The organism is Pelagibius litoralis, assembly GCF_011683915.1.
GTDB classification, from domain to species: Bacteria; Pseudomonadota; Alphaproteobacteria; order Kiloniellales; family Kiloniellaceae; genus Pelagibius; species Pelagibius litoralis.
The window spans coordinates 1-57,264 of the sequence record NZ_JAAQPH010000017.1; the positions used below are offsets into that span (position 1 = coordinate 1).

Genomic DNA, 57,264 nt, shown 5'->3' on the forward strand with positions numbered 1-57,264 from the left:
ACATACGAAAATAGTGCTCCGCTCTCCCGATCCTCGCCCCGCATCGCGCCCTCCATGATCGCAAACCAAACGCCATAGAGAATCACGACCAAAAGACTTCGGCGAGCCCTTTTTCAGCAGCCTGCTAGGTCGGCTTTCCCGCTTCCATAAAATTTCAGGCATATTTGTCCTAATTTTTCCGAGATGTTCTCATTTTGGTCCTTTTTCTGTTTGGCGAATGAGAACAAAAATGGTACATAGTGCCGCGTTGCAGTCGCTCGAACCCTATGAGATAAGGAAGCAAGTTCATGGCTCAGAACGCTTTGCGGTTGGTGGAGAAAGAATCAGTGGATAAGAAAAAAGCCTTGGATTCCGCGCTTAGCCAGATTGAGCGGGCCTTCGGCAAGGGTTCGATCATGCGGTTGGGCGAGAACGACGTTGTGGAAACCGAGGTGGTTTCGACCGGGTCGCTCGGCCTTGATATCGGTTTGGGCATCGGCGGCCTTCCGCGCGGCCGGGTTGTTGAGATCTATGGGCCGGAAAGTTCCGGTAAAACCACGCTGGCGCTGCATGTGATCGCCGAGGCCCAGAAGACCGGGGGCACCTGCGCTTTCATCGACGCAGAACATGCGATGGACCCGGCATATGCCGGAAAGCTCGGCGTGAATGTCGAGGAGTTGCTGGTCTCCCAGCCCGATGCCGGTGAGCAGGCGCTGGAGATTGCCGACACACTGGTGCGCTCCGGGGCGGTTGACGTTCTGGTCGTCGATTCCGTTGCGGCCTTGGTGCCGCGGGCGGAACTGGAGGGCGACATGGGCGATTCGCTGCCGGGCCTGCAGGCGCGCCTGATGAGCCAGGCGCTGCGCAAGCTGACCAGTTCGATCTCCAAGTCGCATACATTGGTGATCTTCATCAATCAGATCCGCATGAAAATCGGCGTGATGTTCGGAAACCCGGAGACCACGACCGGCGGCCATGCGTTGAAATTCTATGCCTCCGTCCGCCTCGACATCCGCCGTATCGGTGCCATCAAGGACAAGGACGTGGTGGTCGGGAACCAGACCCGGGTGAAGGTGGTGAAGAATAAGATGGCGCCGCCCTTCCGGGTGGTGGAGTTCGATATTACCTACGGCGAAGGCATCTCCAAAACCGGCGAGCTTCTGGACCTCGGTGTCCAGGCCGGCATTGTCGACAAGGCCGGGGCCTGGTTTTCCTGTCAGGGACAGCGGATTGGCCAGGGCCGTGAGAACGCCAAGACCTTCCTGAAAGAGAATCCCGCTGTGGCTGCCGAGATCGAGCGCAAGGTGAGGGAAAATGCCGGTCTTGTCTCTGCGGCGATGCTGGAGGGCGTGCCCGAGACGGAAGACGATGGCGGCGCCCGGACCGAAGAGGAAGCAGCCTCTTCCTGACGGTTGATGGTTTCCGGCTGTCGGGGCCGGGTAGGGCTCACCGTCCCTGGACGGCTGTTTCACGATAGACAAAAAAAGCGGGCCCTGGGGGCCCGCTTTTCGTTTCGGCGGAGGTTCGGTTTTCGGCCGATGCCCGCCTGAATGCGCTATTTGATCTTGGCGTAGCCCGCCGTAAATCCCTTCAGCGAGAAGGGCATATTGATCGCCTCGTTTTCCCCGGAACGCACTGTCGCTATGGCCTGACTTCCCGCCTGGAACGAACTTACAACGGCCTCGTCCATCTGGACGAAGGCCTGGCAACCGTCGCGGCGGCAAAATTGGAAGGGAACAGTCGACACCGGCCGGCCGTCGACGCTGATCTGCACGCCGCGGGAGAGGGGAATGCCAAGAGGCATGGCAACGACCGCCCCTTTTCTCTGCTGGGCGCCGAAGTTGCCGATGGTGATCTTCAGGATCGGCCGTTGCGAATTGGGCTCGAGAAACTGCTGGGTAATGAAGCAGGCTTCGGGCTGCGCGGCGCCGGTGGTGGCGCCTGCCACCGTGCAGATCAGTTGCCAGTCCCCGAAGCTTTCACCGGTCGGCTCAAGCCTGGGCTGTGCCTGACCGCTGCCCGGAGGCTGGTTCGGGGCTTGGTTCTGGGCCAGGGCATCGGGCATCAGCGCAACAAGACCAAGGGCGCCGAGAAGACCGGCAGTGGCCCAGTGGAAAAGGTTGGTCGATGCCGCAGGCTGACGACGGGCGCCGGCCTGGGCTGTGGGGCCGGACCGAGGACCGGAAGGGGCTGCGTACAAAGCCATAGGGGGAGCGTATCTCCTGCAATGGGATTTCCTGCCGTGCCGCTGTTTCCGGCGGGCGACATTCCCATCACATAGTCGGCTCGCGCGGAAAATGCCAGGGTAAAGCCTGGGTCCCGGCGGCTTTATGCGGTGCGGAACCGGGATTTAGCCGCCGGGCTTTCTGTGGACAGCCCAGAAGGGGCGCGCTACAACGCCCTGCTCCGGAGGGCGCGCCGGCGCTTTTCCAATCCACTCTGGAAAAATTCCAACTTGAGGCGCAAGCCGCTGACCAGTAAAGATAGATCATGAGCTCAGGCAACGATATTCGGGCGACTTTCTTGGACTATTTCAGGCGTAACGGCCACGAGATCGTCGACTCTTCGTCGCTGGTTCCGCACAACGATCCGACGCTGCTTTTTACGGCGGCTGGCATGGTGCAGTTCAAGAACGTGTTCACCGGCAATGAGACCCGTCCTTACAACCGGGCTGTGACCTCCCAGAAGTGCCTGCGTGCCGGCGGGAAGCACAACGATCTGGAAAACGTCGGCTATACGTCGCGCCACCATACATTTTTCGAGATGCTGGGGAATTTCTCCTTTGGCGACTACTTCAAGGACCTCGCCATCGAGCTGGCCTGGAACCTGGTCACCAAGGAGTTCGGCCTGGCATCGGACAGGCTGCTGGTCACGGTCTATTCGGAGGACGAGGAAGCGGCGGCGTTGTGGCGCAAGATCGCCGGCTTGCCGGACGAGCGGATCATTCGGATTTCGACCTCCGACAATTTCTGGGCGATGGGGGACACCGGTCCCTGCGGACCCTGTTCTGAGATCTTCTACGACCATGGAGATCACATCCCCGGCGGCCCGCCGGGCAGTCCCGACGAGGACGGCGATCGCTTTGTGGAGATCTGGAACCTGGTCTTCATGCAGTACGAGCAGATCGACGCCGACACCCGTAACGCGCTGCCCCGGCCCTCGATCGACACCGGCATGGGGCTGGAGCGCATTGCGGCGGTGATGCAGGGCAAGCACGACAACTATGACACGGACCTGCTGCGCGCGATCATCGAAGCCTCCGCCGAACACTCAGGGCAGGCTGCCAATGGCGAGCACGCCGTTTCGCACCGGGTGATTGCCGATCATCTGCGGGCCAGCGCCTTTTTGATCGCCGATGGCGTGCTGCCTTCGAACGAGGGGCGTGGCTATGTGTTGCGCCGGATTATGCGCCGCGGCATGCGCCACGCGCACAAGCTGGGCAGTAAGGACCCGCTGATGTGGCGCCTTGTGCCTTCGCTTGTTTCGATGATGGGAGTGGCTTTTCCCGAACTGGCGCGCGCCGATGCCCTGATCACCGAAACGCTGCGGCTTGAGGAAACGCGGTTCAAGGATACCTTGGAACGCGGTCTTAAACTGTTGGAGGAAGAGACCGACAAACTGAGTGCCAGCGGGTCGCTGGCCGGCGATGTCGCTTTCAAACTCTATGACACCTATGGTTTTCCGCTGGATTTGACGCAGGATATCCTGCGCGGCCAGGGGCGCGGCGTCGATACCGACGGTTTCAATGTGGCAATGGACCGGCAACGCGCTGCGGCGCGCAAGGCCTGGGCCGGTTCCGGCGATGCGGCAACCGAGACGCTGTGGTTTGAGCTGCGCGATCGCCTGGGGGCGACCGAGTTTCTGGGCTACGGCACGGAGACGGCGGAAGGGCAGATCACCGCGCTGCTGGTGGACGGCAAGGAAGTCCCTGAGGTTACCGCCGGTCAGGCGGTTCATCTGCTGGTGAACCAAACGCCGTTCTATGGCGAATCCGGCGGTCAGGAGGGCGACAAGGGCGTGGTCTTCAGTGCCGGCGGTGGGGAACTGCGGGTCACCGACACACAGAAGAAGCTCGGCGCCCTGCATGTTCATCACGGCAAGATGGCGCATGGCGTCCTGAAGGTGGGCGATGCGGTGGAGCTGCGGGTCGACGGACGCCGTCGCGCGGCTTTGCGCGCGCATCACTCGGCCACCCACCTGCTGCACGAGGCGCTGCGCCGGCGCCTTGGCGACCATGTGACCCAGAAAGGCTCCCTGGTGGCCGAGGACCGTCTGCGTTTCGATATCAGCCAGCCCAGGCCCCTGACCGCGGAAGACATTCAGGTGGTTGAGGCCGAGGTGAACAACCGCATTCGGGAGAACGCGGCTGTCGAAACGCGTTTCATGACCCCGGATGAAGCGATCGAAGCCGGCGCCCTGGCGCTGTTCGGCGAAAAATACGGCGACGAGGTGCGGGTCGTCTCCATGGGGGGCGAGGACCAGGTGAAGAGCGGCGGTCAATTCTCGACCGAACTTTGCGGCGGTACTCATGTCAGCCGTACGGGCGACATCGGGTTTTTCAAGATCACCGGAGAGGCGGCGCTGGCCTCCGGCGTTCGCCGTGTCGAGGCGGTGGCCGGCGAAGCCGCGGGCGATTATGTGGGCAGGCAGGAGGCCGCCTTGGCAGAAGCCGCGGCCCTGATGAAGGCGACACCCGAAGATCTGCCGACCCGGATTACCGCACTCCAGGACGAGCGTAAGCGTTTGGACCGGGAGGTCAGCGAGCTGCGCCGCAAACTGGCGACAGGCAGCTCTGCCTCTGACGAAACACGCGAGATCGCGGGGTTTAAATTCGCTTCCAGGGTGCTGGAGGGGGTTCCGCCCAAGGATCTGAAACCGATGGCCGATGATCTGAAAAAGCAGATCGGCAGCGGCGTCGTTGTTCTGATCGCGGTGAACGAGGGCAAGGCGTCGCTGGTCGTCGGGGTAACCGAGGATGCGACGGCCAAGGCCTCAGCGCTGGATCTGGTAAAGGTCGGTTCAGCGGCGCTGGGTGGCAAGGGCGGCGGCGGCCGGCCTGACATGGCCCAGGCCGGCGGACCCGACGGCGCGTCGGCGGCCGCGGCGGTGAGCGCCATCGAAACGGCGCTGGCAGCCGTCTGAGTGGCCGTTTGAATCAAAGAGAGCTTAGCCTATCAGGGCTGCGCCCTAGTCGTTCACGGTCTTGCCGTCGCCCGGTAACCCGGTTGCCGGATCGCCGACGACGCGAACCTCGCGCTGCGGGAAGGGGATGGTGAAACCAGCCTCGTCGAGCGTCAGTTTCACCGTCTTGGTCAGATCGAACAGCAGATCCCAGTAGTCGTCCCTGTTGCACCAGCCGCGCAGGTTCAGCTCCACGGCGCTGTCCGCCAGGGCCAGCACCAGCACCTGCGGTGGCGGGCTGTCGATTACCCGTTGATCGGCCTGCAGCAGGCCAAGCAGGATCTTCTGGGCTTTTGCGATGTCGTCGTCATAGCTGATGCCGACCTTCAGGTCCAGGCGGCGGGTCGGCAGCCGGCTGTAGTTCACGATGGCCGCGTTCCACAGCCTGGCATTCGGCACGGAGTGATAGAGGCCGTCGAAGGTGGTCAGCTGTGTAACGAAGAGACCGATTTCGTCCACGGTGCCGGCCAGACCCTCGGCATCAATGTAGTCACCGACCTGAAACGGGCGCAGGAACAGCAGCATCATGCCGGCGGCGATATTCTGGAGCGTGCCCTGCAAAGCCAAGCCGACGGCGATACCGGCGGCGCCTAGAATGGCGATGATGCTGGTGGTCTGTACGCCGAACTGCGCCAGCACCGCCACGACGACCAGGACCAGGATCGCATAGCGCACCACGCTGGCGATCACCGGGCGTAGGGTCCGGTCCATGCGCGGCGTGCGCTCCAGCAGCCGCAGAACAGCCCGCCGCGCCCAGCCGGCAAAAAACCAGCCCAGGCCCAGAAGGACGATGCCGGCCAGCAGGTCCACGGCGTAGCTGAGCAGCAGATCGCCCAGTCTGCTCAGTTGCTCAAGCTGTGTACTGCTCAGGTCCATGGCTCAGCCCCATAGACCGCGAGCGGTGGCCGGCTAGATCGGGTCATGTTTCGTCGGAACCACTGTTTGGTTGCGACGAAACATGTGAATCCGATCGCCATCAAACAGTTTAGAGCAGATTCACCAGATCGATGGATCGCCTCCGGCGATTCCATTCGACCCGGATCTGCTCTAGTCGACGTCTGCGGCAATGCGCAGGGTGATGATCTTGTCGGGATCGCGCACCGTGCCGCTCTGGTCACCGCGCGGGGCCTTTTTGATCATATCGATATATTCCATGCCCTCGACCACCCGGCCCCAGACCGTGTACTGTTTGTCCAGGAAACGTGCCGGCGCAAAGGTGATGAAAAACTGGCTGTTGGCGCTGTCGGGCGACTGCGAGCGGGCCATGCCGGCCACGCCACGCTCGAAAGGCTCCGCGGAGAATTCAGCGGGGATGTCCGGCAGTTCTGAGCCGCCGCGGCCGGTTCCCGTGGGATCGCCGGTCTGGGCCATGAACCCGTCGATGACGCGGTGAAAGACGATGCCGTCATAGAACCCGTCGCGGGTCAGCTTCTTGATCTGTTCAACGTGCTGCGGTGCCAGGTCCGGCAGCATCTCGATCCGCACAACGCCGTCTTTCAGTTCCATCACCAGAACGTTTTCCGGATCCGGCGCGGCTGTTGCATCGCTGGTTGATGTGGTCATAACCAAAATTCCGATTGCGAGAAGTGAGAGGAGTGACTTCATTGAGAGCGCTCCAGAAGATTGTCCGATGACGAGGTTAACCCATCGCCTTTTGCAAGTTTTCGTCCAGCTTGTCCATGAATTCGTCGGTCGTCATCCATGTCTGGTCGGGTGCGATCAGCAGCGCCAGATCCTTGGTCATGAAACCGGATTCCACGGTATCGATACAGACCTTTTCCAGATCGCCGGCAAACTTCACCACCTCTGGCGTCTCGTCGAAGGTGCCGCGGAAATGAAGGCCACGGGTCCAGGCGAAGATCGATGCGATGGGGTTGGTGGAGGTCGGCTGACCTTTTTGGTGCAAGCGATAGTGGCGGGTCACGGTGCCGTGGGCCGCCTCGGCCTCGATGGTCTTGCCATCCGGGGTCATCAGCACCGAGGTCATCAGGCCCAGTGACCCAAAGCCCTGGGCCACCGTATCCGACTGCACATCGCCGTCGTAGTTTTTGCAGGCCCAGACATAGCCGCCCGACCACTTCATGGCGGCGGCCACCATGTCGTCGATCAGCCGGTGCTCGTAGTGAATGCCCTTGGCCTCGAAAGCGGCCTTGAACTCGCTGTCGAAGATTTCCTGGAAGATGTCCTTGAAGCGCCCGTCGTAGATCTTGAGGATGGTGTTCTTGGTGGAGAGGTAGACCGGCCAGCCGAGATTGAGGCCGTAATTCAGGCAGGCGCGGGCAAAACCGCGGATCGACTCATCCAGGTTGTACATGCCCATGGCGACGCCGGGCTCGGGGAAATCGAAGATGTCGTAGGTCGTCGCTTCGCCGCCGCCTTCCGGCTGAAATGTCATGGTCAGCTTGCCCGGCCCCGGCACCTTGAAATCGGTCGCCCGGTACTGATCGCCGAAGGCGTGGCGGCCGATGACCACCGGCTGTGTCCAGCCTGGGACCAGCCGCGGCACGTTCTTCATGATGATGGGCTGGCGAAAGATCGTCCCGCCGACGATGTTGCGGATGGTGCCGTTGGGCGAGCGCCACATTTTCTTGAGGCCGAACTCCTCAACCCGGTCCTCGTCCGGCGTAATGGTCGCACACTTCACGCCAACGCGGTGTTCCTTGATGGCGTTGGCGGAATCGATGGTGATCTGGTCATCGGTCTCATCGCGCTTCTCGACGGAGAGATCGTAGTATTTCAGGTCAACGTCGAGGTACGGCAGGATCAACTTGCTCTTGATCTTCTCCCAGATGATACGCGTCATCTCGTCGCCGTCGAGCTCGACGATCGGGTTTTTGACCTTGATTTTCCCCATCTGTGTTCTCCGGAAGTATTGATCTGGGTTGGTGCCCGGGTTTAAGGGCCTGATGTGATACCGCGGCCCGGCCGGGTAGCGAATTTGCGGCGCAACATAGCAGGCTATCCGGGCGGTGCAAGGGAGCCTCGCAAAGAGCCGCCGCGATGGTGCCTTGGCCGGCGGGCACGGCCTACATCTGTTCGATCTTGTCGGGGATCGCCGGGCGGGGGGCGGTCGCGGCCACGGTCAGAACGTCCTCCACGCGATCGACCACCTGGTACAGGCCATCGGTCGGGCCGCGCAGATAGCCCTCGGCGATCTGGTGGTCGATCAGGCGCAGCAGGGGGTCCCAAAATCCCTCGATGTTAACCAGCAAGATGGGTTTGTCGTGCAGCTTGAGCTGCCGCCAGGTGATGATCTCGAAGGTTTCATCCAGCGTTCCAAGCCCCCCGGGCAGGGCGCAGAAAGCGTCCGAGCGTTCGGCCATCATCTGTTTGCGGCTGTGCATTGAATCGACGACGATGTACTCGCTGGCGCTGCGCAGGCCGACTTCCAGGTCTTCCAGGTGTTTCGGGATGATCCCGACGACCCTGCCGCCGGCATTCAGCGCGCCCTCGGCGACCGCGCCCATGAGACCGACCCGGCCGCCGCCGAAAACGATATCGACGGTCTCTTCCGCCGCCAGCCGGCCCAGTTTCCGGGCCGCTTCAAGGTGGCTCTGGCGGACCTGGCCGGAAGAGCCGCAATAGACGCAGAGCGCGTTCAGTTTTCTCATCACAAACTCGTTACTGTCGGGGGTTGGGGCAGGGTGCGTTTGAATTTGATCGGTGATGCGCTACTGTGACGTCGCGTCACTATAACGTGGCCGTCTTGTAGCACAGACTGGCGGTTCGCCGCCACCGAAGGCCGTTTCAAGAAGGTCACTAGCGCCGCTCGCTAGACGCACCAAGAGTGTCCATTGGTCAAGAATGCCCACTGGTACTGAAAACTGGGCGCAAACAAGCAAGGAGCAGATCGAAATGCTACGAAAGACGATCTTTGCAGCAGCGGGGGCTTTCGCGATTACCGCGGGGGCCCTGCTGGTTTCGGACAATCTGGTACGGCCCTCGCACGCGGACGGCCACGGAGCGAAGGTGGCAGCGGTCAAAGAGCGACAGGAGGCCATGAAGGCAGTTGGCGGCAACATGAAAATCATCGCCGAGTTCGTGAAGGATTCCAAAGGTAGCGCGGCCGAGGCGGCGGCAGCGGCGCGCAAGATCGGCGAGATCGCGACGGCGGTTCCCGACGTCTTCAAGGTCGAGGCAACGCTGGAAGAGATGGATACGGTCGGAAAGAACCGCGCCAAACCCAACATCTGGTCGGATTGGGACGGATTCCTGGCCCGTGGCAAGGTGCTTGAGGAAGAGTCGGCGAAGATGGCCTCAGCGCTTGACGGCGGCGATGCCGGTGCCATCCAGACCCAGTTCGGCGCTTTCGGCAAGGAAGGCTGTGGAGGTTGCCATGAGACCTACCGTGGCCCCAAGGTGGATGGGTAATTGAGACCCGGCGGTCGCCGCCGGTAAATAGCGACGGTGGATGCGGTCTCCGCATCCGCCGTCTTCTTTACCGCGTTGCTGGCCCTTGCTGGCCTCTGCCGCGATGTGATGATTTCCCGGAGAAGCAATGTCCGGTCCCAAGTTGAACAGCCTGTTTGCCGGTATCGCTGTGCTGGCCGTTGCCGTCGTCGGGGTGCCGGCCGCGGCGCAGGACAGCCAGACAGCGGCCCAGACAACACTCAGTGAAGCGGCCGAGCGCGGCGCCTACGTTTTTCGCGCCGCCGGCTGCTACGGCTGTCATACCGACGAGAAAGGCGGCGGCGAACCCCTGGCCGGCGGCCGCGCCCTGGTCACGCCCTTCGGTACGTTTTACAGCCCGAACATTACCCCCCATCCCGAGCAGGGCATCGGCGCCTGGAGCGACGAGGAATTCCGTTCCGCCTTGCGTCACGGGGTTTCGCCTGGGGGCGACCCCTACTATCCGGCTTTTCCCTATACCTCCTATACCGGGATGACCGACGCGGATATCGCCGATCTGCAGGCCTATCTCTTTGCCCAGACGCCGGTTGAGACCGTCAATAAGCCGCATGACCTCGGCTTCCCCTACAATCTGCGCTTTACCGTGGGTATCTGGAAAACGCTCTACTTTGAAGCGGGCGCCTTTGAGCCCGAGGAAGCGCAGGCGGCTGAATGGAACCGCGGGGCCTATCTGGTGCGCCATCTCAGCCACTGCGGGGAATGCCATAGCCCCAGGGACTTTCTGGGTGCCGTTGATCCCGAACGTGAGCTGGCGGGGAATCCTCAGGGGCCCGATGGCGGCAAGGTTCCCGACCTGACCCCGGCGGCCGGCGGCCTGGCCGGATGGAGCGAATCGGACATCGTCTGGGCCATTAGAGACGGCCTGACCCCTGAAGGTGACTATCTGAGCGACTCGATGGGTGAGGTGATCGAACATGGCACGAGCCACCTGACGGCTGACGATCTCACTGCAATTGCCATTTATCTCAAGAGCTTACCGCCATCTGACGGGTCATAGGCTTCATTCGCCCGGCATTGCACCCCTGCAGCCCGCGTACTAGGGTATATGAGGGGTATGGAGGCTAGGCGGTTGCAGAGGCTTGTTTTTGGACTGGGCGGTGCCGTGTTGGCAGTCGCCATTGCGGGCTACCTGCTCTTCAGCAACGGAGCGGATGAGGCCATTGTGGCCGATCAGCAGGCGACACCTCAGCCAGCCGCATCCCAGGATGTCGACGCTACCACGCCGGCAGGTCAGGCCAATACCGAGGGGGCCGGTTCCCCGGCGGCATCCGGCGATTCGGAAGAACAGGATCAGCGCCCGCAAGTCGTCTTGCGGAGCGGCACGGACGCTGCCGGCACCCCGGACGGGGCAACGCCGGAGAGCCGCCCGACCTTCGATGTCGTGCGTGTTGAGCCCAGCGGTGAGACGGTCATCGCCGGCCGTGCCGAGCCGGACAGCGAGGTCAAGGTGACCCTTGGCAAAGGCGGTACGGTGGGGACGGCGAAGGCTGATAGCAGCGGTGCCTGGGCCATTGTTGCCGAGCAGCCGCTTGCGCCGGGCAGCCATCAGATCGGTATCGAGGCGAAAACGCCTGATGGTCAGAAGCAGCTGTCTGAAAACCTGGTTGTGGTTATGGTACCGGAATCCAAGGTTCCGGCGGCCACGCCACCGGCAGGGCAGAACGGTGGCGCGGCGCAGCCTGAAGAGGCACCGGTGCTGGCCGTGCTTACGCCGCGCGCGGGTGGCGCCAGCAAGGTACTGCCGCAGGAGCCCGAGGAGGGTATTTCAGAGGGCAGCCTGGCACTGGATTCAGTCGACTACGATGAGGGCGGGCGGGCAGTCCTGGGCGGACGTGCGACGCCGGGCGCCCGCATGCTGGTCTACCTGAACAATCGCCCGATCGGTGAGGCGGTGGCGGGAGACGATGGCCGTTGGAGGCTGTCGCCGGCATCCCCCATTCTGGAGGGCCTTCATGACCTGCGGGTCGATCAGGTCGATGGCGGCGGCGGCGTGGTCGCCCGTGTGGAGACGCCTTTCTCCCGCGAGACGCCGCGGTCGGTTGCAGAATCGGTTTCAGAGGGCGAGGACTATGTGATCGTCCAGCCCGGCAATTCGCTGTGGCGCATTGCGCGGCGCTCCTATGGGCAGGGCCTGCAGTACACGGTGATCTATCAGGCGAATGCGCAACAGATCGGCGATCCCGATCTGATTTATCCGGGTCAGGTCTTCACGGTTCCGAAGCTCAACTGAGCAAGCCGGTCTCAGGTCTCGCCAGCCGCTGCTTCACCTTCCACCGGAGCGTCGTCCATCTCGGCATCGTCGGCGGGCTGGTCATCGGCTTCCGCCGGCTCACCTGCCGGGCGGCGAACCGAAATCGCTTCGGCCAAGAGGTCCAGATAAGGCTTGAAGTCGAGAATGAGCGCCGTCGCGGTGGCGATGACATTGACCGGGGTCCTGGGGCTCGGCGGCATAAGCTCACCCTGCAGGATCATGTCATGGTCGTCTGATAAGAGGATCTGACCGCGGCGTAGCCGATCTGTAGCGGCCAGGACGCTGCGGGCAAGACCCCGGCCATCGGGCGACTCAGCCGAGTAGGGCAGCTTGCCGAGGTTGGCCGTGAGGCGCAGCGGTGCCGTCTTGCCGGCCAGCTCAGCCTCGAAATGGATACCACAGGCGGTGAAGTTGAAATGCAGTGGGCCTTCATCGCGGCCATGCTCAATGTGGCCGTCCTCGCCGAGGGCGAGACTACCCACTTCCAAAGGCAAGGATGCGTCAGCGACCTTCTTGACCGCCGACGGCGCGCCGCCTTCGCAGACTTCGGATTCGCTTGGCTCGTTCCCCGGGGCGTCCAAGGCTCATACTCCCATCACATCAGCTTGTTGGAGTAGCACGTCAGGTTTAAGGATCGGTAAAGCAGCGCTTTCCTTGATTTTCGACTGTTTGAAGGGGGGCTCCCTGGTCTATTACTGACTGATCCAAGCAAGCCAAAAGGCGGGTGACGTAGTGTTTAGAAGTGTTTTAGTCCCGATTAACCGGGCCGGCTGGCCGTTTATTGCCGCCGCCCTGGTCGCTGCCCTGCTTCTGGGGTTGCTCTGGTCGCCGCTTTTCTGGCTCGGCCTGCTGGGTGCGGCCTTCTGCACCTACTTCTTCAGGGACCCGCCACGGGTGACGCCCAGCCGGCCTGGCCTCGTCATTGCGCCGGCCGACGGCATGGTTCAGATGATCGAGTCGGCGCCGCCGCCGCCTGAACTGGAGATGGGGGATGCCCCGCTGACCCGGATCTCGATCTTCCTGAATGTCTTCAATGTGCACGTCAATCGGGTACCCTTGGATGGTAAGATCTCGGCGGTGTCCTATCGCCCGGGCAAGTTCCTCAATGCGGCCATGGACAAGGCCTCGGTCGACAATGAGCGCATGTCCTTGAAGGTCACCAGCTATGACGGTGTGGATTTGGCCTTCGTGCAGATCGCCGGTCTGGTGGCGCGGCGCATCATCTGCAACGTCTCCCTCGGCCAACCGGTCCGGGCCGGTCAGGTTTTCGGACTGATTCGCTTCGGCAGCCGGATGGACGTGTACCTTCCCGAAGGGGTTTCGCCGCTGGTGGTGCCTCATCAGACGGCCATTGCCGGTGAGACGGTCATCGCCGATCTGCTGTCCCAGGAATCCGCCCGCCAGGGTGAGGAACGATAGGATGGCACGCCTGCGCCGAAGAAGGGTATCGGCACTTTCGATCAACCGGATGATTCCAAATGCGCTGACGCTGCTGGCGCTCTGCGCCGGTTTGACCGCTGTGCGTCTTGCCCTGCAGGAGCGCTGGGAGATAGCGGTCGGCGCTGTCGTCGTTGCCATGCTGCTGGATGGTCTGGACGGGCGCATCGCCCGCCTGATGGGCGCGACCAGCGATTTCGGGGCGCAGTTGGACTCGCTTTCCGACGTCATTTCCTTCGGCGTGACCCCCGCGTTGATGATCTATCTCTGGACCTTGTCCGATGCCGGCGGGCTCGGCTGGGCCACCTGCCTGGTTTTTGCCGCCTGCTGTGCGTTGCGCCTTGCCCGCTTCAACGCCGCTTTGGGGGATGAGAACCCGCCACCGCTGGCGGCTCGGTACTTCGTCGGCGTGCCGGCGCCCGCCGCCGCCGGGCTTGTGTTGCTGCCCATGACCATGAGTTTCGTTTTCGGCGATACTGTGCTGCGCAGCGATGCGCTCAATCTGTTGACGCTTTTGATCGTCGCCTTCCTGATGGTGAGCCAAGTGCCTACCTTTTCGGCCAAGCGCTTGAAGCTACGCAAGCCGCATTGGCGCTTCGCCATGCTGGGTTTGGTGGGCTTCGCCGCGATTTTAATCTCGGAGCCCTGGGTAACGGTCACGATTGTCGGGCTCGCCTACCTGGTGAGCATCCCCCTGGCCGTTGTGCAGTACCGGCGCGAGGTCAAGACCATCGGTTTGGACTCTCCGGCGGAACCGCAGCCGGACCCGGACAACACCACCGAAGACTAGATCGGATCATGTTTTGACGGAACCACTTCGTGGTTGCGCCAAAACATGTGAATCCGATCGCCATCAAACAGTTAGAGCAGATTCACCCGGTCGATGGATCGCCTCCGGCGATTCCATCCGACCGGGATCTGCTCTAGCGCTGATTCCTGCCGGGTTACTCGGCTGCTTCGGGAACGCCGGCGCCGCCTTTGCCAAGGCCATCGGCGGATTCTCCATCACCGCTCGCCTTGTGGCCCGTTGACCTGGGTCGCCACGATTTCAGGCGTCCGAAGAACCCGGCGAGATCGTGGCGCAGCATCAGGGCGCAGGGCGTGACCACCAGCGTGAGCAGGGTGGCGAAGGAAAGTCCGAAGACGATGGCGGTGGAGAGCTGGCGCCACCACTGGGTCGAAGGCGCCCCGATCTGGACGGTTCGCGAGAAGAAGTCGATGTTCATCGCCAGCACCATGGGCATAAGGCCCAGGATTGTGGTGATGGTGGTCAGCAGCACCGGGCGCAGGCGCTGGGCGCCGGTGCGCAGGATGGCTTCACGCGTCGAGGCGGTCGTTTCGCGCAGGCGGTCGAAGGTGTCGATCAGCACGATGTTGTTGTTCACCACGATGCCGGCCAGTGCGATGACCCCGATACCCGACATCACGATGCCGAAGGGTTGGTTGGTGACGAGCAGTCCGATCATGACGCCGACCGTCGACATGATGACGGCGGAGAGAATGAGGAAGGCGCTGTAGAAGCTGTTGAACTGAGTCACCAGGATGATCGCCATCATGAATAGAGCGACGGCGAAGGCCTTTCCGAGAAATTCCTGTGCGGCCTTCTGCTCTTCATCCTCGCCCTTGAAGTTGATGATCACCCGTGGATCGAAGCTCTGGTTTGCCAGCCAGCCGCGCACCTCCTGCACCTTGTCATCCACCAGCAGGCCGGGCGCGACGTCGGCCTTGATTGTCATGGCGCGACGGCTGTCGGTACGGCGCAGCAGGCCGACCTTCTGCTTTGGGACACGGGTGACGAAGTTCGATATCGGGATCAGACCGGAATTGGTCTGCATCCGAATGAGGTCGAGCTGTTCGATGGTGCGGTACTGCTCCGGCAGCCTCACGACGATGTCGATTTCTTCCTTACTGTCATCGGGCCGGTAGTCGCCCAGTTTCATGCCGTTGGTGATCATCCGCACGTAGCTGCCGATCAAGCTGATGTCGGCGCCGAACTTGGCAGCCTGGGCGCGGTCGACCACCAGCTCCCACTCGATGCCGGGGATCTGGGTGCCGTCTTCAAAGTCGACGAAGCCACCGATGTCGTTCATCGCCGCGCCGATCTGCCGGACCGCCGGTTCGATCAAAGCCGGGTTGGCCGAGGAGACTTCGATCTGCACCGGCTTGCCGACCGGCGGGCCGGATTCTTCCTTGCGCGGCTCGACGAAGACGCCCGCCAGAAGGGCGCTGCGCTCGCGGATTTCGGTCAGGATCTCGTCCGCGGGCCGGCGCAGGAACCAGTCGGTAAATTCCAGGGTGACCTTACCCACGACGTCTTCGGCCTCATCGCCACCCTGAGTGCCGGAAGATGCCATGGAGCGGGCGTAGATCGCGTGGAATTCACCCTTCTCGCGCTGCAGATCCAGGATTTCCTGCTCTACCTCGCGCAACAGGGCATCGCGCTCGTCAATGGAAAGGTTGCCGCGGGCATGAACCTGAATGACCGCGTTTTGCGGCTCCACATCCGGAAAGAACTCGACGCCCTTGCCGAAGCTGCCGTAAGCGAGCCAGACACCGATGAGGACGACAAAGGCGCCCATCAGAACCTTCATTGGGTGGCGTAACGCAGCGCCCAGGAACCTGAGGTACCCGCCGGTAAAGCCCCCTACGTCGTTCAGATCGCCGCTTTCGCCGGCGGCCAGGGTCTTCATGGTTTTCGGGTCGACCGCACCGCCCGGCTTGCCGAAGACGGAACCCAGGGTCGGCACGAAGATCAAGGCCATCAGCAGGGAGGCGCTGAGGGTCGCGATCAGGGTGAGCGGCAGGTACTTCATGAACTCACCGACCACGCCCGGCCAGAACATCAGCGGCAGGAAAGCCGCCAGCGTGGTTGCGGTGGCGGCGATGATCGGCCAGGCCATGCGTTTGGCCGCGAGGCTGTAGGCGGCCTTCTTGTCCTGGCCCTCGCTCATCTTACGGTCGGCGTATTCGGTCACCACGATGGCGCCGTCGACCAGCATGCCGACCGCCAGGATCAGGGCGAAGAGCACCACGATATTGACGGTCAGCCCGGCGATGGAGAGCACCAGGATGCCGGTCAGGAAGGATCCGGGGATGGCGATCCCCACCAGGCCGGCGGAGCGCAGGCCGAGGGCTGCGACCACCACCACCATGACCAGCAGGATGGCGCTCAACACGTTGTTCTGCAGGTCGAGCAGATTGTTGCGGATGTCCGTCGATTTGTCCTGGCTGTAGGAGACGACGATGCTCTCCGGCCAGTTCTTACGTTCCGCCTCGACCACGGCGCGGACCCGTTCGATGGTTTCGATGATGTTCTCGCCGGTCCGCTTCGAGATTTCCAAAGCAATCGCCGGCTGGCCGGTAATGCGGGCAAAGCCGCTCGAGTCCTTAAAGGTGCGGCGCAGGCTGGCGATGTCGCGGAAGCGTACCACCGCATCGCCGTTCACTTTCACCGGTGTGTTGAAAATGTCGTCCACGGTTTCGAAGAGACCGGGAACCTTGATGGGGAAACGGCCGAGACCGGTATCCAGAGAACCGGCGGCAACCACGATGTTGGACTTGGCGACGATATCCAGGATATCGGCTGCGTTGAGGTTGTAACTCTCCAGCGCCAGGGGATCGACGATGATTTCCAGAAGTTCGTCGCGGTCGCCGCCGATCTCGGCTTCCAGAACGCTGGAAATCTCTTCGATCTTGTCCTGCAGCTCGCGGGCCATGCGCAGCAGAGTGCGCTCCGGTGCGCTGCCTGACAGAGTCACGGTCAGAACCGGGAAGAGGCTGAGGTTGATCTCGTGAACCGTCGGCTCTTCGGCATCCTGCGGCAGTTCCGGCTTGGCCAAGTCGACTTTTTCACGCACGTCGGCCATGGCGATGTCTGGATCGAAACCGGCGTCGAACTCCAGAATGACATTGCCGCCACCAAGGTAGGCGGTGGAGGTCATCTCCTTTACGCCTTCGATGGCGCGCAGCTCTTTTTCCATCGGCCTGATCAACAGGCGCTCGGCGTCCTCCGGTGAAATACCTTCATGGGCCAGCACGACGTAAAGCGTTGGAATGTTGATGTCCGGCGAGTCTTCCTTGGGGATCGTCACGTAGGCAAAGCTGCCGGCGACGAGGATCAGCAGCAGGGTCAGGATGACGGTTCGCGCGTGGCCGATGGCCGCGTCGATAATCGCGTTCACGAGCCGAGCTCCCGCATTCGCGCATCGATCTCCTGCTCGTCCACCGGGCGTACTTCGTCACCGGCGTTCACGTATTCCTGGCCCACCGTGATCAGCATGACCTCAGTCGGCGGACCGACCACCCAGATACCCTGTTTGTCGGTGTCGACGATCTGAACGGGATGGAAAACCACCCTGTTGTTCTCATCGACCGATTTGACGCCGATGATGCCCTCGTCCGCCAGGGTCAGAATCGCCGGCGACACCAAGTGCGCCTCGCCGTCATCGAGGGGCAGCGCGATCTCGGCAGTCATGCCATCGGATATAGCCCCATTGGGGTTGGGCACCTCCAGCTCGACGCGAAAGGTCCGGGTCGCCGGGTCCGCGACGGCGGAGATATGCCGGATTGTTCCGTCGACCACGGCACCGGTCATCAGGCGCGCCTGGCCCGGGTTGCCGACGGCCAGGCGTTGTACCTCACGTTCATTGACCTGGGCGACGATCAGCATGGGGTCCAGTTCCACCAGACGGGCGAGGGAATCGCCGATGTCGGCAAAGTCGCCGATCTCCATCATGCGGTCGTCCACAACGCCGTCGAAGGGCGCGCGGATGACGGTGTAGGCGAGTTCGACCTCGGCAATCTTCACCGCTGCTTCCGCCGCTTCCAGCGAGGCCTTGGTGGCGGCCATCTGAGTCTCCGCGCGGAAGCCTTTCTTGGCGAGCTTCTTGTCGGCCTGGTATTCGATTTCGCGCTGGGCCCGCAGCGCCTTGGCTTCGGCGAGCCGGGCATTGCGATCGCCCGAGGAGAGACGCGCGATAACGTCACCGGCAGCGACATAGCTGCCTTGTTCCACCGGTAGCTTGATGATCCGGCCATTGGTTTCGGATTTGATCTCGACCAGGCGGTTGGCCTCAGTGCGGCCACGCAGCAGATCGATGACGGCATGTCTTTGGGCGGTCGACGCGCGCACCCGAACCTGGGGGGCCTTGTCCAGCGCGGAAAGGTCTGCCGGTGGCTTCTGCGCCTCCGGCTGGGCTTCGCTTTCGCCGAGCTGGCCGGAGAGAATCCAGGCCGTCGCCGCGATGGCGAGCAGTATGGCGAAGATAAAGGAGCGTTTCATATTGGGGGGCGCTCTATGTCCTGTGTTTTTCCGGTTCCGGGGAGTTGTACGCAGAGATGCGGCCGCGCGTTTCCCCCTGGGATGATTTATTCGGCCACCAGGGCCTCGGGTTCTGCAACATCTGCCACCAACGCGTCGCGGTTGGTTTCCAGATACTCGGCTGCGGCGCGATAGACGGCGATACCCATGCCGCGCACGAAGGCCGCGCCGGCGGGTACCACGTTGGTCTCGGTACAGTCCTCCATGCGTTCAAGGGATTGCCGATACCAGGCGATCCGCTCATCGATCAGCGCCCCGACACGGGCGGGCGGCAGAAACTGTGCAAAGAAAAGAATGAAGAGAAAATCCGAGCGGACTCGATCGTGGTCCGGCTGGCTCAACAAGGCGGCGGCGAAGGCATCGCGCCCCTTCGCGGTGAGGGAATAGATCTTCTTATCCGGCCGCTTCTCCTGCGCCTGCGCGCGACAGGCGACCAGCCCCTCATTGCTCAAGGCGTTCAAGGAAGGGTAGATCGCCCCGAAACTGGCCTGATGAAAATGGCTGAAGGGGCCTTCCTCGAAGGCTTTTTTGATTTCATACCCGCTTGCCTCTCCCCGTGAGAGTACGCCGAGGCATAGTGTTTTCGAGTCCATGGGCGGTGATTCCAGCGCAACTGAGAAAGCTAATAAACTACCGGTGGTGTATCACACTATATCGGGTCGAGATATATCAGATAAGCATACGCAGGGCGGCCATGCGTGGATTGCAAGACAGGGATTTAGGCCGAATTTTCGATAAATATACAATAATATCAAATATTTGAGTGCTATCTCGGATTGCTGTAGGCTGTCTTTGTCGCAGTAGGAGTGATTGGTATCGCCATGATCCAGGGTTTCTCGATTTCCGTCTCAGGGCTGATGGCCCAGAGTAAGCGCTTGGCCGTCTCGGCGGACAATGTGGCAAATATGCGCAGCCGCGGCGTCGACCCTGACGGGCCCCGGGAACAGCCGGGGGCCTATCAGCCAAAGCGCGTTCAGGACGTGACCACCGGTGGCGGTGGCGTGCGCGGTGAAGTGCGCCCGATTGCCCCGGCTTCCGTGCGGTCTTATGAGCCGAGCAGCCCGGATGCGAATTCCGAAGGGCTGGTGGACCGGCCCAATGTGAATCTGGCCGAAGAACTGGTGACGCAGATCCAGGCCCAGCGCGCCTACGAGGCCAATGCGGCCGCTATCCGCACCCAGGACGAGATCACCGACAGCCTGCTGGATATCAAGTCCTAGACTTTACAACAGACGCCCGCTGCCAAGCGAAGAGGGGCTGCTGCGGTTGCGGGTCCTATGGCTGAATGCCGCCAACCAGCAAGCCTCAACCCTATCGTTTATGCATCAGTGAGAGCTCTGTAGATATGAGTGGGCAGGGTTTGCCTTGTTTTCCATGCTTGGCACAATGAGCATTAGTCTTCTCTGAAGTTATATTTGAAGCTGCGGTAAATGTCCGAGTAATCAATTTGTGTATTTATGGCTCATAAGTTCGGCCATTTGTAGGTGCACAAATAGATTATGAAAAAGCTCCTGAGGAATACCAAAATCCGCACGCGGATCGGCGTCGCTCTGGCGTTGCCGCTGATTGGGTTGTTGGTGATGTCGTTTCTCTCGATCGGTGAACAGGTGAAGGTTGCCGGGGATATGAAGCGGCTTCAGGAGCTTTCGACCTTGGCGCCCGACATTTCTGCCCTGGTCCACGAGTTGCAGAAAGAGCGCGGCGCCTCTGCGGGCTTTATCGGCAAAAAGGGCGAGGGGGCGTTCAGCGAGAGGCTGAACAAGCAGCGTGAGGTCACCGATCAGCAACTCGGGCATTTCGCTGCAGCGATCGACGCCTTCGATGCGGCGGCCTTCGGTACCGTTTTTGAAGGCAAGCTGCAGGCCGCTCTTGAAAATGTCGAGCAGCTGGATCAGCAACGCGCCGAGGTGAGCAACCTCTCCCTGTCGGTCGGTCAGATGGCGAAATACTATACCGGGACCATCGCCAAGCTGTTGGACAGCGTCGGCGAGATGGCGGTGCTCAGTACCGATGCCGAAGTCACCGATGCCATTGTGGTCTACATCAACTTTCTGCAGGCAAAGGAACGTGCCGGTATCGAGCGCGCCATGGGGGCCAGTGGTTTCGGCAAGGGCAGTTTTGCGCCTGCGGTGCATCAGCGTTTTGTCTCATTGATCGCTCAGCAGGGCGCTTTCATAGCCAATTTTTTTGCTTTCGCCTCGCCGGCACAAAAGGCGTTCTATGCCGAAACACTTCAAGGCCAGGCGGTCGACGAGGTCGCACGTATGCGCAAGATCGCGATCGAGAGCGCCTATGGCGGTTCGCTGGGCGATGTCACCGGGCCTGTCTGGTTCGACACCATCACGCAGAAGATCAACCTGCTGAAGCAGGTGGAAGACCGCATTGCGACGGACCTGCAGGGGCTGGTGATCGAGTTGGGAGAGCAGGCCCAGCATGGCTTTATCATTCTGGCAGCCGGCATTGTGATCCTGCTGCTGGCCACGGCTGTGGTCGTTACCGTTTCTGTTCGCAGCGTTACCGGGCCGCTTTCCGGCGCAACCACGCAGATGAACGTCCTGGCATCCGGCGATCTCTCGATCGAGATCGAAGGTGTCGATCGCGGCGACGAGCTTGGCGAAATGGCGCGGGCGGTGGCGATCTTCAAAGAGCAGGGCGTCGAAGCCCGCCGCCTCGATGCGCAACAGAAAGACGAGCGGGAGAGCAACGAGCGGGACAAGCGTGAAGCCATGCATTCCCTCGCCGCAGATGTTGAAGCCAGCCTTGATCCGGTGGTCAGCGATGTCTCCGCTGCGTCAAGTCAGCTGCGTACGACCGCAGAGGGATTGTCCACGGTCGCCGGGCAGACGAGCGAGCGGGCCGGCGTGGTTGCCCATGCAGCCGACAGTGCCTCCAGCAACGTACAGACCGTTGCCTCCGCGTCTGAGGAGCTTTCCAGCTCGATCAGTGAGATTTCCCGTCAGGTGGCGCAGTCCCAGGAGATCTCGGGCAAGGCCGTGGCGGAGGCGGATCGCGCGGGTCAGACCGTGAACGGGCTGGCCGAGGCCGCCCAGAAAATCGGCGATGTGGTGAGCCTCATTCAGGATATCGCCGAGCAAACCAATCTTCTGGCCCTGAACGCAACCATCGAGGCGGCACGCGCGGGCGATGCCGGCAAGGGTTTTGCGGTGGTCGCCAACGAGGTCAAGTCGCTGGCCAATCAAACGGCACAGGCCACCGAAGACATCGGCACTCAGATCGGCGACATGCAGTCGGCCACCGGTGACACCGTCGAGGCGATTGAAAGTGTCCGCAGCATCATCGACGAAATGGGCGCCACGGCCACGGCGATCGGCGCGGCCGTGGAAGAACAGGACTCTGCCACCCAGGAGATCTCGCGGAATGCTCAGGAGGTTGCCCAGGGCACGCAGGAAGTAACCAGCAATATCGCTGGGGTCACCGAGGCAGCCTCCAACTCGGGACAGTCCGCCAAGGAGGTCCTGCAGGCGTCCGATCAGCTGTCGAAGGGATCCCAGATCCTTCGCAGCAAGCTCGACGAGTTCCTCGCGCAGCTCCGCGCGGCCTAGAATCGCGACACAAAACGCCATTATGCCGGGCCAGGGGGCCTGACCGGTCAAGCGGCTTCATGAGGTTCCGCCGTCTTTTGCGTGAGAGGTCTGGCAGTGATGCCGGCGTCGCGAGATTTAGCCGAAAAAAGCAAGAAGCCCGCGGCCTTCTCGAAGGAAGCAGGCTTCATCTTTCCCCAAGCGTGCTGAGGGCCGTCAGGCCCAAGGCTCGCTAGGCGGCGATCCCTTCACGCCAAGCGCTGGTCGACTTGCAAGACTGGCAGATACGCTCGCCAGGCCAGGTGCTCACGAAGTCAGACCGGCACATCAGGCAAGGACGGCGCTTCTTCTCGTATGAGCGGTCGGACTTTGGCTTCGAATTTTTTGTAGAATTGCTCATGCCCGGGTGATACCGCCAGCCTGATTCTAATGCAACAAAATTGTTGCACTGCGGTGGCAATTTCGCGCACAGCAGACCTGTATCTGCCGCATAACGCTCTCGCTTGGGTTTAGTCATTTTGACTATTGATCAGTGGGTTGCGCCCTCAAAGCGACGGCCTGAGACATCTGGGTTCAGCCGATGGATGATCGCCAGATAGGCATATTTTCATACATGCCTTCGCACCCTGACGATCGAAGGGCCGGGTCCTGCGGCGGGCCGGTGCCGCGCGGATCATGGCGCCGTCCGCCCGCTTCTATTCGGATCGGATGTTGCCACCTTTAGCTGCGGGACGACAGGCGTTTCAATCTGATTTCGAAGACTGCTTCCGAACACCCTGAAAACACTCAGGATCTGCCTAGTAAGGCGGTGGCGGAGACGCAGGGGCCGGCGGCGCCAATTGTCGCGCCCTCTGCAATCTGGTAGGCTTGACAAAGTGCATAGTCGGGGTGATCGCGCTTCCAAAGGCGAAGCCGGGGCCGAGAAAAGGCACGGGGAGAGACGAAATGTACCGTTCCGTCATCGAAAGCGAGCAGGAAGGAAGCGAGCGTCGGCGGGTTCGGCGCTGGGTCGAGGGAATTCTCGTCGCTGCCGTCGTTATTGTCGGTGTGACCTACCTCTTTGGCTTGATCCGCTTCTAGTTTGCTGTCGCCGGCTGCGGCGACCCCAAGAAGGTTTCAGACCGGCCGGTGTCAGGCGGAGGGATCCAGCCAACCACCGCTGGGCAATTCATTTGCAGGAACCTGATGGTGCTGGGCGGAGATCGCCCGGACTGACGGGGCTTCCGTCTGGCTGTGACGCCAGGTGGTTGCGGCCAGCAGCACCAAAGCCACCGCTATGGTCAGACGCAGAAAATCCTGCCTGTTCAGGCTGGGCGGTCTGCGGGTTTGGTGCCTGCGCTCAATCATTCTCCGTCCTCTCACCTGATGCTGCATCAAACCTTGGTCGCGTTGGCAACGCCTTGCGTTCAATGCGCAGGCCGAAAACCCGCAACAGCCGCCCTCTGCGGTGGGGGCTCAACAGAAGTTACGAAGAGATCGAAGGAAACGTTTCCGCGGACCGGAAAGTTTTCTCAGCGCCAGCGCAGCAGGTTCTTTTCCAGCGCGCTGATCGCCGTTCCGAAAAGCAATCCCAGGATCGACAGGCAGACCACACCGGCCAGGAGTTGATCGGTCGCCATCAGATGCCCGGCTTGCAGGACAAAGGCACCCAGGCCGTATTCGGCGCCGATCATCTCCGCCGCCACCACCAGGATCAGCGCCACCGAGGAGGAGATGCGAAAGCCGGCGATGATGGTGGGCATGGCGCCAGGCAGGACAACCTTGCGGACGATGTCGCGGGGCGGCAGGTCGAAGGACTGGGCCATGCGGATGAGATTGCGCGCAACCCCGTCGATCCCGCTGTAGCAGTTGATCGCGGTCGGAAAGAAGACGCCGAGCGCGATGGTCGCCAGCTTCGAGGGCTCGCCGATGCCAAACCACAGAATGAACAGGGGCAGCAGAGCGATCTTGGGGACCGGGAAGATGGCGGAGACCAAGGGCAGACCGATGGAGCGGGCCAGGGTGAAGAGCCCCATGGCGGTGCCGAGCGCCAGGCCGGCAAGGGTTCCCAGGGCCCAGCCGCCGAGGATGCGGCCGAGTGAGGCGGTAAAATGGCGCCAGAGTTCGCCGCTGGCGGCAACGGCGTAGAGCGCTTCGGCGATGTTCCAGGGGCTGGGCAGGAAGAGCGGATTGATCCAGCCCAGGCTGCTGCCGCCTTGCCAGAAGGCGATAAGGGCGGCGAAGACAAGAAGCGCCGGACCACGGCGCTGGCCCGGTGCGAAACCGCCGCCGCGAAAGCGCACGGCGGATTTTGTCTGCAGCGGTTCAGGCATCCGCCATCTCGCGCTCTGCCGAACGTGCCTCATCCTTGATCAGGGTCCAAAGATGGTCGTGCAGCCGGGCAAGCTCTGTCTGCGCAGCGGGGGTGCCGCGCTCGGCCTGGGGGATGGTAAGGGGGACGATCTCACGCAGGCGCCCGGGGCGGCGTGACAGCACCGCGACCCGGTCTGCCAGGCGCAGCGCCTCGCCCAGGTTATGGGTGACATAGACCGCCGTGGTTCTTTCCCGCACCCAGAGGTCCAGAAAGTCCTCCATCAGCAGATCACGGGTCTGGGCGTCCAGGGCGGAGAGCGGCTCGTCCATCAGCAGCACCGCGGGGCGCACCGCCAGGGCACGGGCAATGCCGACCCGCTGACGCATGCCGCCGGAAAGCTGGCGCGGATAGGCGCCGGCAAAGTCGCCAAGACCGGTGCGTCGCAGAACCTCGGCAATGCGTTCGCGCCGCTCGCCGGCTGAGAGCGCGTGGTGTTCAAGCGCCAGGGAGACGTTATCCGCCACGCTGCGCCAGGGCAACAGGGCGAAATCCTGAAACACATAGGTGAGGGGGTTGAGGCAGTCGGCCGGCACCGTGCCGTCCACGGTTACCCGGCCGCTGCCGGGTTGGAGCAGGCCGCCCAGAATCCCGAGGAGGGTCGACTTGCCGCAGCCCGAGGGGCCGATGAGGGCGAGCGTCTCGCCCTCCTGGACGGTCAAGGTAACGTCTTCCAGTACCGTCAGCGCGTCGTAGCGATGGCCGATGCCCTGAAGGTGGATCTCCACTACCGCAGGCCGGAACGCGGTCGCTCAGTTCGTCGGGACATCCAGATGTCCCTCGATAAAGCTGAGATCGACGAAGTCGGCCGGGTCGACGTCCTTGCCCACCAGGCCCTGGGCCTGCATCCAGGCGACCTGGTCGTAGATCGATTGGACCTTCAGACGGCCCTGGGGGTCGATGAAGGGCGCGCCGGCTTTGATCGAAGCGGGCTTTGCTTTGGTGTATTTCTCAATGACCGGGATCAGCGCCTCGGCCTTGTCGCCGAACACCCGTCGGCCGGCCGCATCGGTCTGCATGAAGGCTTCGGCATAGTCGGCGGCGGCGCGCTGGTAGGCGCGCACGAAACGTTCCACCACGTCGCGGCGCTCTTCGACGTTGCGGGCGGAGGTGAACAGCCCGCCCAACTGATAGGGCGTGTACTGGTGCACCCAGCCGATGATCTTCGCCGCACCATCACCTTCCAACTTGGTCGCGATGTGGGCCGGCAGAATGACCGAGTCGACCTGTCCCGATTTCAGCGCGCCGATCATGTTCGGCACTTTCTCCAGCGGCTTCAGCTGGATTTCGTCGAGATCGATGCCCAGTTTGTCGGCCAGCATGCCGGCCATCAGGTGAAAGGAGGAACCCTTCTGCGTCATGCCGAGGGACTTGCCGGCGAATTTCTCCGGGTTGTCGAAGCCGGCCTCAAAGGCCTTGTTGGAGGCGATGTAGGCGGAGAAGTCGTAGCCCGGTTCTTCACGGCTCTGGGCGCCGATCACCTTCAGCGCGCCCTTGCCGGCCAGGTTGTAGAAGCCGCCGGTGAAGGCGGTCACGCCGAAGTCGGCATCGCCCGATGCGATGGAAACGGCGACTGGCTGGGCAGCGCGGAAGAACTTGAACTCGACCTCCAGGCCCTCGTCGGCGTAGTAGCCCTTTTCCTGGGCGATGAAGAGCGGCGAGGAGGAGACGAAGGTCAGGGCGGAGATGGTGATCTTGTCCGCGGCCTGGGTCGTAGCCGTCATGGCCGCCAGGGTGAGGACCAAAGAAGCCGCGGCCAGGCCGCGCCGTAGCGATCGATACATAGTGGAGCTTCCTTCCCGAAAGCGCTGTCTTTGTTTTCGCTGGGAATCGTGTTCAGCAGGCACGCTATCCGGCGGCCATGGGGGCGTCAATGGGGGCTGGCTGGACGGATTATCAAGAAAGAAAAAGGGGCCTGCCGAAGCAGGCCCCTGTTCTCATTATCTGCCTGCCGCGTTAGACGGCGAAGAGCATGCCTTCGATGTTCTCGATCAGGAAGGCGGCACCGATGCCGGCGGCGACGGCCCCGGCGAGGCGCGGCTTCACCGCTTCCGGACCCTTGGCCTGCCAGAGTTTCAGCACGACCCAGCCGGCGGCGAGCGCGATACCGTACTGGGTGAGGCCGAAGCCGGCGAGATAGGCCAGCAGCGGCGTAGTCTCGGCGCCGACGATGGCCGCGCCGTAGGCCCAACCGTGGAACAGGCCGGCGACGGCGAAGATGGCGAGGTAGGCCGCGCTGGGAACCTTGCGCCCGGACAGCACCAGTCCGCCGACCAGCGCCACCGAACCGGTGATGACGATCTCCGCGAAGGGTAGGGCGACACCGGAGACGATCAGCAGGCAACCGGCCACGGTCGCCAGCACGAAAGCCAGGGGCGACAGCAGGCGTTGTGTGGTGAAGGCAGCGGCCAGGCCGACGGCGATGATGAAGGCCAGGTGATCGACGCCGATGATCGGATGCCCGATACCGGAGAGGAAGCCTTCCATGAAGGTGGACGGCGTGGCTCCCCCCATGGGGTGGTGGGCCCAGGCCGGGCTGGCGATCAGGGACAGCAGGCCGCTGGCCGCAGCGAGAGAGAATTTCTTACCCATTTTCATGCTCCTCCGCCGTCTCACCCGACGGCTTGTTTCGGTTCACGCAGCAGGCGGCAGGTCTCCTGGCTCGCGCGTCGTCGCCTCGTCACCCAACCTTCCCAGCACCCGGCCCCACTCGGACTAATCCCTGGGGCCGGCGCCAGTGGTATGAAACGGGTGCGGCTCAGCACTTACAGTTGCGGGGGCAGCCACGGCTTAGGTGCCTGACAGGCACCCGACCGTATTCCCTCTCGTCCAGCCCGATTCTAACCGCGCCGGAACCACCTCAACCTACCTAGCCCCGAGCGGAAGCCCGGATCAAGCGAAAAGCCAGCCTTTGCTTATATTCGCTGCCGGGGGCTGAGGCGCTGGCGGAGGGACGACGGCTTCTGTCAGGTCGGCGACGGCCCCTCTATGCTACTGTTCTCAGGGCGTCTGGAGTTCCAGCGGCAGCACGTTGGTGTACTTTACCTGCTTCAGGGCGAAGCTGGATTCGATGGCGGCAACGTTTTCGACCCGGGTCAGCCTGGTTTTGAGGAAGCGCTCATAGGCCGCGAGGTCGGCCACCACCACCCGCAGCAGGTAGTCCTGGGTGCCGGTCATCAGATAGCACTCCAAGACCTCGGGATAGGCGCTGACCTCTGCTTCGAAGCGGTCCAGGTCTTCCTCCTGCTGGCGCTCCAGCTTGATGGAGATGAACACCGAAACCGGCAGGCCGACGCTGCGCTGATCGACCAGGGCCACATAGCGGTCTATGATGCCCGCTTCCTCCAGCAGGCGCACCCGGCGCAGACAGGGCGAGGGCGATAGGCCGACATGTTCGGCCAACTCGACGTTGCTCAGGCGTCCATCGGCCTGCAGCGCCGCCAGAATCTTTCGATCGATGCCATCCAGGTTCATAGATGGCATAATGTGTCACAAAATAGATGTAAGCCATGATTATATTCTAGAATTTCCGATAATAGTGGCGTCTTTGGCATGTTCTGCCGGGCAACTTGGCGTAATCTGCATGTCTGGGCGCCGCGTCCTTTCCGCAGAGTAGAACCCGACAAAGACGATGATCGAGACCCAAGACCTGAAGATGCTGGAGGCGCTGGAGAAGAAAGTCCTCTGGCTGTCCTCCTGGATGATCCACAACGCCAACCACCTGCGCCCAAAGAGTGACGGGGTGAAGGTCGGGGGGCACCAGGCCTCCAGCGCCTCCCTCGCCACCCTGATGACGGCACTCTATTTCCATGTGCTCAGGCCGCAGGATCGGGTGGCGGTGAAACCTCATGCCAGCCCGGTGTTCCACGCGATCCAGTACCTGCTCGGCAACCAGGACCGGGAGAGGCTGGAGAACTTCCGCGGCTTCGGTGGCGCCCAGTCCTATCCCTCGCGCACCAAGGACGTCGACGATGTCGATTTCTCCACCGGTTCCGTCGGCCTGGGTGTCGCCATCACCTCCTTCGCCAGCCTGGTGCAGGACTATGTGCGGCTGAAGGGCTGGTCGCAGAAGGCACCCGAAGGCCGCATGGTCGCCCTGGTCGGCGATGCGGAACTCGATGAGGGCAACATCTATGAAGCCCTGATGGAGGGCTGGAAGCATGATCTGCGCAACACCTGGTGGGTCATCGACTACAACCGCCAGAGCCTGGACGCCGTGGCGCGCGAAGGCCTCTACGGTCAGTTCGATGCGCTGTTCCGCTCGATGGGCTGGGAGGTGGTCACCATCAAGTACGGCCACCTGCTGCAGGCTGCTTTCAAGGAACCGGGGGGTGAGGCGATCCGCGACTGGATCGACGGCTGTCCCAACCAGCTATACTCGGCCCTGACTTTCCAGGGCGGTGCCGCCTGGCGCAAGCGTCTGCTCGACGATCTCGGCGATCAGGGGCCTGTCACGGCCTTGATCGAAGCGCGCAGCGACGATGATCTGGCGCGTCTGATGACCAACCTGGGCGGTCATGACCTGCCGGCGATCCTCGAAGCCTTCGCATCAATCGATCACGACCGTCCGGTCTGCTTTATCGCCTATACGGTAAAGGGCTACGGCCTGCCGCTGGCCGGTCACAAGGACAACCATTCCGGTCTGATGACACCGGATCAGATGGAGGCCTACCGCAGCGGCCTGGGCGTTCGCGCGGGGCAGGAGTGGGAACCCTTCGAGGCGATGGAGCCATCGCAGGCCGAGATCGAGCGTTTTCTGAAAGCGGTCCCGTTCAACGCCCGGGGACGCCGCCGTTATCAGGCGGCGCGGGTGCCGCTGCCCGCGGCCCTGCCGACGCCAAGCGGCGAGGTGATGTCGACGCAGGAGGGTTTCGGCAAGATCCTGAACGAAGTGGCGCGGGAGGACTCGCCGCTGGCCCAGCGCATCGTCACCACCGCGCCGGACGTGACGGTCTCGACCAACCTGGGTGCCTGGGTGAACCGGCGCGGCCTCTTCAGCCGCACCCCGCTGGGCGATACCTTCCGGGATGAGAAGGTGCCCTCGGCGCAGAAGTGGATCATGGGACCTGACGGCCAGCACCTGGAACTGGGCATCGCGGAAATGAACCTCTTCCTGCTGCTGTCTGCGCTGGGGTTATCGCACTCGTTGTTCGGCGAGCGCCTGCTGCCCATCGGCACGCTCTACGACCCCTTCATTCAGCGCGGTCTCGATGCCCTGAACTATGCCTGCTATCAGGATGCGCGCTTCATGCTGGTGGCCACGCCCTCAGGCATCACCCTGGCGCCGGAGGGTGGGGCGCATCAGTCGGTCTCCAGCCCGCTGATCGGTCTGGCACAGGACGGCCTGGCGTCCTTCGAGCCCGCCTTCGTTGACGAACTCGCGACCATCATGGCCTGGTCCTTCGATTACATGCAGCGCGACGGGGAGGGGGCACCTTCGGGCCCCTGGCTGCGCGACGAGAAGGGCGGCTCGGTCTATCTGAGACTCTCGACCCGGCCCCTGGAACAGCCCAAGCGGGCGATGAGCGAAACCCTGGCCGAAGACATCATCAAGGGCGCCTACTGGCTGCGCGCGCCCGGGCCGAACTGCGAGGTGGTCATCGCCTATCAGGGCGTCGTCGCTGCTGAGGCGATTGCCGCCGCCGGCTTGATCGCCGAGGACCGCCGCGATGTCGGCGTGTTGGCGGTGACCTCCGCCGACCGCCTCTCTGCCGGCTGGCACGCGGCGGAACGGGCGCGGCAGGAAGGCCAGCATCAGGCAAGATCTCACATTGAGGGTCTGTTGGCGCCCATCGACCGGGATGCCGGTCTGGTGACGCTGCTCGACGGACATCCCACCACGCTCTCCTGGCTCGGCGGCGTGCGCGGCCACCGGGTGCAGGCCCTGGGGGTCGAGCACTTCGGCCAGACCGGCACGGTGCAGGATCTCTACGGCCACCACCGCATCGACACCGATGCCGTTGTTGCCGCCGCCAATGCAGCCTCTGCCGGCCGCCCGATCCGCTATCTCAGGGCCTTGCCTTAGATCCGCCATGGCCGTCGTTGGTCGCGGCCGAAGCGGTAGCTCATTCTTCTTCAAGGGTGACAACAACGACTCTGAACGGCCCCGTTTTAGCCAAGGAGGGGTCATCCAGCATGAAATGGCGCAGCCTGCCTTCAGTCACGGCGACCTTGTTGCCGAAGACCGTGAGGTTAAGCGGCATGTCGAGACCATCGACAAGGGGTTCGACAAGAAGAGGCGCGGGGCCTTCCAGGTCGACAACCAGCAACTTACCGTCGCCGCTTTGAACTGCGCCTTCAAGAATCAGCAGCCGCCCGTCGTCGGTCATTGCAAGGCCGTCGGGGTTCTGGATCTTACGCGTCAGGTTGAGCGGCACGACCTCCGCTCCAACCTCATTTAGCCTCACCCGAAACAGGGCGCCGTCGCTGTAGAGGCCGACGATCAAGTCGCCACTGGGCGTCATGACAATCCCGGCCGGGCCCAGGTCGCCCGGTGCGAAAAACGCATCGTCAGCTATCGTTTCAAAGGAAGCGCCGGGGGCTGCCAGATGAAGGATGCGGTCGCCGATGCTGTCGGTTACGTAGATCCCACCTTTGTTGTCGAGGGCAATGTCGTTCGCGAAACCTTGATCCGGGATGGTCGAAGACCAAACGACCTCGCCTTGAGAAAGGTCTATGGCTGCGATCCGATGGGGGCGTCGCACCCTCTCACCGTTGATCTCCTGCCCCAGGAAGTCGGGCGATGTGACCCATAGCAAACCAGTCTGGGTGTCGAAGCGAAGTGATGTTCCAGCAAAGACCTCATCTGTTTCCTGAAAAGCCCGCTCCGTTGTTCCGTCGGTTGAAACACGCAGGATGTGACCCGCGGTCACAGAGCCGACGAAGAGGTCACCTTCAGGGCCGACGGCTATCCCGTTAGGATAGTCAAAGCCCTTCGGCAGCGGAATGGATTGTGCCGCAACTTCGGCTTGGGCGTGATGTGGCCCCATCAGCGGCCCCAGAACGATGAGTGCCGAAAGGAACGCCAAAAGGCGGTTGCGGCACGCGGTCGCTGATCTGAAAACAACGCGGCATTCGGTAACCAACCGGATTGGCGTTGCTGGACTGAAATCCGAAACTGTCATGGAGGAGTCCTCTTGTTGGATAGTTGATGCCGCCGTGGCCGGGTTTGCCTGTATGCCTATGGCGGTTTGGCAATGAAGGGTTCCTTCGCGCCGTTGCTGCGTCATCACCGTTGGCCGGGGATGCTGTAGCCGCCGTCGATCAGGATCGCCTGACCGGTGATGTTCGCCGCGCGGCTGGAGAGCAGGAAGGCGGCTAGTTCTGCCGTTTCGCGCGGCGTGCCCAGGCGGCCTATGGGATGGGCTTTGCCGAAGGCAGCGAAGACCGTCTCGTCGTCCTGGAAAGCCTGTCGCGTCATATCCGTGTCGATGCCGCCGGGATTGATGTTGTTGATACGGATATCGAACGGCGCAAGCTCGAGAGCGGCGGCACGCAGCAGGCCATCCATTCCAGCCTTGCTCGCGGAATAGCTCGTCGAGCCCGGCAGGGCGCCGACTGCGAGCCAGGACGACGTGTTGACGATCGCGCCGCCGCCGTTTTTCTTCATCTGGGTGGCCTGCGCGCGTACCGACATCCAGATCGCTTTTAGATTTGTATCGATTGTATGGGTCCAGTCCTCTTCCGACTGTTCGAGCATCGGCACGAAGTTCCCGATGGTTCCCGCGTTGTTGAAAGCAAAGTCGAGCCGCCCGAAGATGGAAGTCGTCTCTTCAACGATCCGGGCATGATCCTCAGATCGTGTGATATCTGCGGCGATGGGCACTGCCGTGCCGCCGCTGCGCGCGATCTGCTCGGCGAGTTCGTTCAAACGCTCCTGTCGCCGGGCGACGATTGCAAGCTTTGCCCCTTCGTCGGCGAAGAGTTCGGCTGCGGCCCTGCCGATACCTGAACTGGCGCCGATGACGACGCCGGCTTTTCCTTCAAGAAGGCCCGACATGCTTTTCTCTCCCGTGTTTCCTATTGGAGGGAAAAGTGGGAGCCACCATGTGCTGTGATAATGGAATGAAAATGCGATGGATAATCCCATAGGCCGCAACAATGAACCGCATGAGCCTGCCGATGATAAAATGGCGCTTCTGCAGGCTTTCGCCGAAACCGCGCGACGCCTCAGCTTTGTGAAGGCTGCCGCTGCGCTCAGTCTGACCCCGTCTTTGATGAGTCGCCGGGTGAAGAAACTCGAGAGCCTGCTTGGTGTTCAATTGCTTGCGCGTACGACGCGACGGGTCACTTTGACGGAGGCGGGAGAGGTTTACCTTGGCTACGCTGAGAGAATCCTCGCCGATCTGCAGGAGGCGGACGCTGCGGCAGCTTCTTTGGGAAGCCGGCCCGCGGGTCTCTTGACGGTCTCTGTACCCTGGGTTTTCGGTCGTTTGAAGGTGGCACCGGCTGTTCCTGAATTCATGTCTTGGAACCCCGCAATCCGGGTCGACCTTCGGTTTACGGACTACTATGTCGATCTGGTCGATCAACGGATCGATGTTGCGATCCGGATCGGCGAACTCAAGGACTCCTCGCTGCGGGCCCGGCGAATTGCCGATAACCATCGTGGTCTTGTCGCGTCCGCGCGCTATCTTGACCGCTATGGTCGGCCGGACTCACCAGACGACTTAACGGCACATAGATGCCTGCACTTTCCGAACCTCGTGAGCGGTGACCGATGGTTGCTGGAGAGGGAAGGCGTGACGCGGCTCGTGCCGATCAATCCTTGGATGCGGGCAAACGATGCCGGTGCTCTTCTCAATGCAGCCTGCGTTGGCGCTGGCATTTCGCTGCTGTCCGATTTCATCACGGCTGAAGCGCGCCAATCGGGTGCGTTGGAGACTGTGCTGCCCGAGTGGACTGTTCCGGTCACGGGGATCTACGCAGTCTATCCGGAAGCAAACTTCGTCCCTGCAAAGACACGGGCTTTCGTGGCGTTTCTCGTTGAACGGTTTTCCGGCGGCGGCCCATCCGCTATCCGGTGACGGTGCCTTGAGGGCCGTCAGGTGACCCACTCGAAAAGCCAGCCGGCTGCGAGCGAACCGACAACCGCAAGCACCAGATACAGCATGAAAGGTTTTGCTCGGAGCACCGGAATGATCGCCAAGGCCCCCCAGATGCTCACCACGCCGCCGGATACCAGGAAAGCCATGGCGGCACCCTGCGACATGCCGTGGTCGATCAAGCCGCGGGTAAGCGGGAGTGCCGCGTAGCCGTCCAGGTAGGCAGGCGCGCCGACGAAAACGGCCAGGGGAATCGCCCATCGGGACTGGTTTCCGACATAGGCAGCCAGCGCCTGCGGGGCCAGCAGTTCCTGCATCAGGTATTCCGCCGAAAAGGCGAAACCAAGACAAAGCAGAAGCAGCTTTGTCATCGCCCAGATCTCTTTGACGAACTGATTGCGTCGCTCTTGCTCCTTCCAGATGGCGAGCCGGAAAGGGGCGGTGGTACCGCATCCGCCCCCGAGGGAGGCGGCAATGCCGTTCTGCCGCAGCGGCGCGCGGGTCCAGGCAAACCGCGACAGTGCGGCGGTAACGGCGCCGCCGAGAAGCCCGATGCCGAAAGCCGCCAGCGTTTTGCCGACGGCAAAGCCGAAGCCGAGGGTTGCCGCTGTGACGGCGAACATGGCCGGATCGGTGACGGGCGACGAAAGCCAGAACGCCATGATCGGCGCCAGCGGCACGCCGGACGCCAGCAGGCCCGCCATTAGGGGCAGGACCGCGACCCCGCAGACCGGTGTGATCGCGCCGACCGCCGCGGCGGCCAGAATCGCGGTGGCGCGATTCCCCTCAAAGACCCGCGCGATATGCCCGCCGGCGCCGCTGGCATTCACCCAGGCCGATGCGAGGACACCGGGAATGACGAGCGGGGCGATATCCACCATGCCGCTGACCACGAATGACAGGGTTGCTGCGGCCTGTTCCGGTTCCCACAGGTAGAGACCCACAACGAACGCCAGGGTGAGCGCTCCCCAGATTCTCGGCTTTGTCGCGGCCGGTTTGGGCGCCCGTGCAATCTCACTCATCTTTGTTTTCCAAGAAGAAACCCGTTTGCGCCGAACGCTAGCCTGCGCCTATGCTCCTGAAAAATGAATAATATGGCTATGAGCTATGAGTATAAACGATAGGTTGGCGGTCCCCGAAAAACTGGACAGCGAGCTGTTGCGCACGTTTCTGGCCGTCGCTGATGCCGGCAGTGTCTCCGGGGGTGCCGAACGGATACTGCGGTCGCAATCGGCGGCCAGTCTGCAGATCAAGCGGCTGGAGAGCCTTTTGGGCGTCCCGGTCTTCGAGCGGCATGCGCGCGGTGTTTCGCTCACCGCAACCGGCGAGAAGCTGCGGCCGCTGGCGCAGCGTGTCGTCGACCTGCTTGATGCGGCTATCGGTGATCTGAGATCGGAAGGCCTGGAAGGATCTCTGCGTATCGGCGTTCCGGACGAGTACGGGGAGATCATTCTGCCGAAGATCATCGCGCGCTTTGCCCGTCATCATCCCCGGGTGGAACTGGCTGTGCGTTGCGGCTTCAGCGCCGACTTTCCCGCGGCGCTTTCAAAGGACGAACTCGATCTGGCGGTCCATGCCGTGGAGGCGGCGCCCCCCGCTTCGCAGATCCTTTTGAAAGAAAAGACGTACTGGGTCGGGGCGCGGTCTCATTCGGTGCACGAGCAGGACCCCCTTCCCATCGCCCTTTTTGATCGAGCGTGCTGGTGGCGCGACAGGGCCTTGCAGGCGCTGGAAGCCGCCGGCCGGCGCTACCGTGTAATCTACACCAGCGAAAGCGTGACAGGGGTTGCGGCCGCAATCGAAGCGGGCGTCGCTGTCGGCTTGCTGGGCGAGAGTTCCCTGCGCGATGGCTTGCGGCCACTGCTGCCGGCGGACGGCTTTCCCCGCATGCCGGATTCCCTGCTGGTTCTGGAGACCGGGCCCGGCGCGCGATCCTCCGTGGGCAAAGCGATGGCCGCGACAATCGTTGAAGCCTTTGGGCGGCAGGTTCCACGACGCCATTCCTAACCACTTGGACTTAAGGTTGGCGGAACAGGCCTCTTTGGGCAGGCCACCGGCCGTCTCGATGGGATGCAAAACCCGCTGCAGCGGCCAACGCGGCCTCCGCCGGCCGCCCGATCCGCTATCTGCGCGCGGTGCCGTGAGGGCCAAGAAGTGCTAACGCTGAAACAGCCAAAGCCGTGCCGCACAGCCCCTGTGCCATTCTTGTGAGATGGGTTCGTCTTGTTTCATTTTTGGTGATTTCAATGAACCTGCTCAATGCGGGAGTCGACCCATGGGTCATCTCACCAGTTTGGTGGATCGAAATTCATACCCACGGAGTTTAGGAAATGACCAAAATTCTGACTGCTGTTATGACGACGGCATTTCTGCTGTCATCGGGTGCCAACCTGTCGCTTGCGGATCCGGCCGTAAACGAAGACGGTTCCCAAACATGCAATGCAAGCGGTGCGAGCACCGGCGTTGCGAACGGTGTCTGCGCCAACGATTTGGCGACGAACGAGGGCTACTGTGATGGCGGCTGGAGCACTGAACCGGGCGGCGGTACGACCTGCTCCGAACCAAACGCCAGCAATAGCCAAGAGCTTGGGGCTCAGAAACTCAAGGCTGCGGCCCCAATGCCCACGCGACAGCCTTCGCGGTGAGGCCTTCGCCGCGCGGGAAAATTGCCGATCTGATCGAGAAGGGGAGCGCGTTTCTTGAAGCGCGCTCCCGTGCTTGTTCGGCGTCGGGCGGGTCGCCGTTGTCGCTGTTGAAATAGGACTGTCGCTTCTGACGACGCGTAACGGCGGATTTGCGCGCCAGACTGGGTTCTCTGAGCGAGGAGGCCGAGATGAGCAGCTGGTTACCGCGGGAGATCGAAGCGCAGCGCGACGCGTTGCAGCGGGTTCTGCAACCCATCGAGACGGCCGGTGGCCTGCCCAACGAGGCCTACACCGCCGATGCCTTTGCCGCGCTGGAGCGCGACCTGGTTCTGGCCCGCGGCTGGACCTGTATCGGTGTCGGCGCCTGGGTGCCGCAGCCGGGCGACCTTCGGCCCGTAAAGCTGCTCGGCCTGCCGCTGCTGCTGCTGCGGGACCGCGAAGGCGCGGTGAAGGTTTTTCACAATGTCTGCAGCCACCGTGGGATGGAGCTCGTCTCGCAACCCTGCCGTTCCAAGGGCCTGATCCGCTGCCCCTATCATTCCTGGAGCTACGGTCTCGACGGCGCCCTCAAGGCGACGCCCTTCATCGGCGGGCCCGGCACCCGCGACTGCCCGGGCTTCGACCGGGCCGATCACGGCCTGAAGGCGGTGCGCAGTGCTGTCTGGTGCGATGCGGTCTTCGTCGATCTCTCCGGTGAAGCGGAGGACTTCGCGAGTTTCATTGCGCCGCTGGCCGAGCGCTGGGGGGCCTTCGATGCTGCACGGCTGCGCCACGGCGGCCCGGACTCCGCCTTCACCATCGAGCTGAACTGCAACTGGAAACTCGCGGTCGAGAACTACTGCGAAGCCTATCATCTGCCGTGGATCCACCCGAGCCTGAATCAGTATTCCCGCCTGGAGGATCACTACAACGTCGCCGTCGAGGGCCACATGGCCGGGCAGGGCAGTACTGCCTACCGCGCCACCCTCAGCGACGATGGCCGCGCCTTTCCCGAGCATCCGGATCTGCCCGGACAGTGGCAGGGCGGAGCGGAGTACATCGCGCTCTTCCCCAACGTGCTGTTCGGCGTTCATGCCGATCATTTCTATAGCGTGGTTCTGGAGCCGCTGGCGCCGGGTCGTACCCGCGAGCACTTCGAGATCTATTACTTCGACGATCAGGCCCTCGGCGATTCACTGGCCGACCTGCGCGCCGCCAACACGCACCAATGGCGCGGTATCTTCGAGGAAGACCGGGGCGTGGTCGAGGGCATGCAGGCCGGGCGTGCTTCGCCGGCTTTTCAGGGCGGCGTGTTCTCACCTGTGATGGACGGGCCGACCCATTGCTTTCACCTCTGGATGGCCGCCCGCCTGCTCGGCTGAAACAGGTCGCTTTCCATAATTTTCCTGCGGAAGCTGTGGACAGCGTCGCCCCCGGGATCGTAGTCTTTCCTGAGGTTGCAACGTCCACTGGAGGATCCCTCTTGGCGGCTGCGAAACCGGGTTCAGGAAAAAAGCGCGCCAAAGCGGTCAAGCGCCCCGCAAGGACCAGCACTTCCGCAACGGAGGATCGGGCCAGCTTGCGCGCGCGTATCATCGAAGCGGCCCTGGACATTGCCGAGCACTGGGGTTGGTACGACATTCGCCTGCATCACGTGGCCGAGCGATTGAATCTTCCGATTGCTGCCATCCGCGCCGAGTTTCGCGACGGCGACGCCATCGCCGACGCCTGGATTGCCCAGGCCGACGATGTGATGCTTGCTGAACCCGCAGCGGGGTTCGCCGAACTGCCGGTGGAAGAGCGTTTGCAGATCTCCCTTGAAGCCTGGCTGGATGCCCTGGCGCCGCGCCGCAGGGTGACGGCGGAGATGTTCCTGGCCAAGCTCTGGCCGGTGCATGTGCATCATAATCTGAAACTCATCACCTGGACGTCCCGCACGGTGCAGTGGTGGCGCGAAGCGGCCCTGCTGGACGGCAAGGGCCAGCAGCGCTCGGTGGAGGAGATCGGCATGACGCTGATTTTTCTTTCAACCCTGGGGCGCTGGTGCCGCGACCGCTCGGAGGGTCAGCAGCGCAGCAAAGCCTATCTCCGGCGCTCTCTGAGGCGTGCCGACTGTTTCATGGCCTGTACCGCCAGGGTGCGGTTCAGGATGGCGGGCTAGCGGCGTTACTCAAGCGGGCTGCGCCGGCCCAGCAGCTATTCCGCAAAAAAAGCGAAGTATTCCTGTCATCATAACGTCATGTGCTGGCTGTAGAGCTTGAGTCGTTACGACCGGTGTCGTTCGGCTCAGGGGGCCATCAGCATGTCCATCATCGCGCTGTCGCGTATCAGCAAGTCTTTCGGCGATAAGACCGTCCTGCATGGCGTCGACCTCGAGGTCGGCGAGGGGGAAATGGTCGGCCTGATCGGTGCTTCGGGCTCCGGCAAATCGACATTGATCCGCATGATCTGCGGTTTGGAGCGCATGGATCGCGGCACCGCCGGCCGCATTGCGCTGTTCGACAAGGAGACCCAGAAGGACGGCCGCTTCAGCGAGCATTGCGAGGGCCTGCGCCGCGAAGTCGGCGTCATCTTCCAGCAGTTCAACCTTATCTCGCGTTTGTCGTTGCTCACCAACGTTCTGGCCGGGCGACTCGGCCGCATTCCGCGTTGGCGCGGCACGACGGGGCTGTTTCCGCAGAGCGACAAGGTAAAGGCGCTGCGGGCGCTGGAGCGGGTCGGCCTGATCGATCAGGCGCATCAGCGCGCCTCCACGCTGTCCGGCGGACAGCAGCAGCGCGGCGCCATCGCCCGGGTTCTGACCCAGGAGGCGCGGCTCATCCTCGCCGACGAGCCGATCGCCTCTCTCGATCCGGCCTCCGCCAAGCTCGTCATGTCGACGCTGCGTCAGATCAACCGTCTGGACAAGACGACGGTGATCGTCTCGTTGCATCAGATCGACCATGCCTTCGAGCACTGCGACCGCATCATTGCCCTGAAAGACGGCCGGGTGCTTCACAACGGCCCGACCGGCGGTATCTCCCCGGACGACATTGCCGATCTCTACGGCGTCGAAGCGGGCAGCCTCGACCTCGTAAAGGCCCGCCCGGCGAAGCCCACCGGCCGCCCGGCTTATCCAGGCAACGGCCTGGCCCCGCAGGATGACCTGGCCGCACGAGTCGCGGTCAGCGTCTGAAATCCCAGTTCGCATTCTTTCGAAAAAAAAACAGGAGCAAATCATGTTCAAGACGTTCACCGCAGCCGCGACAGGCGTTGCGACCGCCCTGGCTTTGGGCGCCAGCGTCGCCCAGGCCGAGATGCCCAAGGAAATCAATTTCGGCATCATTTCGACCGAATCCACTTCCGCACTGGAATCGTCCTTCGGACCCTTCCTTGATGACATGGGCAAGTCGCTCGGCGTCAAGGTGAATACCTTTTTCGCGTCCGACTATGCCGGCGTGATCGAGGGTATGCGTTTCGGCAAGGTCGATGTCGCCTGGTTCGGCAACAAGTCGGCCATCCAGGCGGTAGACCGGGCCGGCGGCGAGGTCTTCGCCCAGACCATCAAGGATGACGGCTCCAAGGGTTATTACTCCCTGCTGATCGCCCATAAGGACTCCAAGATCAACTCCCTTGAGGACGTGCTGGCCTGCGACAAGACCGCGACCTTCGGCAACGGCGATCCGAACTCGACCTCGGGCTTTGCCATCCCCGGCTACTATGTCTGGGCGCTGAACAACAAGGAGCCGGAAGACTGCTTCGCGCGGGTCACCAACTCCAATCACGAAGGCAACGCCATGGCGGTCGCCAACGGCAAGGTCGACGTGGCCACCAACAACACCGAGTCCATCTACGCGCGCCTCGCCAAGACCAACCCGGAAGCCGCCGCCAACATCAAGGAGATCTGGCGTTCGCCGATGATCCCCTCCGATCCGATGGTCTGGCGCAGGGAGCTGGCGGACGAGGCGAAGCAGAAGATCTACTACTTCTTCATGCAGTACGGCCGCTTCGGCGACATGGACAAGGTCAAGCGCGAGCGTGACATCCTGGCCAACGTCTCCGACGGCTGGGGCCCCTTCCTGGCTTCTTCCAACGCGCAGTTGCTGGACGTGCGCCAGATCGAGGCCTTCAAGGCCAAGGTGAAGGCAGAGAATGCCGGCGACATGGAGGCCGTGAAGGCCGCCGATGCGGAGCTCGCGAAGCTGCAGGCCTATGCCGGCGTTGTCGGCGCGGCCGGCTACTAAATCTTAGCCACGGGGCGGCAGGGACGGGCGGTAGCGCCCGCTCCTGCGGTTCTTTTCCGCCGCTTTCAATCGGGCCTGCGAACGATGACCATCACCACAGCCAACGCCAATCCAACCGATACCGCGCCCGGCCGTCTGTCGCCCGAGGTGCGCGATGCCCTGGCGCCGCGTTGGTCCGGCTTCGTCAACAAGGCCGCCGTGGCGATGATCCTCGCTGTCCTCCTGGCTGTCTCCTACTACCCGGCAGAGGTCGACCGCTGGACCTATCTCATCACCGATGCCGGCAATATGGCAGTCTTCATCGCCGATTTTCTGAAGCCCGACTTTACCGACCTCGGGTTCTTCGTGATCAAGATGATCGAGACCGTGCAGATCGCGCTCTGGGGCACCGTCCTCTCGATCATCGTCGGCGTGCCCTGCGCCCTGCTGTCGTCCAACAACATCGCGCCGCCCTGGATCGTGCAGCCGATGCGCCGCCTGATGGATGCGGCCCGCGCCATCAACGAGCTGGTCTTCGCCATCCTCTTCGTCGCTGCCGTGGGCCTCGGCCCCTTTGCCGGCGTGATGGCCTTGTTCATTCATAACCTGGGTGTGATCTCAAAGCTGTTCTCGGAGGCTGTCGAGGCCATCGATCCGCGCCCGGTGGAGGGCATCCGCGCGACCGGCGCCAGCCGCCTGCAGCAGGTGATCTACGGCGTCATCCCCCAGGTGCTGCCGCTGTGGAGCAGCTACTCGCTCTACCGCTTCGAAACCCTGGTGCGCTCGGCCACCGTGCTGGGCATCGTCGGTGCCGGCGGGATCGGCTTCACCTTCTACGAATCCTTCCGATCGTTCCAGTACGACCGCGCCTCGGCAGTGATCATCGTCGTGGTGGTTGTTGTCTCGGTCATCGACATCCTCTCCGCCCAGCTCCGCAAGCGCCTGATCTAGGCGCCACCGAACCGCCGGGCCGATATGACCAACACCGGTGTTTCCGGCAGGGCTTCATCCTTGCCCGTGCATCTGATAAGTTTCCCTCATCGCCGCCATCGTCACCGGGACCGGTGGTCCTGTATCTGAAAATGCTGCCGACTTTTGAAGTCGGCAACGCGATGAGGTCGTGCGGTAGAAAATGATAAGCTTCTTGAAAAGCCGGCTCGATGTCTGGCGCTGGGTCGGCGACTATGCGTTGGACCTCTCAAAGTTACCCGTGACGGTGCGTCAGGCCCCGGCGCCGATGAATGCTCCCTTGCTTGCCATACTGGGCATTGCCTGTTTGGTTGTTTCTGTATTGGCGTCTGTGGGCCTCTCGGGCAGCGGTCAGCTATCCAGGACGATGCTGCCTGAGGTGCTGCCCGTGCTGGCGGGGGGCGGACTGCTGTACCTGGCTTTCCTGTCGCGCCGGTCCGGCCGCGACGTGTCGTTTGAGCACAGCGGTGTTTCCGTCAAGGGCCTCTGGTTCCTGAGAGCAGAGGATTGGTGGATGCCCTACAGTGCCTTCGACGGTGTCGAAGGAAAGGCTGAGCGGGTCCTGCGCGGGCAATACTACCGAACCTTCTACGTCATCCAGCTCCGGCATCCTGAGCCGGAAAAGAACATCCCGCTCTTCGTGCACTATCCCGGCTCCCGCGGCATGGACCAGGCCGTCCTGGCGCAGAAGACCAAGGACTATGCGCAGGCGCTCGGCGTTGCCGTGGTTTAGGCCTCGGCTTCAGACCTTCTCGACCGTCACCCTGTCGGGGTAGAAGGCCACATGGCCTTTCACGCCGGCGACCATGGGCAGCGGATCGGGATAGAACCAGACCGCATTCTCCAGCGTTTCTCCCCCGGTCCTGAGGGAGTAATAGCCGGCGTCGCCCTTGATCGGGCAGAAACTGTGATGATCGCTGGCCAGCAGGTGGCGCTGCTCGACATCCTCCAGGGGGAAGTAGATCACCGGCGGGTAGGTCTTGCGCGGCGACACCTCCTGCAGGATTACCGCGCGGTCGCTGCGCGCGATGACGGTCCCGCCAACCTTTGCGACATAGGGCGCATCGGCCGGCGAGACATGAGCGTTGTGTTCCTGCTCCGTCATCGAAGCCTCACAGCGGCAGGGTGTAGCCGGTCTTCACGGTGGTGTAGAACTCGGCGGCATAGCGGCCCTGTTCGCGTGACCCGTAGCTGGAACCTTTACGGCCGCCGAAGGGCACGTGATAGTCGACGCCCGCGGTCGGCAGGTTGACCATCACCATGCCGGCCTGGGCGTTGCGCTTGAAGTGGCTGGCGTACTTCAGGCTGCCGGTGCAGATGCCCGACGACAGGCCGAAGGGCGTGTCGTTGGCGACATCAAGCGCCTGATCGTAGTCGTCCACGGCGATGACCGAAGCGACGGGGCCGAAGATCTCTTCCTGATTGATGCGCATCTTGTTGTCGGTCTCGGTGAAGAGCGCCGGCTGCAGGTAGAACCCGGGGGTGGCCCGGTTCAGAAGCTCGCCGCCCCAGGCCAGCCTTGCCCCTTCGCCGCGGCCGATCTCAATGTAATTCAGGTCCTGGTCGAGCTGGCTCTGATCGATCACGGGGCCCATCTGGCTGCCCTCGGCCAGGGCGTTGTCGACCTTCAGGGCCTGCATCTTCTGGGTCAGGGCGTCGACGAAGCTGTCGTGAATACCTTTCTGCACGACCAAGCGGGAAGACGCCGTGCAGCGCTGTCCGGTGGAAAAGAAGGCGCCGTTGAGAGCGCAGTCCACGGCGGTGTCGAGATCGGCGTCATCCAGCACCACCAGGGGGTTCTTGCCGCCCATTTCCAACTGCACCTTGGCCAGGCGCGCGGCACAGCCGGCGGCGATGCGCTTGCCGGTATCGACCGAACCGGTGAAGGAGATGGCGGCCACGTCCGGATGGTTCACCAGAGTCTCGCCCACGACCGAGCCCTTGCCCATGACGAGGCTGAAGACGCCTTCGGGCACGCCGGCGCGGTGGATGATCTCGGCCAGGGCATGGGTCGAGGCGGGCACCAGTTCGGCCGGCTTGATCACCACGCAGTTGCCGTAGGCCAGCGCCGGGGCGATCTTCCAGGCGGGGATCGCGATGGGGAAGTTCCAGGGCGTGATGAGGCCGACGACGCCCATCGGCTCGCGGGTCATCTCCACATCGATGCCGGGCCTGACCGAGGCGATCTTCTCGCCGCTCTGGCGCACGACTTCGCCGGCGAAGAATTCAAAGATCTGGCCGGCGCGCATGACCTCGCCGATCCCCTCCGGCCGGGTCTTGCCCTCTTCGCGGGCCAGCAGCTCGCCCAGTTCTTCCTTGCGGGCCATGATCTCTGCCGCGACCGCCGCCAGCATGGTGGCGCGGGCCTGGATCGGGCCGGTGGACCAGGCGGGGAAGGCGGCCTTGGCGGCGGCCACGGCCTCGTTCACCTGGGCCTGATCGGCACGGGCGTAGCTGTCGATGACGTCGTCGGTGTCGGAGGGATTGATGTTCTTAACGGCATCCGGGCCTTCGACCCAGGCGCCGGCGATCAGGTTTTTCTGCACGATGACGTCTCCTGACGGAAGTGGGGGGTGATTGCGCTGACTGTATTAGAGATGGGGACTGCTGTAACGGTTGGCGGGGCGCCGGGTCAAGATTGCAGGCTGTGGAAAGGCCCCTAGAGAAGGCCCCGCTGTGCGAGGTTTTTCATCAGGGCCGTGCTGCCGAAGGTCCAGGGCGCGATCTTGTCGCAGTGATTGACCCGGTTGATCAGGGCGCCCAGCTCTTTGGAGCGGATGGTGACGGTGTCGCCCAGCTTATGGGTGAAGCCTTCGCCCGGCACCTCGCGGTCCTGGATCGGTGCGAACATGGTGCCGAGGAACAGCATCAGGCCGTCGGGATACTGATGCTCGGCGTTATGGGCCTGGCCCACCAGGTCCTCCAGGCTGCGGCTGATGGCCGACAGAGGATAGGTATCGGCGATGCGAAAGCCGTCGTCGCCGGCGATCTCCACCTCGATCACGGTGTTGCGCAGCCTTTCCATGTCGAAGCTCTCGTCCAGCAGGCGGATGAAGGGGCCGAGGGCGCAGGAGGCGTTGTTGTCCTTGGCGCGGCCCAGCAGCAGGGCGGAGCGCCCCTCTACGTCGCGCAGGTTCACATCGTTGCCCAGGGTAGCGCCGACGATGGCGCCACGGCTGTTGACCACCAGGGCGACCTCGGGTTCCGGATTGTTCCAGACCGAAGAGGCGAGAATGCCGATCTCCGCCCCGCAGCCGACCGCGGACATGGGCTGCGACTTGGTGAAGATTTCGGCGTCCGGGCCGATCCCGACTTCGAGGTACTGGGACCAGAGGCCGCGCTCGATCAGGCTTTCCTTCAGCCGCGCCGCCTCCGGCGAACCGGGCTTCAGGTCGGCCAGCTTGGCGCCGACCTCCGCCGTCAGGCTGTCGCGGATGGCCTCGGCCTGGGCTGGATCACCCTTGGCCTGCTCCTCGATCACCCGCTCCACCATCGAATCGACGAAGGTGACGCCGCTGGCGCGCAGGGCCTGAAGATCGCAGGGGGCGAGGAAGTGGGCCTTGCCGGCGTCCCGCTTGTTCCAGGCGCTTTCGGCCAGCATGACGTTGAGATCGCCGACAACCGGCAGGCCGCCCGCCTCAAGGGCCGCGCGGATCTGTTTTGCCGGGTCGTTCAGGTCGAACAGTGCCGAGGTTGTCGCGGCCATGCCCGACAGATCGTGCACCGCATCGCCGTAGAGCACCACGGGGCTTGGCCCTGAAGCTGTCTGGGCCGGGCCGGCCGGCAGCCAGGCGCGGCCGATCAAAAGGCCCCTGGTCTCGTCGTCGGGGAGGATAAAGCGGGCGGAAAGATCCATCTTGGGCTCGTCTCTCTGATGGCGCTCTTGAATTTCGGCGCATTGGGAAGGCCGGCACTTTAGAGCGATCAGCCCAAGGTTTGAACCGTCATGATGGGCGCCCCCGTGAATTGAGGGAATGCCATCATTCAGGGCTCGCCAGTGGGCCCTTGGCGCCGGCATGAAAAAACCAGTAGAAATTTCATGAGAGACGAGTCACCCTTCCGCAAAGGTTGGAAACGGCAGAGGCGGATAAGGTGGAGACGACGAGCAGGAATGGGCACGCCCGGCAAAGCGCCCGGGAAAGCAACGGGGCCCTGGCAGGCGCCAGCCTGGGCAGCGACCTGCGCGCGCTGCGCAAGACCAAGGGCCTGACCCTCAGTGAGCTGGCCCTGCAGGTCGGCCGTTCGGTCGGTTATCTGAGCCAGATCGAGCGCGGGCTTTCGGAGCTTTCCATTGGCGATCTGCGCAAGCTGGCGGAATCCCTCGATGCGCCGCTCTCCTGGTTTTTTGTCCATGAAGGGGTGCCGGCGGAAGAGCGCGGCGTCGTCGTGCGGTCCAGTGCCCGGCGCAGCATTGGCTCGATGGCCGCCGGCCTGACCGAGGAACTGCTCTCTCCCGATCTCGGCGGCGCCTTTGAGGTCATCCGAAGTCTTTTCGAGCCGGGTGCCGAACTGAGCGAAGCGCAGGCACGGGAGTCGGAAGAGACCGGTTATGTCATTTCCGGAGAGCTGGATCTCTGGATCGGCGCGCAGCAGTTCCGCGTCTCCGCCGGTGACAGTTTCCGCATCGACCATGAGCCCTATCGCTGGCGCAACCCGGGCCGGGTTCGCGCAGAGGTGATCTGGGTTATCGCGCCACCGGTCTACTAAGGCCGATCTACTAAGAGATTCGATTTACCAAGAACCGATACGGTGTGAAAGCCGCAGAACAGGGGAGAATGTCGTGGCGGACCTGCCAAGCCATGCAAGAGTAGTCATTATCGGGGGCGGCGCCGTGGGCGCCTCGACCCTCTATCACCTCGCCAAAATGGGTTGCAGCGATACGGTTCTTCTGGAGAAGAATGAACTGACGTCCGGCTCCACCTGGCATGCGGCGGGCAACTGCCCGACCTTCTCCGGCAGCTGGAACATGATGAAGCTGCAGAAGTATTCGACGGAGCTTTTCGGGCGGCTGGCCGACGAGGTCGACTATCCGATGAACTATCACCGCACCGGTTCGGTCCGCCTGGCGCAGACGACCGCGCGGATGGAGGAGTTCCGCCACGTGGCGGCGATGGCGCGCTACCAGGGCCTCGACTACGAGATGCTGGGTCCGAACGAACTGAAGGACCGCTATCCTTACATGGAGCTGCATGGCTTGCAGGGCGGCCTCTGGGACCCTGATGATGGTGACATCGATCCCTCGCAGCTGACCCAGGCCTATGCCAAGGGCGCGCGCGACCTGGGCGCCAAGATCGTGCGTTTCTGCGCCGTGACGGCCATATCGCAGCTGCCCTCCGGTGAGTGGAAGGTAGAGAGTGAGAAGGGCACCATCATCGCCGAGAAGGTGGTGAATGCCGGCGGCTACCGCGCGGCGGAGATCGGCCGGATGGTCGGCCGTGACGTGCCCACCGTTGCCATGTCGCATCAGTATCTGGTGACCGAGGAGATTCCGGAACTGGCGGCGCTGGGCGACAAGATCCCGCTGCTGCGCGATCCCGATGACAGCTACTACCTGCGCCAGGAAGGCAACGGCCTGATCCTCGGCCCTTACGAATGGCAGGCGACGCCGCACTGGCTCGACAAAATGCCGGAGGATTTTTCCTTCCAGCTCTACCCCGACGATCTCGACCGGCTGGAGTGGTACATCGAACAATCCTGCGCGCGCGTCCCGATCCTGGGGTCGGTCGGCGTGCAGAAGGTGATCAACGGGCCGATCCCCTATACCCCCGACGGCAACCCGCTGGTCGGACCGGCGCCGGGCCTGCGCAATTTCTATGAAGCCTGCGTGTTCTCCTTCGGCATCGCCCAGTCAGGCGGTGCCGGCAAGACCATGGCGGAATGGATCATCGAGGGTGAGCCGGAGTGGGATCTCTGGGTCATCGACCCGCGCCGCTACACCGACTTCGCCACCAAGCGCTATGTCGTCGACAAGGCGGTGGAGCTTTACCAGAACGAATATGCCATCGGTTTTCCGCACGAGGAGCGTCCGGCCGGCCGTCCGGCCAAGGTTTCGCCGCTCTATGAAAAACTGGCGGCCAAGGGCGCGGTCTTCGGCGATCGCGGTGGCTGGGAGCGGGCGGTCTGGTTCGCGGCACCGGGTGCAAAACCGGAGCCGGAGCTGAGCTATCACCGCGAGGGTAACTGGTATCCCTCCGTCGCGGCCGAGTGCAAAGCGGTGGCCGAGTCCATCGGCATCCTCGACATGCCCGGCTTCTCCAAGTTCGAGGTCAAGGGCCCGGGCGCGGCGGACTGGCTGACCGGCCTGATCGCCGGCCCGCTGCCGAAGGTCGGACGGGTTTCCCTCGGCTACTTCTGCTCCGAAAAGGGCGGGGTGGTGACCGAGATGACCCTGACCCGTTTCGGCGAAGACCGGTTCTGGCTGATCTCCGCCGCCGCCGGGGAGTGGCACGACGAGGATTGGCTGCGCGCGCACCTGCCCGCGAATGCGGCCTTTACCCTGGAGAACGTGACGCCGCGCTGGTCCACGCTGGTGTTGGCGGGCCCGCGATCCCGTGACGTTTTGGGCCAGGTGACCGAGAGCGATCTTTCCAATGCCGCTTTCCCCTGGCTTTCCGTCCAGCCCATCGAGATTGCTCAGGCCCGCGGCTTCGCCATCCGCGTGAACTATGTCGGCGAGCTGGGGTGGGAGCTGCACCTGCCGGTCGAGGCCGTCGGCCCTGTTTATGATCTGCTGTGGCAGGCCGGCGAAGCCCACGGCATCCGCGACTTCGGTATGTACGCCATGGACTCCCTGCGCCTGGAGAAGGGTTACATGGCCTGGAAGCAGGATCTGGCCAGCGAGTACTCGCCGCTGCGCTCCTCCCTCGACCGCTTCATCCGCCTGGACAAGGAAGCCTTCATCGGGCGCGAAGCCCTGTTGAAGGAAAAGCAGGCCGGCTCGAAGGAGCGCTTCGTGCCGCTGGTCGTTGAGGCCAAGACGGCGGATGCGCCCTTCTGCTCCATCGTCTGGAAGGGCGACCGCCGTGTCGGGCTGGTGACCTCCGGCGGTTACGGCCATCGCATCCAGAAATCCATCGCGCTGGCCTATGTCGAAACCGACCTGGCGGGCGAGGGGGAAGACCTGGAAGTAGAGATCCTGGGGGAGCGTTGCCCGGCGAAGGTCGCGGTCTCTCCACTGTTCGATCCGAAGAACGAACGTCTCCGGGCTTGACCTGCGGGCGTGAAGAGCCGGGTTGCGTGAAAATTCTGGGCGCCTGAGGGAGGGCCATTGCGATGAGTGATTTTCCAACACAGGCCCGCGCGGTCATCATCGGCGGCGGGGTGATCGGTTGTTCCCTGGCCTATCATCTGGCCAAGCTCGGCTGGCGCGACGTGGTGCTGCTGGAGCGCAAGCAACTGACCTGCGGCACCACTTGGCACGCGGCGGGCCTCATCGGCCAGCTGCGCGCCACCTCCAACATGACCAAGCTCGCCAAGTACTCGGCGGAGCTTTACGGCACCTTGGAGGCGGAGACCGAGGTCGCCACCGGCTTCAAGCAGAACGGTTCGCTCTCGGTCGCGATCACCGACGAACGGCTGGAAGAACTGAAACGCGGCGCCTCCATGGCCAAGACTTTCGGCCTTGATGTCGAGGTGCTGACGCCTTCGGAGGTGTCGGAGGCCTATCCGCAGCTGGCGTTGGACGGCGTCACCGGCGGCGTCTTCCTGCCCAAGGACGGCCAGGCCGACCCGGCGAACATCGCCCATGCCCTGGCCAAGGGCGCGCGCCAGAAGGGCGTGAAGATCTTCGAACAGACCAAGGTGACGGCGATCCGTCGGGAAGGTGGCCGGGTGACCGGCGTCGAGACCGACAAGGGCGCCATCACGGCGGACTACGTGGTGAACTGCGCCGGCATGTGGGGGCGTGAGGTCGGCCAGATGGCCGGTGTGAAGGTGCCCCTACATGCCTGCGAGCATTTCTACATCGTCACCGAGAATATCCCCGATCTGCCGCGCGACCTGCCGGTGCTGCGCATTCCCGACGAATGCGCCTACTACAAGGAAGACGCGGGCAAGATCCTGCTCGGCGCCTTTGAGCCGGTGGCCAAGCCCTGGGGCATGGACGGCATCGCCGAGGATTTTTGCTTCGACCAGTTGCCGGAGGACTTCGACCACTTCGCGCCGATCCTTGAGGCCGCCGTGGCGCGCCTGCCGATCCTGGAGACCGCCGGCATCCACACCTTCTTCAATGGGCCGGAGAGCTTCACCCCCGACGACCGCTACCTGCTGGGCGAAGCGCCGGAGCTGAAAAATTTCTACGTCGCCGCCGGCTTCAACTCGGTGGGCATCCAGTCCGCCGGCGGGGCCGGCAAGGCGCTGGCCGAGTGGATGGACGGGGGCGAACCGCCCTTCGATCTCTGGGACGTCGATATCCGGCGCATGCAGCCCTTCCAGAACAATCGGACCTATCTCTATCAGCGCGCGACCGAGAGCCTGGGTCTGCTCTACGCCGATCACTTTCCCTATCGCCAGTTCGCCACCGCGCGGGGCGTGCGCCAGTCGCCGCTGCACGAGCGCCTGGCCGAGCGCGGCGCCTGCTTCGGCGAGGTCGCGGGCTGGGAGCGCGCCAACTGGTTCCTGCCGCGCGAGGCCCGCGACGCGGGGGAGACGGCGGACTACCGCTACACCTGGAAGCGCCAGAACTGGTTCGGCTATGCGGCGGAGGAACACAAGGCGGTGCGCGAAGGCGTCGGCCTCTTCGACATGTCCTCCTTCGCCAAGATCCGCGTCGAGGGCCGGGATGCCGAGGCCGTGCTGCAGCGTGTCTGCGCCAACGACATCGCGGTGCCTGTCGGCAAGATCGTCTACACCCAGTGGCTGAACGGACGCGGCGGGATCGAGGCCGACCTGACCGTCACCCGCCTGTCGGAAACCGAGTTCCTGGTCATCACCGGCGCGGCGGTCGGGGTGCGTGACTTCACCTGGCTGAAGCGCCACATTCCCGACGACGCCCATTGCATCGCCACCGACGTGACGGCGGGCGAGGCGGTGCTCTGCGTCATGGGGCCGAAGTCCCGCGACCTGCTGCAGCCGCTGACCTCGACGGATCTTTCAGGCGCCGCTTTTCCCTTTGCCACCACGCAGCAGATCGAAATCGGTTCGGCGCTCGCCCGCGCCCACCGCATCACCTATGTCGGCGAACTGGGCTGGGAGCTTTATGTCTCCGCCGATATGGCCCGCCATGTCTTCGACCGCATCGCCGAGGCCGGCGATACCCACGGCCTGCGCCTCTGCGGCATGCACGTGCTGGATTCCTGCCGTATGGAAAAGGCCTTCCGCCACTTCGGCCACGACATCACCGACGAGGACCATGTGCTGGAGGCCGGCCTGGGCTTCGCCGTGAAGCCGGACAAGGCGGCCAGCCGCTTCGGCGACTTCCTGGGCCGCGAGGCGGTGCTGCGCAAGAAGCAGCTTGGCCTCTCCAAGCGTCTCTTGCAGTTCAAGCTGCAGGACGCCGAGCCGCTGCTCTATCACAACGAGCCGATCTGGCGCGACGGCAGCATCGCCGGCTATCTCACCTCCGGCAACTACGGCCACCACCTCGGCGCCGCCATCGGCCTGGGCTACGTCGCCTGCGACGTCTCGGAGAAAGCCGACGACGTGCTCGGCTCCACCTACGAGATCGAAGTGGCCGGCGAGCGCTTCCCGGCAATGGCGAGCCTCAAGCCGCTGTATGATCCGAAGGCGGAGCGGATGCGGGGGTGAGACCAAGGTCGAGGCATTGAAGCCCTTTGGCCGGTTCTCATCCAGAAGCGGACCCGCCTATGACAAGCTTGGGACTTCCACGAAATACCAGAAGCGGACCTTCGGTCAGTGCGATCGTTGTCCGACTCGTTTGCACCAAATGCCAGCCGTCAAGCGGGCGATCCCAAACCTGCTATAGTTGTCGTCTTGTACCAATTTCAAGATGTATGAAATTATGACGTCACCTGCCGTATCGCCATTGTTGAATGAGTTGTTCAACATCGCCCGAGCAAGATACAAAGTAGAGCATGAAGCTTGGGTGAATCTATCTTTCCGTCTCTCTGGGCGGTTCAATCTGGTCACCGCAAGCTTGAGCATCCAGCGGCAAGGCGATCTAGACATATTGCTGAGGTGCCTTGAAGATGAGTTCAATACGAACAAGGATGCGTCTGGAGTGGATTTTGCCATCCACTACCAGATGATGCTTTCCGAAACGTGGATTACTGGGTGTTACGAAATACTTCGGGCGTTTCAACAACGGGATCGGGAAGCCACTGCAGCCAGCCGGTCACCCTCGGGTGTATGCGAGTTAGACGAGTTCAAATCGGTCTTCGCCGATTTCGAACTCTTGCGAATGCCCATAGCAAAGCTTGAAATAGCAAAAGACAATAAGATACAGCACCCATTGCCCATGCGGCGCTTTGGTGATGATGAAACCAAGCCGATTGAGTTCTATGACCCAAAAGACCCAGGCCGATTCCATATCATGCCGAATGGAGTGTCGGCGCGCGGTTCGACAGTGTGGCTAGCATTAGACGGTCGAAGCTTGCAGCAGCATTGGGTGGAGCGTCGCGATCTCTCGGACCGTCTGTTAGCGTTGGTCAAGTTAGTCAAGGGTGCTGGTGAGCTAGAAGCTGAGCAAAGACGCTGCGTGAGCCCTGACGCAGACGAGCCGACAAATGGGCAATAGAGTTTAACCGGAGCATGACCGCTTGGGGTCACTAGCAGACATCATCCGACGATAAGTCGTAGGTCCGCTTCTCAGCCAGTAGCGGGAGAGCGCTTAATCGCCCTCGCCAGCTTTAAGTCGAACTATGACCCCAAGGCGGAGCGGGTGCGGGGGTGGGTGAGTCCACTGGAAGCCTTCGGAGCGCTCTAACCGCGCCCCCACTTGTTCACGATGATTGGTTTCATCGGGGCGGCCTGTCCCGGTAGCGGGACGGTGGCCTGCGGGAGGGTCGGTTTGGCCGGGATCTTCGGGCCTGCTGCCGCTTCGCCCTCGCCGCGCAGGCTGGTGAGCAGCTTCTTGTGATCCGGCATCGCCTTCACCGTCTGGTCGATCCCCTTGCGGACCTGTTTGACATACTGCCGCCAGGGTTCGCGCTTCAGCGCGACGCCGCAAGTGGGCGGCGCGGCGTAACCGGTTTCGTAGACCTTCTTGCCCAGCAGCACGGCGTGGTAGACGCGGTAGGAGAACAGCTGCGCGGAGGTCAGGTCATAGCGCGTCGGCAGCGCGTGTTTCCAGAGTTCCAGGTTCGCGGCGAGAGAGTCCGGCACCGCCAACGCCTCGCGGGCGTCGATCCAGTACTGGCTGTCGCTGCGGTTGCCCAGGGCATAGTGCAGGCAGATGAAGTCGCGCACTTCGTCATAGAGCTGAGTGGCGATTTTGTTGTAGCGGTCGCGCAGGGGGGCGGCGAAGTCCCGGTCGGGGAAGTAGCTCAGGAGCGAACGCAGGCTCATCTCGATCATGTAGATGGCGGTTGATTCCAGCGGCTCGACAAAACCGCCCGACAGGCCTATGGCGACACAGTTCTTGACCCAAGGGTTGCGGGTCCGTCCGACCCGCATGGGGATGATCCGCGGCACCGCATCCTTGGTTGCGTCGCCCCCGGTGGCGCGGAGGTGGGCGAGAAGTTCTTCGCAGGCTTCGTCGTCGCTGCGGTGGGCGCTGGAAAAGACGTAGCCCGTGCCGACACGGTTGTAGAGCGGCACGCGCCAGGACCAACCGGCGCCCAAGGCCGTGGAGCGGGTGAGGGGTTCGATCCTCTCCGGGTCCAGATGGGGAATCTGCACCGCCGCCGCGCGGTCGTTGGCCAGGTACTTCGAATAGTCGACGAAGGGTTCGCCAAGCGCGCCGTTGATCAGCACGCCGCGAAAGCCGGTGCAGTCGATCACCAGTTCGACCGGCTGGCGCGCCTGTTCCTTCAGGACCAGGGCGGTGATGTAGCCGCGTTCGTCCTTTTCGATGTCGACCACGTCGTCGCGAACATGTTCGACACCGCGCGCCACGCAGATGTCCCGCAGCATGCCGGCGAAGAGCCCGGCGTCGAGGTGATAGGCGAAGCCGACGCCCTGGTCGTAGGGCTTTGCGTTCAGGGCGCGCGGTCCCTTGGCGGCGCGGCCCAAAGCCAGCGCGGGGGTTATGACGTCCGAGAAATCGACGCCGCCGGCACCGTGTTGCAGGAAGTGGTGGGCTGAATCCACACCACCGATGAGGGGGCCCTCGTTGAAGGAGTTGATGTAGGCGACCCGCTCGCCCTTCCTGTCGCGGTTCCAGTTGTCGAAGAGAACCCCCAGCTTGAACGAGGCGTTGCAGTGCTTGAAAAAGGCCCGCTCCGAGATGCCCGCCTGCTGGAGCAGCCGGGGCATGGCCGGGACCGTGGCTTCGCCGACGCCGACCGTGGAAACGTTCGGTGATTCGATGAGGGTGATGCGCCTGTTGTCGCGATCCCCGGCCTGGGCCTTCCAATAGGTGCCCAGCAGCAGCGCGGTCAGCCAGCCCGCGGTGCCGCCCCCGACGATGGTGACATGCGTGATTGCTTCGCCCATGGTTCGTCCCCCCAACGATATGGTCGGGATCGCGGCGCTTTTTTACTTGATTGATATTCCCCAGATCGCCCCGTTCCCCACCTATGAGCTTGCGCCTTTGTTCTTCCCCGGTCAATCCTGGCGCGGAGAGGGGCGCCGCGCCGCGGTGCTGCGCAAGAAACAGCTCGGCCTCAGCAAGCGCCTGCTGCAGTTCAAGCTAGAGGGCGCTGAACCGCTGCTCAATCACAACGAGCCGATCTGGTGCGACGGCGCCATCGCCGGCTACTTCACCTCCGGCAACTACGGCCACCACCCGGGCGCCGCCATCGGCTTGGTTACATCGCCTGCGACGTGTCGGAGAAAGCCGACGACGTGCTCGGCTCGACCTACGAGATCGAAGGGGCGGGCGAGTGCTTCCCGGCCATGGCCAGCCTGAAGCCGCTCTACGATCCGAAGGCGGAGCGGATGCGGGGGCAGATGCCTAAAAGCCTAAACTGAGCTGCAGCATCATCCCATCGCCCTGCGTGTCGACGCCCAGCGCCAGACGGCCGTCGCTCGCCGGGGCGAGGAAAGCTTCGGTGGCGAAGACGGCGAGGAAGTTGCCGAGGGCGATACCGGCCAGCACGTCGGTGGGGTGGTGCTCGCCTGCCTCCACCCGGGCCCAGGACGTGGTCAGCACCAGCCCGGCGAGGGCGACGTCGCCGCCGAGGCGCGCCGGGCGGGGAAGGTCGTAGTATGTGAGGGTGTCGCGGGCCAGGCGCGCGGCGGCGGCGGTCATGCTGGCATGGCCGGAGGGAAGGGAGTCGTCGTCCTGGTCCAGCGGCCGGTCGCGGCCGATCGCCGCCTTCAGGCCCTCGGTCGCGCCGCGGGTGGCGAGCAGCGCCCCGCCGCCGACGGCGAAGCCCTGGGCCTTGGTCGCCAGCCAGGCATCCGCCGGCGCCGGGGCCGCCAGGCCGGCGGCGGCATAGAGCCCATAACTGCCGAAGCGTAGCCAGTCGCTGGCGTCGTCGGCGGTGTCGCGCGAGCCGAACAGCGGCGTCTCCTCGTTTGCCCAGTCGGCGATGTCGGCGTCGGCACCGCCGATCTGCAGCGCCGCGGGAGGGCGAGGGCGAGGGCGAGGCGCTTCCAGGGAACGGTCATGGTTCCGTCCTTCACGGGCCCCAGTTCGGTTCGATCCACGGTTCATCGCTGTCCCCACGCGCCCGGCCAGTCTAGAGCAGATCCGGGCGGGAGGGAATTGCCCGGGCGAAACCGCACCGGGGCCCTTTCCCGCGCCGCAGCAGGGTCCGCGCCGGACGGGGGGCGGCGGCGGTGCCAAAAGCGGGCGGCTGCGGCTTTAAGTCCCTTCCGTCGCCCCGGTTTTCGGCTATGGTGTCCCTTGCCGATTCCCGGTTCCCCCAACGCCTCGACCGAGGCACCGCAGCAGACGGAGACGAGCATGTCCGGTCTTCTCAAGACCGTCGATCCCGACGGGCTTCTGGAATACTCCGTGGTCTTCACCGACCGCTCGCTGAATCATATGTCCCAGTCTTTCCAGGGGGTGATGCGCGACATCTCCGCGACCCTGAAGCAGGTCTACAATGCCGAGGCGGTGGCGGTGGTGCCGGGCGGCGGGACCTATGCCATGGAGGCGGTGGCGCGCCAGTTCGCCGGCGGCAAGAAAGTGATGGTCATCCGCAACGGCTGGTTTTCCTACCGCTGGACCCAGATCTTCGAGGCCGGGAACATCCCCGCCGAGACCCGGGTGCTGAAAGCATGGCGAAGCGGCGAGGGGCCGCAGGCGCCCTTTACCCCCGTGCCCATCGAGGAAGCCGTGGCGGCGATCCTGGCCGAACGACCGGACGTCGTCTTCGCGCCGCACGTGGAGACCTCGGCGGGCATGATCCTGCCGGACGACTACATGAAGACGCTGGCCGAGACGGTGCACGCCGTCGGCGGGCTCTTCGTGCTGGACTGCATTGCCTCAGGCACCATCTGGGTAGACATGCAGGCGGTCGGGGTCGATCTGCTGATCTCGGCGCCGCAGAAGGGCTGGAGCGCTTCGCCCTGCAGCGGCCTGGTGATGCTGAGCGCCGAGGCGCACAAGCGCATCCATGGCACCACTTCTTCCAGCTTCGCCTGCGACCTGAAGAAGTGGCTGGAGATCATGGAGGCCTATGAGGCGGGCGGCCATGCCTATCACGCCACCATGCCAACCGACGCCTTGGCCGGTTTCCGCGATACCATGAAGGAGACGGAGGCTTACGGCTTCGACAAGGTGAAGGCCGAGCAGCAGGAACTGGGCGACAAGGTGCGCGCGCTGCTGGCGGGCAAGGGCTTCCAGTCCGTCGCGGCGGAGGGCTTCGGCGCGCCCGGTGTGGTGGTCTGCTACACCGACGACCCGGAGATCAGGACCGGCAAGAAGTTCGCCGCCCAGGGCCTGCAGATCGCCGCCGGCGTGCCGCTGATGTGCGATGAAGGCGATGATTTCCAGACCTTCCGCATCGGCCTCTTCGGCCTCGACAAGCTGCACAACGTCGACCGCTCCGTCGCCAATCTCGACAAGGCTTTGGGACAGATCGTCGGCGCGACCAACCTGCGGTGAGGGGAGGCTGGTAGCCGTCAGAAGGCCAACAGCCAGATGCCCCAGGCGACCAGACCCGCGCCGCTCCATTGCCCCAGCCGCTCGCCGAAGGGGGCGAGTTTCTCAATAGCGACAATCGAGGTCAGGGCAAGGATGGCGGCGAGGTTCATGACCCCCAGCACGAACAACAGGGCCATCAGGGCCCAGCAGCATCCAACGCAGTAGGCGCCGTGCTTTGTGCCCATGATCAGGGCGCCAAGCCGGCCTTTGCGCCATTCGGTGATCAGGAAGCCTATCGGCGTTCGGCATTTCTTCAGGCAGACCTGTTTGAGCGGCGTCCACTGCACCACGCCTGCGGCGATCAGGACACAGCCCGCGAGCCAGGGCTCCCGGATCACCAGCATGGGCGACAGCAGCCCGGCCGACTGCAGGCCCCACTGGGAAGCGGCGGCGGCGGCGCTGAAGCAAGACCAGACCATCAGATAGGCGAAGATGAACCATAGACTGGCTGTCGCGGCGGCCTTTGACGCCTGTCTGCTGCCGGCCACACGCCGGTGGATCAGAATCATCGGCACTGCCGAGGGCAGCATCATGGCGCCCATCATGACGGCCCACATGAGCCATACCAGAAAAACCTCTTGCGCCGACCACGCGGACTGCAGGGGCATCATCAGTCTGACCAAGGGGGCGTCCATGTGGGTGATCGACCACAGCGTCAGGCCCCAGCCGGCGGTCAACAGGCCGGCGAGCAGCAAGGCACCGTTGCGGAAGTATGGCGAGCGGTCGGGGCCGATTGCAGAGGGCATTGTCGCCGGCGATCAGCTGGCGTAGGCGAAATCGGTGGCGAAGCCGCAGCGCTCC

Annotated in this window: 51 protein-coding genes and 1 riboswitch (1 of these 52 only partly in view); of the genes, 26 read left to right on the plus strand and 25 right to left on the minus strand. The window is 63.2% G+C overall.

The features are described 5' to 3' along the window. Positions 1-287 precede the first annotated feature (287 nt). On the plus strand, positions 288-1,388 hold the full coding sequence (gene recA, locus HBA54_RS19995; protein WP_167227953.1) for a recombinase RecA: 1,101 nt from the start codon (positions 288-290) through the stop codon (positions 1,386-1,388). 146 nt (positions 1,389-1,534) lie between these two features. On the opposite strand, the gene HBA54_RS20000 is transcribed toward recA, so the two are convergent. Then, complete coding sequence (locus HBA54_RS20000) at positions 1,535-2,185, minus strand: invasion associated locus B family protein (RefSeq protein WP_167227955.1); 651 nt, start codon at positions 2,183-2,185, stop codon at positions 1,535-1,537. A 284-nt stretch (positions 2,186-2,469) separates the two neighbouring features. Here HBA54_RS20000 and alaS point away from each other — a divergent pair, with 284 nt between their 5' ends. Continuing rightward, complete coding sequence (gene alaS, locus HBA54_RS20005) at positions 2,470-5,121, plus strand: alanine--tRNA ligase (RefSeq protein ID WP_167227957.1); 2,652 nt, start codon at positions 2,470-2,472, stop codon at positions 5,119-5,121. 45 nt (positions 5,122-5,166) lie between these two features. Here alaS and HBA54_RS20010 read toward each other — a convergent pair whose 3' ends face one another. The 4 genes from HBA54_RS20010 to HBA54_RS20025 form a co-directional block, all read right to left on the minus strand. Next, a complete protein-coding gene (locus tag HBA54_RS20010; RefSeq protein ID WP_167227959.1) occupies positions 5,167-6,036 on the minus strand; it encodes a mechanosensitive ion channel family protein in 870 nt (289 codons plus the stop codon). 171 nt (positions 6,037-6,207) lie between these two features. After that, on the minus strand, positions 6,208-6,723 hold the full coding sequence (locus HBA54_RS20015) for a peptidylprolyl isomerase (RefSeq protein ID WP_205944785.1): 516 nt from the start codon (positions 6,721-6,723) through the stop codon (positions 6,208-6,210). A 76-nt stretch (positions 6,724-6,799) separates the two neighbouring features. Further along, entirely contained in the window at positions 6,800-8,014 is a 1,215-nt protein-coding gene (locus HBA54_RS20020; protein ID WP_167227963.1) for an NADP-dependent isocitrate dehydrogenase, read from the minus strand. A gap of 172 nt (positions 8,015-8,186) precedes the next feature. Beyond that, on the minus strand, positions 8,187-8,771 hold the full coding sequence (locus HBA54_RS20025; protein ID WP_167227965.1) for an LOG family protein: 585 nt from the start codon (positions 8,769-8,771) through the stop codon (positions 8,187-8,189). Between the two features lie 244 nt (positions 8,772-9,015). Here HBA54_RS20025 and HBA54_RS20030 point away from each other — a divergent pair, with 244 nt between their 5' ends. From HBA54_RS20030 to HBA54_RS20040, 3 genes are all read left to right on the plus strand, one after another. Continuing rightward, positions 9,016-9,531 carry a c-type cytochrome gene (locus HBA54_RS20030; RefSeq protein WP_167227967.1) on the plus strand — a complete coding sequence of 172 codons (516 nt, stop codon included), beginning with the start codon at positions 9,016-9,018 and terminating at the stop codon, positions 9,529-9,531. A gap of 127 nt (positions 9,532-9,658) precedes the next feature. Continuing rightward, on the plus strand, positions 9,659-10,567 hold the full coding sequence (locus tag HBA54_RS20035; protein ID WP_167227969.1) for a c-type cytochrome: 909 nt from the start codon (positions 9,659-9,661) through the stop codon (positions 10,565-10,567). Between the two features lie 72 nt (positions 10,568-10,639). Then, complete coding sequence (locus HBA54_RS20040; RefSeq protein ID WP_167227971.1) at positions 10,640-11,800, plus strand: Ig-like domain-containing protein; 1,161 nt, start codon at positions 10,640-10,642, stop codon at positions 11,798-11,800. A gap of 11 nt (positions 11,801-11,811) precedes the next feature. Here HBA54_RS20040 and HBA54_RS20045 read toward each other — a convergent pair whose 3' ends face one another. Further along, positions 11,812-12,402: a hypothetical protein gene (locus HBA54_RS20045; protein ID WP_167227973.1), complete on the minus strand. Its 591-nt coding sequence runs from the start codon at positions 12,400-12,402 to the stop codon at positions 11,812-11,814. A 151-nt stretch (positions 12,403-12,553) separates the two neighbouring features. Here HBA54_RS20045 and HBA54_RS20050 point away from each other — a divergent pair, with 151 nt between their 5' ends. Then, positions 12,554-13,240, plus strand: a complete 687-nt coding sequence (locus tag HBA54_RS20050) for a phosphatidylserine decarboxylase (protein ID WP_322096077.1) — start codon at positions 12,554-12,556, stop codon at positions 13,238-13,240. A 1-nt stretch (position 13,241) separates the two neighbouring features. Continuing rightward, positions 13,242-14,048: a CDP-diacylglycerol--serine O-phosphatidyltransferase gene (gene pssA / locus HBA54_RS20055; RefSeq protein ID WP_167227975.1), complete on the plus strand. Its 807-nt coding sequence runs from the start codon at positions 13,242-13,244 to the stop codon at positions 14,046-14,048. 154 nt (positions 14,049-14,202) lie between these two features. Here the strand turns inward: pssA and HBA54_RS20060 are convergent, their stop codons facing one another. The 3 genes from HBA54_RS20060 to HBA54_RS20070 form a co-directional block, all read right to left on the minus strand. Continuing rightward, positions 14,203-17,439, minus strand: a complete 3,237-nt coding sequence (locus tag HBA54_RS20060; RefSeq protein ID WP_167227977.1) for an efflux RND transporter permease subunit — start codon at positions 17,437-17,439, stop codon at positions 14,203-14,205. Continuing rightward, a complete protein-coding gene (locus tag HBA54_RS20065; RefSeq protein ID WP_167227979.1) occupies positions 17,436-18,539 on the minus strand; it encodes an efflux RND transporter periplasmic adaptor subunit in 1,104 nt (367 codons plus the stop codon). Before HBA54_RS20065 ends, HBA54_RS20060 begins: the two co-directional genes overlap by 4 nt. An 86-nt stretch (positions 18,540-18,625) precedes the next feature. Beyond that, positions 18,626-19,171, minus strand: a complete 546-nt coding sequence (locus HBA54_RS20070) for a PadR family transcriptional regulator (RefSeq protein ID WP_167227981.1) — start codon at positions 19,169-19,171, stop codon at positions 18,626-18,628. 228 nt (positions 19,172-19,399) lie between these two features. Between HBA54_RS20070 and HBA54_RS20075 the strand changes: the two genes are divergently transcribed. The 3 genes from HBA54_RS20075 to HBA54_RS29475 all read left to right on the plus strand — a co-directional run bounded on the left by HBA54_RS20075 (position 19,400) and on the right by HBA54_RS29475 (position 23,200). Further along, the gene (locus HBA54_RS20075) at positions 19,400-19,798 is read left to right on the plus strand and encodes a flagellar basal body rod protein FlgC (RefSeq protein ID WP_167228166.1); all 399 of its coding nucleotides are present in this window, start codon (positions 19,400-19,402) and stop codon (positions 19,796-19,798) included. 279 nt (positions 19,799-20,077) lie between these two features. Further along, positions 20,078-22,141 carry a methyl-accepting chemotaxis protein gene (locus HBA54_RS20080; protein ID WP_167227983.1) on the plus strand — a complete coding sequence of 688 codons (2,064 nt, stop codon included), beginning with the start codon at positions 20,078-20,080 and terminating at the stop codon, positions 22,139-22,141. 924 nt (positions 22,142-23,065) lie between these two features. After that, positions 23,066-23,200, plus strand: a complete 135-nt coding sequence (locus HBA54_RS29475) for a hypothetical protein (protein WP_277345406.1) — start codon at positions 23,066-23,068, stop codon at positions 23,198-23,200. 51 nt (positions 23,201-23,251) lie between these two features. On the opposite strand, the gene HBA54_RS20085 is transcribed toward HBA54_RS29475, so the two are convergent. From HBA54_RS20085 to HBA54_RS20110, 6 genes are all read right to left on the minus strand, one after another. Continuing rightward, positions 23,252-23,467, minus strand: a complete 216-nt coding sequence (locus HBA54_RS20085) for a hypothetical protein (protein ID WP_167227985.1) — start codon at positions 23,465-23,467, stop codon at positions 23,252-23,254. A 164-nt stretch (positions 23,468-23,631) separates the two neighbouring features. After that, positions 23,632-24,432 carry an ABC transporter permease gene (locus tag HBA54_RS20090; protein WP_205944786.1) on the minus strand — a complete coding sequence of 267 codons (801 nt, stop codon included), beginning with the start codon at positions 24,430-24,432 and terminating at the stop codon, positions 23,632-23,634. Continuing rightward, entirely contained in the window at positions 24,425-25,198 is a 774-nt protein-coding gene (locus tag HBA54_RS20095) for an ABC transporter ATP-binding protein (protein ID WP_167227987.1), read from the minus strand. Before HBA54_RS20095 ends, HBA54_RS20090 begins: the two co-directional genes overlap by 8 nt. A gap of 24 nt (positions 25,199-25,222) precedes the next feature. Then, positions 25,223-26,254: an ABC transporter substrate-binding protein gene (locus tag HBA54_RS20100; protein WP_167227989.1), complete on the minus strand. Its 1,032-nt coding sequence runs from the start codon at positions 26,252-26,254 to the stop codon at positions 25,223-25,225. 172 nt (positions 26,255-26,426) lie between these two features. Then, positions 26,427-27,062 (minus strand): HupE/UreJ family protein, encoded by a 636-nt coding sequence (locus HBA54_RS20105; protein WP_167227991.1) that lies wholly within the window; start codon positions 27,060-27,062, stop codon positions 26,427-26,429. 38 nt (positions 27,063-27,100) lie between these two features. Continuing rightward, positions 27,101-27,345, minus strand: a riboswitch (cobalamin riboswitch). Positions 27,346-27,470: 125 nt separating this feature from the next. Continuing rightward, entirely contained in the window at positions 27,471-27,953 is a 483-nt protein-coding gene (locus HBA54_RS20110; protein ID WP_167227992.1) for an Lrp/AsnC family transcriptional regulator, read from the minus strand. Positions 27,954-28,101: 148 nt separating this feature from the next. Here HBA54_RS20110 and HBA54_RS20115 point away from each other — a divergent pair, with 148 nt between their 5' ends. Then, positions 28,102-30,495 carry a thiamine pyrophosphate-binding protein gene (locus tag HBA54_RS20115; RefSeq protein WP_167227994.1) on the plus strand — a complete coding sequence of 798 codons (2,394 nt, stop codon included), beginning with the start codon at positions 28,102-28,104 and terminating at the stop codon, positions 30,493-30,495. A 40-nt stretch (positions 30,496-30,535) separates the two neighbouring features. On the opposite strand, the gene HBA54_RS20120 is transcribed toward HBA54_RS20115, so the two are convergent. Together HBA54_RS20120 and HBA54_RS20125 are read right to left on the minus strand one after the other, a co-directional pair. Next, entirely contained in the window at positions 30,536-31,594 is a 1,059-nt protein-coding gene (locus HBA54_RS20120) for a Vgb family protein (RefSeq protein ID WP_167227996.1), read from the minus strand. Positions 31,595-31,698: 104 nt separating this feature from the next. Beyond that, positions 31,699-32,469 carry an SDR family NAD(P)-dependent oxidoreductase gene (locus HBA54_RS20125; protein ID WP_167227998.1) on the minus strand — a complete coding sequence of 257 codons (771 nt, stop codon included), beginning with the start codon at positions 32,467-32,469 and terminating at the stop codon, positions 31,699-31,701. A gap of 76 nt (positions 32,470-32,545) precedes the next feature. On the opposite strand from HBA54_RS20125, the gene HBA54_RS20130 reads away from it, so the two are divergent. Beyond that, positions 32,546-33,496 carry a LysR family transcriptional regulator gene (locus HBA54_RS20130; protein WP_167228000.1) on the plus strand — a complete coding sequence of 317 codons (951 nt, stop codon included), beginning with the start codon at positions 32,546-32,548 and terminating at the stop codon, positions 33,494-33,496. A gap of 17 nt (positions 33,497-33,513) precedes the next feature. Here the strand turns inward: HBA54_RS20130 and HBA54_RS20135 are convergent, their stop codons facing one another. After that, positions 33,514-34,536 carry a permease gene (locus HBA54_RS20135; protein ID WP_167228002.1) on the minus strand — a complete coding sequence of 341 codons (1,023 nt, stop codon included), beginning with the start codon at positions 34,534-34,536 and terminating at the stop codon, positions 33,514-33,516. An 85-nt stretch (positions 34,537-34,621) separates the two neighbouring features. Here HBA54_RS20135 and HBA54_RS20140 point away from each other — a divergent pair, with 85 nt between their 5' ends. The 8 genes from HBA54_RS20140 (at position 34,622) to HBA54_RS20175 (ending at position 42,042) form a co-directional block, all read left to right on the plus strand. Then, positions 34,622-35,521 carry a LysR substrate-binding domain-containing protein gene (locus HBA54_RS20140; protein WP_167228004.1) on the plus strand — a complete coding sequence of 300 codons (900 nt, stop codon included), beginning with the start codon at positions 34,622-34,624 and terminating at the stop codon, positions 35,519-35,521. Positions 35,522-35,844: 323 nt separating this feature from the next. Next, positions 35,845-36,159, plus strand: a complete 315-nt coding sequence (locus HBA54_RS20145) for a hypothetical protein (protein ID WP_167228006.1) — start codon at positions 35,845-35,847, stop codon at positions 36,157-36,159. Positions 36,160-36,347: 188 nt separating this feature from the next. Then, positions 36,348-37,520, plus strand: a complete 1,173-nt coding sequence (locus HBA54_RS20150; protein WP_167228008.1) for an aromatic ring-hydroxylating oxygenase subunit alpha — start codon at positions 36,348-36,350, stop codon at positions 37,518-37,520. Positions 37,521-37,717: 197 nt separating this feature from the next. Next, positions 37,718-38,299 (plus strand): TetR/AcrR family transcriptional regulator, encoded by a 582-nt coding sequence (locus tag HBA54_RS20155; protein ID WP_167228011.1) that lies wholly within the window; start codon positions 37,718-37,720, stop codon positions 38,297-38,299. Positions 38,300-38,440: 141 nt separating this feature from the next. After that, the gene (phnC, locus tag HBA54_RS20160; RefSeq protein WP_167228013.1) at positions 38,441-39,313 is read left to right on the plus strand and encodes a phosphonate ABC transporter ATP-binding protein; all 873 of its coding nucleotides are present in this window, start codon (positions 38,441-38,443) and stop codon (positions 39,311-39,313) included. 43 nt (positions 39,314-39,356) lie between these two features. After that, positions 39,357-40,361: a phosphonate ABC transporter substrate-binding protein gene (phnD, locus tag HBA54_RS20165; protein ID WP_167228015.1), complete on the plus strand. Its 1,005-nt coding sequence runs from the start codon at positions 39,357-39,359 to the stop codon at positions 40,359-40,361. Between the two features lie 84 nt (positions 40,362-40,445). Then, the gene (phnE, locus tag HBA54_RS20170) at positions 40,446-41,291 is read left to right on the plus strand and encodes a phosphonate ABC transporter, permease protein PhnE (RefSeq protein ID WP_167228017.1); all 846 of its coding nucleotides are present in this window, start codon (positions 40,446-40,448) and stop codon (positions 41,289-41,291) included. 193 nt (positions 41,292-41,484) lie between these two features. Further along, the gene (locus tag HBA54_RS20175; RefSeq protein ID WP_167228019.1) at positions 41,485-42,042 is read left to right on the plus strand and encodes a hypothetical protein; all 558 of its coding nucleotides are present in this window, start codon (positions 41,485-41,487) and stop codon (positions 42,040-42,042) included. Between the two features lie 9 nt (positions 42,043-42,051). On the opposite strand, the gene HBA54_RS20180 is transcribed toward HBA54_RS20175, so the two are convergent. The 3 genes from HBA54_RS20180 to HBA54_RS20190 all read right to left on the minus strand — a co-directional run bounded on the left by HBA54_RS20180 (position 42,052) and on the right by HBA54_RS20190 (position 45,165). After that, positions 42,052-42,414 (minus strand): DUF427 domain-containing protein, encoded by a 363-nt coding sequence (locus HBA54_RS20180; protein ID WP_167228021.1) that lies wholly within the window; start codon positions 42,412-42,414, stop codon positions 42,052-42,054. A 7-nt stretch (positions 42,415-42,421) separates the two neighbouring features. Beyond that, positions 42,422-43,855 (minus strand): aldehyde dehydrogenase family protein, encoded by a 1,434-nt coding sequence (locus HBA54_RS20185; protein ID WP_322096078.1) that lies wholly within the window; start codon positions 43,853-43,855, stop codon positions 42,422-42,424. 113 nt (positions 43,856-43,968) lie between these two features. Then, positions 43,969-45,165, minus strand: a complete 1,197-nt coding sequence (locus tag HBA54_RS20190) for a fumarylacetoacetate hydrolase family protein (protein ID WP_167228023.1) — start codon at positions 45,163-45,165, stop codon at positions 43,969-43,971. 236 nt (positions 45,166-45,401) lie between these two features. Between HBA54_RS20190 and HBA54_RS20195 the strand changes: the two genes are divergently transcribed. From HBA54_RS20195 to HBA54_RS20210, 4 genes are all read left to right on the plus strand, one after another. Further along, entirely contained in the window at positions 45,402-46,016 is a 615-nt protein-coding gene (locus HBA54_RS20195; protein ID WP_167228025.1) for a helix-turn-helix domain-containing protein, read from the plus strand. A 73-nt stretch (positions 46,017-46,089) separates the two neighbouring features. Further along, positions 46,090-48,519 (plus strand): GcvT family protein, encoded by a 2,430-nt coding sequence (locus HBA54_RS20200; RefSeq protein WP_167228027.1) that lies wholly within the window; start codon positions 46,090-46,092, stop codon positions 48,517-48,519. Positions 48,520-48,581: 62 nt separating this feature from the next. Next, positions 48,582-51,053 (plus strand): GcvT family protein, encoded by a 2,472-nt coding sequence (locus HBA54_RS20205; protein WP_167228029.1) that lies wholly within the window; start codon positions 48,582-48,584, stop codon positions 51,051-51,053. A 214-nt stretch (positions 51,054-51,267) separates the two neighbouring features. Then, positions 51,268-52,002, plus strand: a complete 735-nt coding sequence (locus tag HBA54_RS20210) for a hypothetical protein (protein ID WP_167228031.1) — start codon at positions 51,268-51,270, stop codon at positions 52,000-52,002. A gap of 185 nt (positions 52,003-52,187) precedes the next feature. On the opposite strand, the gene HBA54_RS20215 is transcribed toward HBA54_RS20210, so the two are convergent. Next, on the minus strand, positions 52,188-53,861 hold the full coding sequence (locus HBA54_RS20215; protein ID WP_167228033.1) for a tryptophan halogenase family protein: 1,674 nt from the start codon (positions 53,859-53,861) through the stop codon (positions 52,188-52,190). Here HBA54_RS20215 and HBA54_RS20220 point away from each other — a divergent pair. Beyond that, entirely contained in the window at positions 53,860-54,276 is a 417-nt protein-coding gene (locus HBA54_RS20220; RefSeq protein WP_205944787.1) for a glycine cleavage T C-terminal barrel domain-containing protein, read from the plus strand. The genes HBA54_RS20215 and HBA54_RS20220 overlap by 2 nt on opposite strands. A 45-nt stretch (positions 54,277-54,321) precedes the next feature. Here the strand turns inward: HBA54_RS20220 and HBA54_RS20225 are convergent, their stop codons facing one another. Beyond that, positions 54,322-55,026, minus strand: coding sequence for a phosphatase PAP2 family protein (locus tag HBA54_RS20225; RefSeq protein ID WP_167228035.1), 705 nt, complete (start codon positions 55,024-55,026; stop codon positions 54,322-54,324). A 252-nt stretch (positions 55,027-55,278) separates the two neighbouring features. Here HBA54_RS20225 and HBA54_RS20230 point away from each other — a divergent pair, with 252 nt between their 5' ends. Next, entirely contained in the window at positions 55,279-56,424 is a 1,146-nt protein-coding gene (locus tag HBA54_RS20230) for an aminotransferase class V-fold PLP-dependent enzyme (RefSeq protein WP_167228037.1), read from the plus strand. A gap of 17 nt (positions 56,425-56,441) precedes the next feature. Here the strand turns inward: HBA54_RS20230 and HBA54_RS20235 are convergent, their stop codons facing one another. Then, positions 56,442-57,209 (minus strand): DUF2182 domain-containing protein, encoded by a 768-nt coding sequence (locus HBA54_RS20235; RefSeq protein WP_167228039.1) that lies wholly within the window; start codon positions 57,207-57,209, stop codon positions 56,442-56,444. 12 nt (positions 57,210-57,221) lie between these two features. Next, positions 57,222-57,264, minus strand: partial view of a DUF1326 domain-containing protein gene (locus tag HBA54_RS20240; protein ID WP_167228041.1) — the 3' portion only. Its footprint extends 560 nt past the window's final position; the window shows 43 of its 603 coding nt (coding positions 561-603); the start codon falls outside the window, past its right edge; it ends in the stop codon at positions 57,222-57,224.

Coding starts and splice junctions, on each gene's coding strand:
- HBA54_RS20115 (WP_167227994.1), top strand. CDS start 28,102: ATGATCGAGACCCAAGACCTGAAGATGCTGGAGGCGCTGGAGAAGAAA.
- HBA54_RS20150 (WP_167228008.1), top strand. CDS start 36,348: ATGAGCAGCTGGTTACCGCGGGAGATCGAAGCGCAGCGCGACGCGTTG.
- HBA54_RS20220 (WP_205944787.1), top strand. CDS start 53,860: ATGGTTCGTCCCCCCAACGATATGGTCGGGATCGCGGCGCTTTTTTAC.
- HBA54_RS20145 (WP_167228006.1), top strand. CDS start 35,845: ATGACCAAAATTCTGACTGCTGTTATGACGACGGCATTTCTGCTGTCA.
- HBA54_RS20075 (WP_167228166.1), top strand. CDS start 19,400: ATGATCCAGGGTTTCTCGATTTCCGTCTCAGGGCTGATGGCCCAGAGT.
- HBA54_RS20180 (WP_167228021.1), bottom strand. CDS start 42,414: ATGACGGAGCAGGAACACAACGCTCATGTCTCGCCGGCCGATGCGCCC.
- HBA54_RS20210 (WP_167228031.1), top strand. CDS start 51,268: ATGACGTCACCTGCCGTATCGCCATTGTTGAATGAGTTGTTCAACATC.
- phnE (WP_167228017.1), top strand. CDS start 40,446: ATGACCATCACCACAGCCAACGCCAATCCAACCGATACCGCGCCCGGC.
- HBA54_RS20130 (WP_167228000.1), top strand. CDS start 32,546: ATGGATAATCCCATAGGCCGCAACAATGAACCGCATGAGCCTGCCGAT.
- HBA54_RS20205 (WP_167228029.1), top strand. CDS start 48,582: ATGAGTGATTTTCCAACACAGGCCCGCGCGGTCATCATCGGCGGCGGG.
- HBA54_RS20190 (WP_167228023.1), bottom strand. CDS start 45,165: ATGGATCTTTCCGCCCGCTTTATCCTCCCCGACGACGAGACCAGGGGC.
- HBA54_RS29475 (WP_277345406.1), top strand. CDS start 23,066: ATGTACCGTTCCGTCATCGAAAGCGAGCAGGAAGGAAGCGAGCGTCGG.
- HBA54_RS20000 (WP_167227955.1), bottom strand. CDS start 2,185: ATGGCTTTGTACGCAGCCCCTTCCGGTCCTCGGTCCGGCCCCACAGCC.
- HBA54_RS20030 (WP_167227967.1), top strand. CDS start 9,016: ATGCTACGAAAGACGATCTTTGCAGCAGCGGGGGCTTTCGCGATTACC.
- HBA54_RS20235 (WP_167228039.1), bottom strand. CDS start 57,209: ATGCCCTCTGCAATCGGCCCCGACCGCTCGCCATACTTCCGCAACGGT.
- HBA54_RS20140 (WP_167228004.1), top strand. CDS start 34,622: ATGAGTATAAACGATAGGTTGGCGGTCCCCGAAAAACTGGACAGCGAG.
- HBA54_RS20105 (WP_167227991.1), bottom strand. CDS start 27,062: ATGGGTAAGAAATTCTCTCTCGCTGCGGCCAGCGGCCTGCTGTCCCTG.
- HBA54_RS20010 (WP_167227959.1), bottom strand. CDS start 6,036: ATGGACCTGAGCAGTACACAGCTTGAGCAACTGAGCAGACTGGGCGAT.
- HBA54_RS20225 (WP_167228035.1), bottom strand. CDS start 55,026: ATGAACCGTGGATCGAACCGAACTGGGGCCCGTGAAGGACGGAACCAT.
- HBA54_RS20035 (WP_167227969.1), top strand. CDS start 9,659: ATGTCCGGTCCCAAGTTGAACAGCCTGTTTGCCGGTATCGCTGTGCTG.
- HBA54_RS20065 (WP_167227979.1), bottom strand. CDS start 18,539: ATGAAACGCTCCTTTATCTTCGCCATACTGCTCGCCATCGCGGCGACG.
- HBA54_RS20110 (WP_167227992.1), bottom strand. CDS start 27,953: ATGCCATCTATGAACCTGGATGGCATCGATCGAAAGATTCTGGCGGCG.
- phnC (WP_167228013.1), top strand. CDS start 38,441: ATGTCCATCATCGCGCTGTCGCGTATCAGCAAGTCTTTCGGCGATAAG.
- HBA54_RS20015 (WP_205944785.1), bottom strand. CDS start 6,723: ATGACCACATCAACCAGCGATGCAACAGCCGCGCCGGATCCGGAAAAC.
- HBA54_RS20090 (WP_205944786.1), bottom strand. CDS start 24,432: ATGCCTGAACCGCTGCAGACAAAATCCGCCGTGCGCTTTCGCGGCGGC.
- phnD (WP_167228015.1), top strand. CDS start 39,357: ATGTTCAAGACGTTCACCGCAGCCGCGACAGGCGTTGCGACCGCCCTG.
- alaS (WP_167227957.1), top strand. CDS start 2,470: ATGAGCTCAGGCAACGATATTCGGGCGACTTTCTTGGACTATTTCAGG.
- HBA54_RS20020 (WP_167227963.1), bottom strand. CDS start 8,014: ATGGGGAAAATCAAGGTCAAAAACCCGATCGTCGAGCTCGACGGCGAC.
- HBA54_RS20230 (WP_167228037.1), top strand. CDS start 55,279: ATGTCCGGTCTTCTCAAGACCGTCGATCCCGACGGGCTTCTGGAATAC.
- HBA54_RS20085 (WP_167227985.1), bottom strand. CDS start 23,467: ATGATTGAGCGCAGGCACCAAACCCGCAGACCGCCCAGCCTGAACAGG.
- pssA (WP_167227975.1), top strand. CDS start 13,242: ATGGCACGCCTGCGCCGAAGAAGGGTATCGGCACTTTCGATCAACCGG.
- HBA54_RS20025 (WP_167227965.1), bottom strand. CDS start 8,771: ATGAGAAAACTGAACGCGCTCTGCGTCTATTGCGGCTCTTCCGGCCAG.
- HBA54_RS20135 (WP_167228002.1), bottom strand. CDS start 34,536: ATGAGTGAGATTGCACGGGCGCCCAAACCGGCCGCGACAAAGCCGAGA.
- HBA54_RS20070 (WP_167227981.1), bottom strand. CDS start 19,171: ATGGACTCGAAAACACTATGCCTCGGCGTACTCTCACGGGGAGAGGCA.
- HBA54_RS20100 (WP_167227989.1), bottom strand. CDS start 26,254: ATGTATCGATCGCTACGGCGCGGCCTGGCCGCGGCTTCTTTGGTCCTC.
- HBA54_RS20215 (WP_167228033.1), bottom strand. CDS start 53,861: ATGGGCGAAGCAATCACGCATGTCACCATCGTCGGGGGCGGCACCGCG.
- HBA54_RS20080 (WP_167227983.1), top strand. CDS start 20,078: ATGAAAAAGCTCCTGAGGAATACCAAAATCCGCACGCGGATCGGCGTC.
- HBA54_RS20125 (WP_167227998.1), bottom strand. CDS start 32,469: ATGTCGGGCCTTCTTGAAGGAAAAGCCGGCGTCGTCATCGGCGCCAGT.
- HBA54_RS20120 (WP_167227996.1), bottom strand. CDS start 31,594: ATGACAGTTTCGGATTTCAGTCCAGCAACGCCAATCCGGTTGGTTACC.
- recA (WP_167227953.1), top strand. CDS start 288: ATGGCTCAGAACGCTTTGCGGTTGGTGGAGAAAGAATCAGTGGATAAG.